The organism is Nonomuraea cypriaca (assembly GCF_015645445.1).
Classification (GTDB): domain Bacteria; phylum Actinomycetota; class Actinomycetes; order Streptosporangiales; family Streptosporangiaceae; genus Nonomuraea; species Nonomuraea cypriaca.
Map to the genome: position 1 here is coordinate 1 of NZ_JADOGI010000071.1, position 44,886 is coordinate 44,886.

At 69.5% G+C, this 44,886-nt stretch carries 40 protein-coding genes; 19 read left to right on the top strand and 21 right to left on the bottom strand.

The features are described 5' to 3' along the window. Nucleotides 1-192 precede the first annotated feature (192 nt). The 4 genes from ITP53_RS23345 to ITP53_RS23360 are packed head-to-tail and all read right to left on the bottom strand — an operon-like array spanning nucleotide 193 to nucleotide 5,470. A complete protein-coding gene (locus tag ITP53_RS23345) occupies nucleotides 193-1,065 on the bottom strand; it encodes an ABC transporter permease (RefSeq protein ID WP_195897561.1) in 873 nt (290 codons plus the stop codon). Next, entirely contained in the window at nucleotides 1,062-2,015 is a 954-nt protein-coding gene (locus ITP53_RS23350) for an ABC transporter permease (protein WP_195897562.1), read from the bottom strand. The genes ITP53_RS23345 and ITP53_RS23350 overlap by 4 nt, the downstream gene beginning before the upstream one ends. Continuing rightward, the gene (locus ITP53_RS23355) at nucleotides 2,012-3,694 is read right to left on the bottom strand and encodes a DUF885 domain-containing protein (RefSeq protein ID WP_195897563.1); all 1,683 of its coding nucleotides are present in this window, start codon (nucleotides 3,692-3,694) and stop codon (nucleotides 2,012-2,014) included. Before ITP53_RS23355 ends, ITP53_RS23350 begins: the two co-directional genes overlap by 4 nt. Continuing rightward, nucleotides 3,695-5,470: a peptide ABC transporter substrate-binding protein gene (locus ITP53_RS23360; RefSeq protein ID WP_195897564.1), complete on the bottom strand. Its 1,776-nt coding sequence runs from the start codon at nucleotides 5,468-5,470 to the stop codon at nucleotides 3,695-3,697. It abuts the gene before it with no gap. Between the two features lie 132 nt (nucleotides 5,471-5,602). On the opposite strand from ITP53_RS23360, the gene ITP53_RS23365 reads away from it, so the two are divergent. Beyond that, nucleotides 5,603-7,618, top strand: a complete 2,016-nt coding sequence (locus ITP53_RS23365) for a dipeptide ABC transporter ATP-binding protein (RefSeq protein ID WP_207756332.1) — start codon at nucleotides 5,603-5,605, stop codon at nucleotides 7,616-7,618. On the opposite strand, the gene ITP53_RS23370 is transcribed toward ITP53_RS23365, so the two are convergent. Continuing rightward, nucleotides 7,555-8,823 (bottom strand): PucR family transcriptional regulator, encoded by a 1,269-nt coding sequence (locus tag ITP53_RS23370; protein WP_195897565.1) that lies wholly within the window; start codon nucleotides 8,821-8,823, stop codon nucleotides 7,555-7,557. The genes ITP53_RS23365 and ITP53_RS23370 overlap by 64 nt on opposite strands. Before the next feature lie 355 nt (nucleotides 8,824-9,178). On the opposite strand from ITP53_RS23370, the gene ITP53_RS23375 reads away from it, so the two are divergent. Next, nucleotides 9,179-10,387: an MFS transporter gene (locus tag ITP53_RS23375; RefSeq protein WP_195897566.1), complete on the top strand. Its 1,209-nt coding sequence runs from the start codon at nucleotides 9,179-9,181 to the stop codon at nucleotides 10,385-10,387. Nucleotides 10,388-10,414: 27 nt separating this feature from the next. Further along, nucleotides 10,415-10,771, top strand: a complete 357-nt coding sequence (locus tag ITP53_RS23380; protein ID WP_195897567.1) for a MerR family transcriptional regulator — start codon at nucleotides 10,415-10,417, stop codon at nucleotides 10,769-10,771. Here the strand turns inward: ITP53_RS23380 and ITP53_RS23385 are convergent. The 3 genes from ITP53_RS23385 to ITP53_RS61725 all read right to left on the bottom strand — a co-directional run bounded on the left by ITP53_RS23385 (nucleotide 10,768) and on the right by ITP53_RS61725 (nucleotide 11,854). Then, entirely contained in the window at nucleotides 10,768-11,346 is a 579-nt protein-coding gene (locus tag ITP53_RS23385; protein WP_195897568.1) for a DUF6461 domain-containing protein, read from the bottom strand. The genes ITP53_RS23380 and ITP53_RS23385 overlap by 4 nt on opposite strands. Nucleotides 11,347-11,443: 97 nt before the next feature. Then, entirely contained in the window at nucleotides 11,444-11,659 is a 216-nt protein-coding gene (locus ITP53_RS23390) for a DUF397 domain-containing protein (protein WP_207756333.1), read from the bottom strand. 15 nt (nucleotides 11,660-11,674) lie between these two features. Then, a complete protein-coding gene (locus ITP53_RS61725) occupies nucleotides 11,675-11,854 on the bottom strand; it encodes a Scr1 family TA system antitoxin-like transcriptional regulator (protein ID WP_456238102.1) in 180 nt (59 codons plus the stop codon). Between ITP53_RS61725 and ITP53_RS61730 the strand changes: the two genes are divergently transcribed. Next, a complete protein-coding gene (locus ITP53_RS61730; protein WP_195897569.1) occupies nucleotides 11,777-12,373 on the top strand; it encodes an ATP-binding protein in 597 nt (198 codons plus the stop codon). The two genes, ITP53_RS61725 and ITP53_RS61730, sit on opposite strands and share 78 nt — an antisense overlap. A 15-nt stretch (nucleotides 12,374-12,388) precedes the next feature. Here the strand turns inward: ITP53_RS61730 and ITP53_RS23400 are convergent, their stop codons facing one another. The 7 genes from ITP53_RS23400 to ITP53_RS23430 all read right to left on the bottom strand — a co-directional run bounded on the left by ITP53_RS23400 (nucleotide 12,389) and on the right by ITP53_RS23430 (nucleotide 20,292). After that, a complete protein-coding gene (locus ITP53_RS23400; RefSeq protein ID WP_195897570.1) occupies nucleotides 12,389-13,726 on the bottom strand; it encodes a DUF4407 domain-containing protein in 1,338 nt (445 codons plus the stop codon). Then, nucleotides 13,726-15,399, bottom strand: a complete 1,674-nt coding sequence (locus ITP53_RS23405; RefSeq protein WP_195897571.1) for a hypothetical protein — start codon at nucleotides 15,397-15,399, stop codon at nucleotides 13,726-13,728. Before ITP53_RS23405 ends, ITP53_RS23400 begins: the two co-directional genes overlap by 1 nt. Next, the gene (locus ITP53_RS23410) at nucleotides 15,396-17,360 is read right to left on the bottom strand and encodes a hypothetical protein (protein WP_195897572.1); all 1,965 of its coding nucleotides are present in this window, start codon (nucleotides 17,358-17,360) and stop codon (nucleotides 15,396-15,398) included. The genes ITP53_RS23405 and ITP53_RS23410 overlap by 4 nt, the downstream gene beginning before the upstream one ends. Further along, nucleotides 17,357-18,070, bottom strand: a complete 714-nt coding sequence (locus ITP53_RS23415) for a hypothetical protein (RefSeq protein ID WP_195897573.1) — start codon at nucleotides 18,068-18,070, stop codon at nucleotides 17,357-17,359. The genes ITP53_RS23410 and ITP53_RS23415 overlap by 4 nt, the downstream gene beginning before the upstream one ends. Nucleotides 18,071-18,212: 142 nt before the next feature. Then, nucleotides 18,213-18,539 (bottom strand): hypothetical protein, encoded by a 327-nt coding sequence (locus ITP53_RS23420; RefSeq protein WP_195897574.1) that lies wholly within the window; start codon nucleotides 18,537-18,539, stop codon nucleotides 18,213-18,215. A gap of 175 nt (nucleotides 18,540-18,714) precedes the next feature. Then, complete coding sequence (locus ITP53_RS23425) at nucleotides 18,715-19,431, bottom strand: Crp/Fnr family transcriptional regulator (RefSeq protein WP_195897575.1); 717 nt, start codon at nucleotides 19,429-19,431, stop codon at nucleotides 18,715-18,717. A gap of 153 nt (nucleotides 19,432-19,584) precedes the next feature. After that, entirely contained in the window at nucleotides 19,585-20,292 is a 708-nt protein-coding gene (locus tag ITP53_RS23430) for a class I SAM-dependent methyltransferase (protein ID WP_195897576.1), read from the bottom strand. Nucleotides 20,293-20,824: 532 nt separating this feature from the next. Between ITP53_RS23430 and ITP53_RS23435 the strand changes: the two genes are divergently transcribed. The 10 genes from ITP53_RS23435 (at nucleotide 20,825) to ITP53_RS23480 (ending at nucleotide 33,430) form a co-directional block, all read left to right on the top strand. Further along, a complete protein-coding gene (locus ITP53_RS23435) occupies nucleotides 20,825-22,360 on the top strand; it encodes a sulfatase family protein (protein ID WP_236051118.1) in 1,536 nt (511 codons plus the stop codon). Between the two features lie 61 nt (nucleotides 22,361-22,421). Beyond that, entirely contained in the window at nucleotides 22,422-23,453 is a 1,032-nt protein-coding gene (locus ITP53_RS23440; RefSeq protein WP_328815498.1) for a phosphotransferase family protein, read from the top strand. 68 nt (nucleotides 23,454-23,521) lie between these two features. Further along, entirely contained in the window at nucleotides 23,522-24,055 is a 534-nt protein-coding gene (locus tag ITP53_RS23445) for a DUF305 domain-containing protein (RefSeq protein ID WP_207756334.1), read from the top strand. Between the two features lie 74 nt (nucleotides 24,056-24,129). Beyond that, nucleotides 24,130-24,828, top strand: coding sequence for a FadR/GntR family transcriptional regulator (locus ITP53_RS23450; RefSeq protein ID WP_195897579.1), 699 nt, complete (start codon nucleotides 24,130-24,132; stop codon nucleotides 24,826-24,828). An 18-nt stretch (nucleotides 24,829-24,846) separates the two neighbouring features. Next, nucleotides 24,847-26,097, top strand: a complete 1,251-nt coding sequence (locus ITP53_RS23455) for an ABC transporter substrate-binding protein (RefSeq protein ID WP_195897580.1) — start codon at nucleotides 24,847-24,849, stop codon at nucleotides 26,095-26,097. Between the two features lie 38 nt (nucleotides 26,098-26,135). Further along, nucleotides 26,136-26,942: a carbohydrate ABC transporter permease gene (locus ITP53_RS23460; protein WP_328815501.1), complete on the top strand. Its 807-nt coding sequence runs from the start codon at nucleotides 26,136-26,138 to the stop codon at nucleotides 26,940-26,942. Then, a complete protein-coding gene (locus tag ITP53_RS23465; RefSeq protein ID WP_195897581.1) occupies nucleotides 26,939-27,751 on the top strand; it encodes a carbohydrate ABC transporter permease in 813 nt (270 codons plus the stop codon). Before ITP53_RS23460 ends, ITP53_RS23465 begins: the two co-directional genes overlap by 4 nt. Then, nucleotides 27,748-30,765 carry a glycoside hydrolase family 38 N-terminal domain-containing protein gene (locus tag ITP53_RS23470; protein WP_195897582.1) on the top strand — a complete coding sequence of 1,006 codons (3,018 nt, stop codon included), beginning with the start codon at nucleotides 27,748-27,750 and terminating at the stop codon, nucleotides 30,763-30,765. Before ITP53_RS23465 ends, ITP53_RS23470 begins: the two co-directional genes overlap by 4 nt. Next, nucleotides 30,752-31,984, top strand: coding sequence for an enolase C-terminal domain-like protein (locus ITP53_RS23475; protein WP_195897583.1), 1,233 nt, complete (start codon nucleotides 30,752-30,754; stop codon nucleotides 31,982-31,984). Before ITP53_RS23470 ends, ITP53_RS23475 begins: the two co-directional genes overlap by 14 nt. Nucleotides 31,985-31,993: 9 nt before the next feature. After that, nucleotides 31,994-33,430, top strand: a complete 1,437-nt coding sequence (locus ITP53_RS23480; protein ID WP_195897584.1) for a S10 family peptidase — start codon at nucleotides 31,994-31,996, stop codon at nucleotides 33,428-33,430. Here ITP53_RS23480 and ITP53_RS23485 read toward each other — a convergent pair. From ITP53_RS23485 to ITP53_RS23505, 5 genes are all read right to left on the bottom strand, one after another. Continuing rightward, nucleotides 33,389-34,303 (bottom strand): hypothetical protein, encoded by a 915-nt coding sequence (locus ITP53_RS23485; RefSeq protein WP_195897585.1) that lies wholly within the window; start codon nucleotides 34,301-34,303, stop codon nucleotides 33,389-33,391. The two genes, ITP53_RS23480 and ITP53_RS23485, sit on opposite strands and share 42 nt — an antisense overlap. Next, nucleotides 34,294-34,713, bottom strand: a complete 420-nt coding sequence (locus tag ITP53_RS23490) for a peptidase inhibitor family I36 protein (protein WP_195897586.1) — start codon at nucleotides 34,711-34,713, stop codon at nucleotides 34,294-34,296. The genes ITP53_RS23485 and ITP53_RS23490 overlap by 10 nt, the downstream gene beginning before the upstream one ends. 304 nt (nucleotides 34,714-35,017) lie before the next feature. Further along, nucleotides 35,018-35,788, bottom strand: coding sequence for an SDR family NAD(P)-dependent oxidoreductase (locus ITP53_RS23495; RefSeq protein ID WP_195897587.1), 771 nt, complete (start codon nucleotides 35,786-35,788; stop codon nucleotides 35,018-35,020). A gap of 64 nt (nucleotides 35,789-35,852) precedes the next feature. Beyond that, nucleotides 35,853-36,863, bottom strand: coding sequence for a DUF4432 family protein (locus ITP53_RS23500; protein WP_195897588.1), 1,011 nt, complete (start codon nucleotides 36,861-36,863; stop codon nucleotides 35,853-35,855). Beyond that, nucleotides 36,860-37,999: a DUF4185 domain-containing protein gene (locus ITP53_RS23505; RefSeq protein ID WP_195897589.1), complete on the bottom strand. Its 1,140-nt coding sequence runs from the start codon at nucleotides 37,997-37,999 to the stop codon at nucleotides 36,860-36,862. The genes ITP53_RS23500 and ITP53_RS23505 overlap by 4 nt, the downstream gene beginning before the upstream one ends. A 155-nt stretch (nucleotides 38,000-38,154) precedes the next feature. Here ITP53_RS23505 and ITP53_RS23510 point away from each other — a divergent pair, with 155 nt between their 5' ends. Continuing rightward, nucleotides 38,155-39,111: a phage baseplate protein gene (locus tag ITP53_RS23510; RefSeq protein ID WP_195897590.1), complete on the top strand. Its 957-nt coding sequence runs from the start codon at nucleotides 38,155-38,157 to the stop codon at nucleotides 39,109-39,111. 76 nt (nucleotides 39,112-39,187) lie between these two features. On the opposite strand, the gene ITP53_RS60410 is transcribed toward ITP53_RS23510, so the two are convergent. Then, nucleotides 39,188-39,781 carry a TetR/AcrR family transcriptional regulator gene (locus ITP53_RS60410; protein ID WP_195897591.1) on the bottom strand — a complete coding sequence of 198 codons (594 nt, stop codon included), beginning with the start codon at nucleotides 39,779-39,781 and terminating at the stop codon, nucleotides 39,188-39,190. A gap of 41 nt (nucleotides 39,782-39,822) precedes the next feature. Between ITP53_RS60410 and ITP53_RS23520 the strand changes: the two genes are divergently transcribed. The 4 genes from ITP53_RS23520 to ITP53_RS59395 form a co-directional block, all read left to right on the top strand. Then, complete coding sequence (locus ITP53_RS23520; RefSeq protein WP_195897592.1) at nucleotides 39,823-40,713, top strand: alpha/beta fold hydrolase; 891 nt, start codon at nucleotides 39,823-39,825, stop codon at nucleotides 40,711-40,713. Between the two features lie 124 nt (nucleotides 40,714-40,837). Continuing rightward, entirely contained in the window at nucleotides 40,838-42,448 is a 1,611-nt protein-coding gene (locus ITP53_RS23525; protein ID WP_195897593.1) for an ABC-F family ATP-binding cassette domain-containing protein, read from the top strand. A gap of 63 nt (nucleotides 42,449-42,511) precedes the next feature. Next, on the top strand, nucleotides 42,512-43,321 hold the full coding sequence (locus ITP53_RS23530; protein WP_195897594.1) for a hypothetical protein: 810 nt from the start codon (nucleotides 42,512-42,514) through the stop codon (nucleotides 43,319-43,321). A gap of 148 nt (nucleotides 43,322-43,469) precedes the next feature. Continuing rightward, a partial coding sequence (locus tag ITP53_RS59395; protein WP_195897595.1) for an RNA polymerase sigma factor occupies nucleotides 43,470-44,886 on the top strand: 1,417 nt, incomplete at its 3' end.

A 44,886-nucleotide genomic window follows, 5' to 3' on the forward strand; every position in this document is an offset into this window, starting at 1 on the left:
ACATCCGCCTCTTCGCCCTGCCGGCGGACGAAGACTGACCCGTGGTGGCGGACTTCGTGCTCGAGGTTGCCGGAGAGCTCGGCCTGACAGTGCTGCGGGCAGGGGGCCGGCGGTTCGTTCGGGGCGTTTCATGTGCGTACGAAAGCCCTCCGGTCTCTGAGGTGGGCGGCCGGGGCTGGTCGACGGCGGCGGTCAGCGGCGGCGGAGGCGGGCGTCGAAGGAGTCGCGGAGGCCGTCGCCGATGAAGTTGAAGCCGATCACGATCAGGACGATGGCCAGGCCAGGCGGATAGATCAGCCACCAGTAGTCGCTGTAGACGTAGTCCACCCCGTCGGTGAGCATGCCGCCCCAGTCCGTCGTGGGGGGCGCGAGACCGAGCCCGAGGAAGCTCAGGTACGCCAGGTAGATGATGGCGTCGGCGACCTGGAAGCTGGCGCTGACCACGATCGTGCCCAGCGATCCAGGCAGGATGTGCCGGCTGACCGCCCACCAGCGGCCGCCGCCCATGAGCCGCACCGCCTGTACGTACTCGCGCACCCGCAGGCTCAGCGAGTCGCCGCGTACCAGCCGGGCGGGCACCAGCCAGGAGATCAGCGCGATGAGGATGACCAGCGACCACACGGTGGGCCGCCAGATGGCCGCGATGACCAGCAGCAGGAAGATCGCCGGGACCGCCAGCAGCGCGTCCACGACCCGCATCATGAGCGAGTCGATCGCGCCGCCGAAGAAGCCCGCGACGGCCCCCCACAGGGCGCCGATCACCGTGCCGAGCAGTCCCGCGCCCACGCCCACGATGAGCGAGGTCTGTCCGGCGGCCATGAGCCTGCCGAGCTGGTCGTATCCTGCCTGGTCGGTGCCGAGCGGGTGGCCGGGCGAGCCGGGCGGCAGCTCGACGGAGTTCAGGTCGGTGTGCACCTGGTCGGTCTGGTAGAACAGCGGGCCGACGAAGCTGAACACGATCAGCCCGATGACGATGACCAGTCCGAGCACGGCGAGCCTGTTGTCCAGGAAGGTACGCAGGCCGAGCCGGAAGTTGCCGGGGCTGCGAGCGATGTCGGTGGTCATGCGCCGGCGTACCTCACTCGTGGATCAAGAAGGGCGTAGGCGAGGTCGGCCAGCAGGGAGCCGATGGCCGTGGCCGCGGCGATCACCAGGACGATGCCGAGCAGGATCGGGTAGTCCCTGTTCTGCGCCGCCTCCCAGAACAGCAGGCCCATGCCCGGATAGTTGAACGTCGCCTCGGTGATCAGCGAGCCGCCGAACAGGAACGGCACGTACAGGCCGAGGAGTGTGACCACGGGACGCAGCGCGTTGGGCAGGACATGCCGGCCGATCACGCGCCGCGACAGCGCGCCCTTGGCACGGGCCGTGCGTACGTAGTCCTCGCCCAGGTTGTCCAGCGTGGCGGATCTGGCGTACCTGCTGAAGGCGGCCACGGTCAGCAGCGCCAGCGTCGCCACCGGCAGGATGAGCCCGTCGGACTGCGCGAAGATCTCCCCGAGCGTGGACCCCTGCGGCGCCTGCGGCGGCACCAGGTCCAGCGTCTGCGAGAAGACGATGATCAGCAGCATGCCGAGCAGGAACACCGGCATCGCGTAGACCACGAACACCACGCCGGTGAGGAGGTAGTCCACGGGCTTGTTGCGGCGTACGGCCTGCAGCGTCCCGAGCGGCACCGTGATCAGCAATCCGACCAGCGTGGACAGCACGGTCAGCGACAGAGTCTTGGGCAGCCGCTCGCCGATCAGCGCGAGCACGTCCTGGTTGAGCCGGTACGAGTAGCCGAAATCGCCCCGCAGGAGCCCGCCGGCCCAGCTGAGGTAATGGATGACGATCGGCTGGTCGAAGCCCTGCTCACGGTTGAACTCCAGCACCTGCTCGGCCGTCGCCGACGGCCCCAGGATCGCCCGCGCGGGCCCGCCGGGCAGCAGCCGCAACAGCACGAAGACGATGGCCGACACGATGAGCACGACGATGATCGCCTGGCCGGCACGCCGCAGCAGGTAACCCGTCACCCGTCCGCCCAGCGCTCGACGACCTCGGCCAGCACCGACAGCGGCAGCGCGCCGTGGCTGAGGATCTCGGCGTGGAAGTCGCGCAGGTCGAACGCCGAAGGGCCGAGTTTGGACTCGGCCATGGAACGCAGCCGCCTGATCTCCAGCCTGCCCAGCATGTAACCGAGCGCCTGGCCCGGCCAGCTGATGTAGCGGTCGATCTCGTTCTCGACGTTCTTGGGGGTCAGGGCGCTGTGGTCGTACATGTAGGTGACGGCGCGGTCGCGGCTCCAGCCCATCGCGTGCATGCCGGTGTCGACGACCAGCCGGCACGCGCGCCAGAAGTCGAAGGAGATCATGCCGAGCCGCGACACGTCGGACGTGTACAGGCCCATCTCGTCGGCCAGCCGCTCGGTGTAGAGCGCCCAGCCCTCGGTGAAGGCCGTGACCCGCGCGTGGCGGCGGAAGTCGGACTGCTCGGCCAGCTCCTGTGACAGCGCGAGCTGGGTGTGGTGTCCAGGCGCGGACTCGTGGAAGGCCAGCGCCTCCGCCTCGAACCTGAACCGGGTCTCGGGTTTGTAGGTGTTGACCCAGTAGGTGCCTGGGCGGGCGCCGTCGCCGCTGGGCCACTGGTAGTAGCCGAGCAGGCCGTTCGGGGCCTCGTACGGTGACATCGGCCGCACCTGGCAGGCCACCTCGGGCAGTCGCCCCACCCAGGCGGGCAGCGCCTCCTGTGCCCTGGTCAGCGCGGTGCGCGCGGCGGCGAGTACGTCCTCGGCGGAGGTGAAGCGCAGGCTCTCGTCCTCGCGCAGGCGGCGGGTGATCTCGGTGAAGTCGGCGGTGCCGAGCGTGCGCCCACCCAGCTCGCGCATCTCCTCGACGAGCTCGGCCACCAGGTCGAGGCCGGTGCGGTGGATGTCCTCGACGCTCCGGTCCGTCGTGGTGTGCATGGCGGCGAGCCGCTGGTAGAGCTCCACGCCGCCGGGCAGGTGCGCGATGCCGGGGTGGTCGTCGTCGCGCGACTCGGGCGCGACCTGGTCGAGCAGGTGGCGGCGGTAGCCGGCGATGGCGGGGCGCACCTCGTCCCGTACGACGCCGACCAGCCGGTCGCGCCACGAGCTCGACGTGCCAGGCGGCTCCTGCACGCCCACCAGCGGGTCGTCGGCGATGGGCGCCTCCAGCTGCGCGGCGAGCTGATCGGCCAGGTTGCGCACGAGCCTGCCCACCGGCCGCCGGCCCGCCGCCGCTCCGGCGGCGAGCCGCTCGGTGAGCAGGCCGAGCCAGTCCGGTACGCCGGCGCACCTGCGCAGGTACGCCTCCGCGTCGTCCGGGGTCTTCAATTGGGCCTTGGCGAAGCCGACCAGGACCACCGCGCCCACGCCTGTGCTCGCCATGGTGGCGACCGTGTAGTCCTCGGCCCTGGCCTCCAGCGCCAGGAGCTGGTCCGCGGTCTGGCGCAGCAGCAGCGCGTGGGTGATGCGCCGCTCGGGGTCCAGGGCGGCGGGCGGGACCTGGCCCGCCCGCTCCTGGACGCTCATGAGCTTGGCGCGGGTGCGCGCGACGCCCTCGTCGCTGGGGTCGGGCAACTCGCCGATGTACTCGGCGTGGCCGAGCTGGGAGGCGTACAGCGGCTGGGTGGAGAGCTGGAGGCGGAACAGCTCCTCGGCGAGGGTGTCCACCTGGATGTGGTCGTCGGTCATCTATTTCTTCCAGTTCCAGAGCTCGGGAGTGACGCCGCTGTACGGGTTCTGCCCGTCGGCGCCCTGAAGGCCGTTGCGGACCATGGAGAGCTGGTACGAGGGATTGGGTACCCACAGCACGGGCACCTGCTGGGCGAGGTACTCCTCAAATGCCTTGAGCTCCTCCGGGCCGCCGGTGATCGACGCCTCGATGAGCTCGTCCGCCTTCGGGTCGGAGTAGTGCCCGGCGTTGCTCGAACCGGTGGAGTGGAACAACTGCTCGCCCGTCGGGTAGGGCTGCACGTTGCTCCCGCCGCCCCACACGGCCGTCTGCCACGGGCAGCCGTCCGGCTTCTCCCTGGTGCAGGGCGCGAACGCCTCGGTGATGATCTGCGCGAACGGCGTGGGCTGGACCTGGAAGGCGATGCCCGCCTTCTGCTGGAACACCGACTGCTGCGACTGCATCTCCAGCAGCACCGGCCTGCGGTTGCTGGTGACGATGGCCTCGAAGGCCAGCGGCGTGCCCGCCTCGATGCCCTCGCCGCACTGGCCGGGCCCGGTGCCGGGGCTCTTGCACGTGGTCTGTCCGCCTGGCTTGACGTCCCAGCCGTTGTCCCGCAGCAGCGTGACCGCCTTGTTCTCGTCGTAAGGGAACGGCGCGTTCTTGACCGTGGCGTACGGGTTGGCCGGCTCAAGCGGGATCGGCCCGTACTGCTGGGCGCCCTGGCCGTTGAACACCTTGTCGATGATGAGCGGCTGGTCGATCAGCGACTGCATGGCCTGGCGGATGTAGGTCTGCCTGACCAGCGGGCCCGTCTCGGGGTTGTTGTAGTTGAGCGCCAGGTAGTTGACCGTCCAGTTCCTCCACGGCACGAAGGTGTAGCCGTCCTTCTCCAGCCGCTCGCGCTGGTTGAGGTTCTTGAACGGCAGCGGGCCGACGTCGATGTCGCCGGCCACCAGGGCGTTGAACGCGGCGTCCTCGGTGGTGAACGGCACCTGCTCGAACCGCTTGACCGTCGGCTTGGCCGGCCCCGTGTACGCGTTGTTGGGCACGAACGTGATGTGGCCGTCGGTGGTGTACTTGCTCAGCGTCCACGGCCCGCTCACCGTCTTCCACAGCGGGTTGGTGGCGTACTCGGCGGGCTTCTTGGACTCCTCCATGAGCCGGTCGAGCACGGCCTTCGCGCCCGCCTCCGTGCGGTCGTCGTCGCCGTTGCCCCACGCGTGGTGCGGCAGCGGGACGATGAGGCTGAGCTGGTTGCCGGTGAACCAGTCCGCCGAGACGGGCTCGGTCAGCGTCAGCTTGAACGTCTTGTCGTCGACGGCCTCGAACGTGTCGATGTTGTCGGGGATGTTGCCCTTGACGTATCCGGACCAGCGGGTCGGGTTGTGCTTGATCAGGTTGATCCAGAACTCGACGTCACGGCTGGTGATGGGCTTGCCGTCGGACCAGTTGTAGTCGTGCAGTTTGACCGTGACGCTGCGCTTGTCGTCGGCGTACGCGGGCTCCTCGGCCAGGGCCAGCCGCTCGTCGAGCGTCGGCTCGGCGCCGTTGCCCCGCCAGAACAGCGGGCGCCACATCAGGAACGAGAACTGCATCGTGTTGGGCGACCCGTTGTGGCCGGGGTCGGTGATGGGCAGGATCCAGTTCGGTACGACGCCGGGGAACTCGGCGAAGCGGATCACATCGCGATCGATGTCATCGCCCTGGGCGCCGCTTCCCGACCCGGAGCACGCGGTGAGCCCGGCCGCGAGTACGGCGGTCAGGACTATGCGGGCACTTCGTCGGAAACGCATGTCACGAGACGCTAGCGATGCGGTTTCACCGGCCGGGAGAAACAGTTGCTCAAGAAATTCGCCCGGTCTCTGAACATTTGTGGAGCGATGTCCGCTCTAGTGTGAGTTGTTCTGAGGTGGGAGGAGACCGGGTTGGCCGCGTTGCTCGAGATCGAGGACCTGCACACGCACATTCACCGGCGCGACGACTCCGTGCACGCCGTCGACGGCGTGTCGCTGTCGGTCGGGCGCGGCGAGACCCTCGGGATCGTCGGTGAGTCCGGCTGCGGCAAGACCATGACCGCGCTGTCGGTCATGGGGCTGCTCCCGCCTGGCGGCGAGATCACCGCGGGGCGGATCACGTTCGACGGGCAGGAGCTTACCGGGCTCGGCGAGCGCGAGTTGGCCGGGCTGCGCGCGGACCGGATCGCCATGGTGTTCCAGGACCCGCTGTCGTCGCTGAACCCGTCCATGACGGTCGGCCACCAGATCGCCGAGACGTTCTGGCTGCACCGCGACGTGTCGTGGGCGCGGGCGCGCGAGCGCGCGGCCGAGATGCTCGATCTGGTGGGCATCCCGGGGGCGCGTGGGCGGGCCGGCGACTACCCGCACCAGTTCTCCGGTGGCATGCGCCAGCGGGTGATGATCGCCATGGCGCTGGCCTGCGAGCCCGACCTGCTGATCGCCGACGAGCCCACCACCGCGCTCGACGTCACCACGCAGCGGGAGATCCTGGAGCTCTTCGACGAGCTGCGGGACCGCTTCCACATGGCGATGATCCTGGTCACGCACGATCTCGGCGTCATCGCGGGCCGCGCGGACCGGGTCGCCGTCATGTACGCGGGGCGCCTGGTGGAGTCCGCCACCACCGCGGAGTTGTTCGCGCGGCCCCGGCACCGTTACACCGAGGCGCTGTTCAAGGCGGTGCCCGACGGCGGGCGGCGCGCGGACGGGCCGCTGGAGAACATCCCCGGCCTGCCGCCCGACCTGGCGAGGTCGCTGACCGGGTGCAGGTTCGCGGCGCGTTGCAGGCATGTACAGGATGACTGTACGGCGGGAGAGGTCGGCCTGGTCGAGGCGGGGGCGGGACACCTGATGGCCTGCCTGCACCCGGCCCCGGCGGAGGGCGCGGCGCTCCAGGTCAGGGACCGGGCGGAGGCACCACCCGCCGTCCCCGAGCCCGCTGCACCCGCGCCCGCCACGCCTGCGCTGGCCGCTGAGGCGCTGGTCAAGGACTTCACCGTGGGTGGCGCGTGGCAGCGGCGCAAGGTCAGCGCGGTGGCGGGCGTCTCGCTGGAGATCGGCGAGCGCGAGACGTTCGGGCTGGTCGGCGAGTCGGGCTCGGGCAAGTCCACGCTGGGCAGGCTGCTGGTCGCGCTCGACAAGCCCACGAGCGGCTCGGTGGTGGCCGGCGGCACCGACCTGTTCTCCATGCCCGCACGCGACCTTCGGCTGCGCCGGCGCGACCTGCAACTGGTCTATCAGGACTCCGCCGCCGCACTCGACCCGAGGATGCGGGCCGGTTCGCTGCTGGCCGAGCCGCTGCGGATCCAGCGCATCGGTGATCGCGGGTCCCGCATGGACCGGGTGGCGCGGCTGCTCGACGACGTGGGCCTGCCGCGGAACGCCGCCGAGCGGTATCCGCACGAGTTCTCCGGCGGCCAGCGGCAGCGGCTGGCGCTGGCCCGCGCGCTCGCGCTCGAACCGAAGATCATCGTCGCCGACGAGCCGGTGTCCGCGCTCGACGTCAGCGTGCAGGCGCAGATCCTGAACCTGATGTCCGACCTGCAGGCCGAGCACCACCTGACGTACGTGTTCATCTCCCACGACCTGGCCGTGGTGCGCTATCTGGCCGACCGCATCGGCGTGATGTACCTCGGCAAGCTGGTCGAGGTCGGTGACCGGGACGAGGTGTACCAGCGGCCGCTGCACCCGTACACGAGGCAACTGGTCGAGGCCGCGCCCAAGCCGGACCCGGCCACGGAGCGCGGCAAGCGCGTGGTGATCGAGGCGGGCGATCCGCCCTCGGCCACAGAGCCGCCCTCCGGGTGCCGCTTCCGGCTGCGTTGCCCGCTCGCGCAGGACGTCTGCGCCGAGGTCGAGCCTCAGCTCCAGCCGGCCGCGCCCCGCGGCGGCTCGGTGGCCTGCCACTTCCCGCTGGTGGACTGACGCCGCTTCTCGCCGGTGGACTGACGGCGCGCGAACCTGGCCAGCTTGAGCCCGACGTGCAGGCTCAGCCGGTCGGCGCCGTCGTGCACGTCGATGCTCGCCAGGTGCTCCACCTTCTGCAGCCGGTAGTAGAGCGTGCCGCGTGACAGGTGCAACTCGCGCGCCGTCGCCTGCGCGTCGCCGCCGAGGTCGAGGTAGCGCTCGACGGTCTGCACCACCTGGGGGTCGGCCTCGCGGATGAGCCGGCCGACGCGCGGGTCGAGCACGCTCTCCGCGTCCGGCAACTGGGTCAGCGCCCGGTAGACGCCCAGCCTCGACCACACCCCCACGTCGTCCTGAGCCGGGATCACCTCCGCCACGTCGGCCGCCATGCGTGCCTGGCGGTAGGACGTACGCGCCTGCCCCGGCCGCTCCTGCGGGTCGCCGACGCCGAGCACCACCCTGGCGTCGCGGCCGTCCTCGGTGGCGCGCTGGATCAGCACGTCCCGGGCGGCCTGGCCGACGTCGAGCGCGCGGGCCGAGGCCGTGCGGGCGCTGCGCGCGGGCACCAGGACCGCGCTGTGGTCGCCGTACGCGATGCCGTGGAACTCGCTGTGCGCGAACTGCCTGGTCAGCGTCCTGAGCCCCTCGGCCAGTTGCGTCTTGGGGCGGGGGTGGTCCGCGTCGACGTAACGCAGCACCGCGACGACGATGTACGACTCCGGGGAAATCAGCCCGGCCTCCGCCGCCTGCCTGACCGCCTCCTCGCGCAGGTCGTCGAAGGGGGACAGCAGGTGCCCGACCACGTTGTCGGCCAGCCGTGCCGCGAGGAGTTCCTCGTACATCAGCACCCCTGCGTGCCTGGCCGCCTCGACGGCCACCTCCACCTGCTCAGGCCCGAGCAGGTCGCCCTCGTCGATGAGCCACAGGAACCCGGTCAGCAGGCCGTGGTGGCGCACCGGGAGGCACAGCCTGGCCAGCGCGCCCACCGAGGCGTCGCCCGGAATGCGCAGCGGCTCGGTGGAGGTGAGGATGCCGAACTTCCTGAACCAGTCGCGGATCTCCGGCCGGGTACGGCGGCGCAGGATGGACTCCTGCCTGACGTGGTCGACGGGGCTGGTGTGTGAGGAGTAGGCGACCGTGCGCTGTTCCTCGTCCTCCAGCAGAGCCGGTGTGCCCAGCCGTTCGGCCACGTCGTCGATGAGTGCTTGCAGGTCTTCCAACATGGCCGTCCTCCGAGTGTCGAGGAAACGTGTCAGATTCTTTGTAGTGGACCCCATGTTGAGAAGGAAGGACCATCCTGTGACGCCTGTGTTTCCTCATGGCCGCCCGGAGGCGTTCCCCGCCGGGTCCTGTTCCCTCTGGGCGAGGGGTGTCGATCGCTTGCCGGCTGCGACCACGAATGCACAGTAGCCTCGGTTCGAAAGTTTTCAATGGGCCGAAGGTTTCGATATTCAGAAGGCCTGAAACCTTCAAATAAAAGGCTTTGTCGCAAGTTATATTTGGCGAATCGACTACCGGGTTGAAGGCGTCCTGGCGGGGTTGACCTTGACGCCAGGGTCAAGGTTCTAGCGTCCACGCATGACCACCAAGACCACAACGGCGGACAGCAGGAGAGCCACCGGAGGCGGTTATCCCGCGTGGCTCGTGTGCCTGCTGCTCCTGACCTTCGTCATCGGCACCGACGACTTCGTCATCGCCGGAGTGCTCGGCCCGATCGCCGGCGACCTCGACGTGTCCGAGGCCGCGGCCGGGCAACTGGTGACGGTGTTCTCCCTGACCTACGCCGTCGCGGCCCCGCTGATGGCCGTGATCACCGCACGGCTGCCGCGGCGTACGCTCATGATCACCGGGATGCTCGTCTTCGCCGCACTGAACGCGCTGGCGGCGCTCGCTCCCACCTATGCCGTGCTGCTGGCCTGCCGGGTGCTGGCCGCCCTCACCGCCTCGATGATGACTCCCGCCGCCTTCGTCACCACCGCCGCGCTGGCCCCACCCGAGAAGGCGGGGCGCTTCATGGGGGTGGTGACGGCAGGGCTGACCTTCTCGCTGGTCATCGGGGTGCCTGGCGGGACCTGGCTGGGTGGCTGGCTGGGGTGGCGCTCGACCATGCTCCTCATCGTCGCCCTGGCGCTGGTCGTGGCCGCCGGCCTGGCGCGGTTCATGCCCGTACTGGCCGAGGCGCCGGCCCTCACACTCAGACAGCGACTCGCCCCGCTGACCTCCAGGGCCGTGGTCGTCTCCCTGGTCGCCATGGTGCCCGCCGCGGTCGGTGGCTACATGGCGTTCGTCTACATCGCTCCCGTCGCCGCCGCCCTGTCCGGCGTGAGCACGAGCGGGCTCGCGCTGCTCATCGCCGTGATCGGCGTCGCCGGCATCGCGGGGGCCTGGCTGGGTGGCCGCGGCACGGACAGATGGGGGCCCGATCGTACGATCCTCCTGGCTCTCGGCGTGCAGGTGACGGCCACGCTGGTGCTGCCCGTGCTCGCCTGGCTGTGGCCGGGACGTGTGCCGATGGCGCTGACCGGCCTGGTGCTGGTCTGCTGGCAGATCGGCGGCTGGGCGTTCAACGCCCCGATCCAGACGCGCCTGACGCGCATCGCCGGACCGTCGGGCGGTGAGGCCGTCGCGCTGAACATCAGCGCCATGTACCTCGGCATCGCCATCGCGGGGGCGGCCGGCGGAATGGCGCTGTCCGGTGGCGGCGCGGCGGCGGTGCTGATCGTGGGCGGCGCCTTCGCGCTGCTGGGCCTGCTGGCGTTCGCCGCCGCCATCCGCGGCCCGCACTAACCTGTCAGTGGAACATGGGAGGGAGCGGTGCACATAGGCGAGCTGGCCCGCCGTACGGGGGCCACCACACGCGCCCTGCGCTACTACGAGCAGCAGGGCTTGCTGACCGCCGAGCGCGGCGACAACGGCTATCGCGAGTACGACTCCTCCGCCGTGACGCTCGTGCGCAACATCAGGACGCTCCTGGCCGCCGGGCTCACCTCCGACGACATCCGGCGGATAGACGGCTGCCTGGCCAGGGATCTGACGGCCGAGACCCCGTGCGAGGCGGTCGTCGAGCTGTACGAGCAGCGACTGCGGACGGTCGAGGAGCGCATGCGGGCTCTCTCCGAGGTGCACTCCCGGCTGCGAACCGGGCTCCGAGCCGTGCGGTCGAAAACCTAGTCGCGCGGTTCGGGGCAGGCTCCGGACAGGTATATGGACTCCTCCAGCAGTTGCGGCGTCAGCCTGATGCCGGTGAGACGCTCGGTCAGCAGGAACGCCGGCCCGTCGTGGAGGTCGGTGCGCTCGCCGATCCGCTCCATGATCGCCACGAGCTCGTCCGGCACCTCCTCCGAGAAGCCGTCCTGCGGCACGAAGGAGAACCGGAGCTGCCCGTCCTCGATCCAGTAGAAGTACTCGTTGCCCTTGATGTTGCGGAAATGGGAGACGAGGCGGGTGCCCGCCGACAACGGCATGATGATGTCCTCGTTGATGCCGAGCAGACCGTTGGGCTGGACTATGAACACCCAGTCGCCGACGGCCGTGGCGCCGAAGAACATGCCCTCCCGGTCAGGCTCGGCGTACGCGGCGTCGACCAGCTCCCCGAGCCCCATGAGCGCGAAGTCCTCTGTCCGGGCGCCGAGCCGGCCCACCAGCTCCTCGGGCGACAGACCGCGGACGTAGGTGAAGCAGTAGGCGTCCGCGAGGTCGGGGAAGCGCTCGACGGAGAACCAGCTGTAGTCATCGTCAGGGATCATTCCGTCATGCTCGCATCATCGGCCGACATCTGCCCCAAGGTGGGTGGGTCAGCCTTTTGAGCCGGTGACCGCGATGCCGGCGATGAGCTGGGGCGGATCAGAGGTCGAACTCTCCGCCCTTGGCTCCGCTCAGGAAGGCGTTCCACTCTCCTAGGGTGAAGACGAGGGCCGGGCCGGTCGGGTTCTTGCTGTCTCGGACGGCGACGATGCCGGGGAGATTGTCAGCAACCTCAACGCACTGGCCGCCGTTGTCGCCGCTCACAGTGGCCCTGCGCCATTCCGCGCCGTCGAGGCTCACTGCCTGCTTGTCCATCGTTCGATCGCTTCCTCAATGACGGTTAGGGACTGTCTCCGGGGTAGAGCGTCCACATCCTGCCTGAGTGGGCACTACCTGAACCATCACCTTGGGGAGCTGGGCAACGGTCTTGAGGTGGGTGAGCTGGTCGCGCAGAATGTCGTTGCCTCCGATCGGCCTGTGGAGTACCGCCTCTTCGAGAATCGCAACGATTTTTGGCGGATCGTTTCTTTTCAGAATGTCTGCCCGTTGTATGCGGGCTTGTACCTACTCATCGACAAGTTCGGCGGGGAGGGCCGGGCTGGCCTGGAACAGTGCTCGGGCGTAGGCGGGCGTCTGGAACAGGCCGGGGACGAGCAGCGGGTCCCAGGACTGGACGACGAGTTCGTGGACGACGCCCAGTTGATCGTCTCCGAGCTGGTGACGAACGCGGTCAACGCGCTCGGTTTCCAGGACAACCGGACGAGGATGGGAGTCATCCTCGCCTCCCAGTCGCTGATTCGGATCACCATCACCGAGTTGGCGTACGAGCTGAGCATCGAGGTGTGGGATGGCGGCCAGGGCGCACCGAAGCAGCGGCCTGCCGGCATCGACTCCATCAACGGGCGCGGCCTGGAGATCGTGGCCGCCCTGGCGAAGAAGTGGGGCTGCCGCTTTCCCAGGGAAGGCGAGCAGGTCGGCGGAAAGGTCGTGTGGGCCCTTCTACCTCATGGCCTGTCGGGGATGCGATAGGGGCGGGGGCCGGGCTCACGGTCCCTGGTCGCGGCGGGCGCGAGCGCGCTTGACCTGCGCGATCACCTCGTCCATCCGGGCCCGCAGCTCCGCCTCCCGCTCGGCGCCGCGCAGCCGGGCGTCGGCGTCGCTCTGCTCCCTCTCCTGCCCGATCCGCGCCTCCTCCTGGTGCAGCCGCATCTCGTAGTCGCCCATGCGCAGCCGCTCGTTCAGCCGTACGTCGTTGTCGTGCAGCCGCTCCTTGCTCTCCACCAGGGCGGCGAGCCGCCGGTCGTACGCGCCGGGCCTGCTGATCAGCTTGGTGAGCACGGGGAAGCAGTCGATGAGGATGAGCAGGCCGGCGACCAGCAGGTGAGCCCACCAGACGGTCCAGCTCCTGGCCGACAGCTGGTTGAGCGCCTCGAACCGTTCGAGCAGGCCGGGCACCGTGGCGTGCTTGTCGCGCTCCGCCGCGATCCTCTCCTCGATCAGCCGCGGCACCTGCTCGGCGTAGGCGGCGCGCGCCTCGTTGTGGCGCGTGGTCTCGGTGACGACCTTGTCCCGCAGGTCGTCGAGCCTGCGCCGGTTGTCGTCCATGTTGTTGTCGCGGCTGAACCTGTCGAGCGTCTCGGCGCGGATGCGGCAGCGCGGACCTTCGCCGTCGATCCCGCTGGTGCCCTGCACCTTGCCGCCGGTGCACTCCTCGGCCCGCAGGCCACGCAGCCGGGTCTCCTCGTCGATCAGCGGCCTGACCGACGCCTCCAGCGCGTCCCGCTCCTCGGTGGCGCGCCTGAGCGGGCCGCCGTCAGGAGGGGAGACGGTCAGCTTGTACGCCGTGCAGTCCGCGCCCGCGACCGGCGTGGGATAGCAGTTGCCGTACGCGGCACGCAGCCGATCCTCGGTCGCCTGGTAGGTCGTCTTGATCTGCTCGCCGATGGCCGTTTCGAAGATCTTCATGGTCATCGGCTCCGAGATGAGCGCGCCGATCACCAGCGCGACCAGCAGCCGGGGGAGCAGCATCGCAACGCGGCCGCGCCCGATGACCCCGTGCGTGCTGGCGATCAGCCAGCTGTCCAGGACGCAGATCAGCCCACCCCACAGCACCGCCGTCACGATCGCCGGTGCCATGGAGACCTGGAGGAACTGGTTCAACGCGATCCACAGCGACGCCGCCGCCATCACCGGGGCGCACAACACGATCGCCCCGGTACGGGTGAGCTTCGGCCGCTCCTCCGGAACCCAGGCCAGGACGTCCTCCTGGACCCCGATCAGCGCACGCAACAAGCGGCCGGGACCGTGGCCTCGGCCCAGCAGGGGCGCCGGCCAGTCGCCGCTCTTCAGCCCGCTCACCTCGGGCGTCTTGTAGCTGGTCATCAGTCGGCGTCCGCAGGAGTGGAGGAGCCCTGCTCCTTTTGGCCGGCGCCTTCCGCGGGCGCGGTCGCGGCGTCGTCCACGGTTTCCAGAGCCTGGACGTCCTCGACGACGATCGCGGTGTGCGGCGTGCCCGTGACGTCCTGCAGCACGCTGAAGATCACTTCGGTGAGGTCGGTGTGGTCGCCCTGGCCACGGTTGATCAGGCTCTGCGCGATCTGCATCTTGAGCTCGCGATCACGCGCGTTCTGCTCGCGCTCCCACGCCTGCTGCTCCTTCTCGTCCTTCCACTTGCGCTCCTCGCGGAGGTTCTCCAGGTCCTGCTGGCGCAGGGTCTTCTGGTGTTCGAGCCGCACCCGCTCACGCGTCCACTCGAGTTCGGTGTCCTCCCGGCCGGCCGCCAGCTGCTGCTGGGCCGTCTGCGTCGTGTGCTCCAGGCGGAGCTTCTCCATGTCGTGCTCCCGCTGGCGCTCCTCCCGCGTCACGTCCCACTGCTGCAGGCGGGACTCCCGCTCCATCTCGAGGCGGATCCGCTCGTGACCGTGGTCGGAGTCGCGCTCGGCGAGCTTGGCCTCGAGCTCCTGGCGGGAGGTCTCGAGCTGCCGCTTGTGGTGGCGGCCCGCCGTGTCCTCCTCCCATTCGCGATCGAGCTGGAGATGCAGGCGCTCCCGCTGGGCGAGGCGCTCGGCCTGGTCCTCCTCCCGGCGCCTGCGGGTCTCCTCGTCGGCGCGGCGCATCAGTTCGGAGGGGCTCAGCTCGCCGCGGGCCATGGCCAGTGAGATCGCGGCGTACGGATCCCTGGCGACCTCCTCGCCGAGCATCCGCCCCCGGCGCAGCTCGGCGGCGAGATCGCCCTGACGCTGCTCGTGGGTGAAGTCGGCCTCCTCGCGCTCGTGGTCGCGGGTCAGGCGCCGCTCGCGGGTCAGCCGGTCAAGCCGCTCGCGTTCGGTCTCTCCCTCCTCGCGCGCCAGCTCGCGGGTGAAACGGTGGGCGTCGATCTGGTCGTCCTGCTCGTACGAGCGCTGCTTGGTCCTGAGCGCGCGTTCCAGCTCCAGCTCGCGTTCCTGTTGCTCGTGCGCCTTGAGGCGTTCCTCCAGCTTGCGCTGCTCCTCCAGGACGGCGGCGGGTGTGAGCACCTCGACGCTGGACAGCCGCACGTCCATCCCGCGGAACTTCGGCTCGCACGTCTGCGCGTAGACGCCCAGCTCGATCTGCGCGTCGTCCTGCACCTTGAGCACCGCGTCGATCGGGTGCTCGAGGCCGAGCTGATAGAGACGGTGATAGCCCTTCAGGTAAGCGAGCACGGCTTCGTCGAGGTCCCGGTGGCCGACCTGCGCCACGGTGATCTCATCCGTGACCGTGCAGGCGAACGTGACCCGCAGGGTGAACTGGTCCACGCCGCTCGACTGCAGTGCGAGCTGCACGGTGATCGGCTTGTCCCTGGTCATGTCCACGACGCAGTAGCTGGTGGCGTTGACCAGGTGCTCGTCGTCGCCGCTGAGCCGCCGCTGCTTGCCGCTGGTGTACGTCACGCCGTCGGTCACGACGACGGCCTCGTGAGTACGCGCCTTGGGGATGTCGGCGGCGGGCCGGGCACGGCCCCTCAGCCCGAAGAGTCCGCGCTTGTCGACCGGTGGGAGGAGGTCTTGGCTGATGATCGGATATGACGTGCTCACTGGCACTCCTGCTGGAAGATCGAGGTGACGAGAGACGCGAAGGGCGGGGCGTGTCCTGCTCCACGCCGGGTGGCGTACAGCACGAACTGGGACGCGAACGGGGTGCGTTCGCGGAGGGGGAGCGCCGCCTTGAGCGCGGCGATGAGGGGACCGGGCGCCGCCTCGGGCTCCTTGTCCAGCACCTCGAGGAGGTCGAAGATCAGCGAGAAGGCGTCGGTGCGCCTGGGCCTGTAGACGGCGAGCAGCGCCAGGAGCTCCCCGAACAGCGGGGCCGCCTCGCGGGCGGCGAGGTGCTCGGCCGCGACGTGCCGCTCGCCGTATCGGATCCGGAGCACGTCCATGGCGATGTCCACGGTGCGCTGGAAGGTGTCCATGTTCCCCCGGGCGAACCGGCGCAACCGGGCGATGAGCTCCTCCAGGACGACCTGGTCGTCGCCGGTGCCGGCGTCGTTCAGAGTGAGGTACAGGAGGGCGATGGCGGTGGCCGCGCTGTCGGCGGTCTCCGGCTGCTGCCACAGAAGCCACAGATGACGCAGGGCGTCGTGCGGGTAGAGCACGCCGACGCCTCCGGAGAAGGCGAAGGCCGCGGCGCATCTACGCAGTTCGTCCTTGCTCCTCGACCACCTGATCGCGGTACGCCTGGCCAGCGGCGCGGCCGTGTCGATCATGCACATGAACGACAACACGTCCCTGGCGGCCGTCCACGCGCGCCAGCCGTGCTCTCCGCACGACCATGGCTGCAGGACATGAGTGCGTACGCCGTCGAAGTCGTATTCGGCAAGCAGCGCCAGCCCCTGCGAGACGCGGATGCGGACCTCAGGGTCGGGATCGTCGACGATCTCGTTGAGCCACTCGAACAGGTGCTCCCAGAACGTCTGGGGATAGAGGTTGCAGAACTCGGCGATGACGTGGGTGCGGTAGCCCTCGGACTTGAACTCCACGCAGCGTTGCGTCTGGCCGGGGATCGCGTCGCCGTTCTCCACGGCTCGCCTGGGGGTGGTGACGAGCGACCGCTCGCCGCGCTTCCTGATCGGTTCGAGCGCCTCCGGCCGAGCCGGCTCCTCGGTGTCGGGTGGTGGCGGGATGACGGCGGCGGCCAGTTGGTCACGCAGCGGCTCGAAGACGCCTTCTGGCAGTCCGTCCAGGAACACCAGGGCGGCGGCTTCGAGCAGATCGCGTGGCTCCGGGCGGCCCTCGAACCACTCCTCGACCTTCCGCCGTAAAGCCAGATCAAGGCCATCGAGTGATTTGTCGGGATCCATCCCGCTGGCCAGGTTGCGGGCGAACAGCACGATGTCGGCCAGGCTGTGCTCGTGCAGCAGCGCCGGCTCGACCCCCGCCTCCCCCACCTCGTGGGCGGCCAGGATGCTCTCGGGGGAGGGGCGTTCCCAGCGGAAGTGCGGTACGAGCTTGGACACCTCCCGCTCGCTGGTGATGACCAGGTGGGTGCCCTCGGTCGCCTCGATCTTCCCGGCCAGGGCGCCCAGGCTGACGTCGCTGTCGCCCCGCTCCGCGTCCTCGCCCGGACAGTCGAACACCAGGTAGGCCGTGTCCTTCTGGTAGTCGTCGCGACCGGCCAGCTCTGTCAGGTCGGGGAGCAGCATGACCATGCGGCGCTCACCGCCGAGGTCGCGCAGCAGGTTGAGCGCGCCGGTCCGCTTGCCATGGCCGTCGGGGCCGTACAGGACGATGACCGGCGATTCGTCGCGCAGCGTGTCCAGCGCCTCGGTGTAGCGGTCAGGTCGCGCGTACCGGCGGCAGGAATCGTCGACCACGCGCGGTGGGACACGTCCCTCCCTGCGGCGCGTGACGTGCCCGGTCATCGCGTCGGCTATGCCGATCGCCGAGCTCGGGCCCATGCTGACCGGGCCGTTGATGGTGACGCTCGCGTGCTGGCTGGACCGCATCTCCTTGGGGGCGTCCGCCGGGGTGGGGCCGGGAGCCCCTGGTGCCTCGCTCATCGGTTGGCGATCCCGATCACGCCGTGGTCGCCCATCCGGACGGAGCCGTTGATCACCGTCGTCGTGCGCTGCTGCGCGGTCGTACGGTCGTCGGCGGCCGATTCGCCGAGGTCGAGCGCGTGGACGTCGGCCCCGGAGACGAGCAGCCACGCGGTGCCCCGGTAGGTCTTGACCGTGACGTCGACCTCGCGGAACTCCTGCGGCTCCCACGTCGTGTGGCCGGTCGCCACCGCGTGCTGGTAGACGTCGTCGGAGACGATCAGGCCGAGCAGGGCGTCGGGGGCCGCGGTCATCGCCGCCTTGACCGGCGCCGCGTCGACCAGGCGTCCCACCACGATGGGGGACTTGCCGACGTAGCCGTTCGCCCCTTCGCTCAGCGAGCCGAAGTGGATGCCGAGGCGTACGCGCGTCCGGTCGGCGGCGTCCCTGCCGACGTTGTGCGCGCGCAGCAGCCGGCTCAGGTGGCGGACGAAGTCGTCGACGAGGCGCGGCTCCTCCTCGGCGGCGGGAGCGGCGGGGAGGACGGCCAGCACCCCGTCGCCCGACGACTGGACCTGCCACGCTTCGTGGTCCAGCCGGGCGGACGCGGCCGCCCGGGTCAGTACGTCCCTGAGCATCGCCTGGTCGTCGGCCTGGCGTGCGGGAAGCCCTGTGCTGTAGCCGACGATGTCGGCATTGAGCAGGAGATGGCGTTGGTGTGATTCGTGCATGGGGGACTCCGCTTACTTGGCACGGCTGACTTGGCACGGCTTGCTGGCACGGCTTGCTTGGCACTTGGCACGGAATGGGGGCGTGGTCACCTGGCGTGGTCTGTGACCTTGGTGACCGAAGTTCGCGGTTTCCGGGGGATCGTCACCCGTTGTGGATGCCGATGGTCCCTCCGTCGACCGTGACGGACCCGTGGAAGACGTTGACCACGGACTGATCGGCCCTGATCAGGGCGGCCAGCGACCGAGCCTCGGCGTCGGCCGTGAGCAGTTCGAGCAGGCTCGCGTGGAGCTCCTCGCGGTTGTCCGGCCTTTCTGCCTGGCCCTTGCGCTTGCGGTGGTCGCGCAGCCTGGCCCAGAGCCGGCCGGTGGCATTGGCCGCGGCCTCGGTGCCGAACGCGCCGGCGCGTTCGAGGCTGCCGTCGGAAACGGCCGTCCACATCGCGTCGGCGATTTCCGGCAGGCTGCTCATAGAAACTCCAGGTTTTAGAGATCACGAAATACAGACTTAGATGCGGATTTGTCGGTTTTGTCATATCCTGAGGGTGCTCCGGCCGCGCTTGTGGGGGTTTCCCCATTGATCAATGCGGGTGGAGTTGGGGTAGCCTCTCACATGCCCGCCCCAGGAAAGGCGGATCAGTACGGATTTATCGGCTTTGATTGCAGAAGTTGCGCAATTTCGGCAAATCCAGAAGAATGACCCTTCGATACACCGTCACCGCGAGTCCCTCGTCGCGCAGCCTCCGCATGGCCTTGTTGACGGCGTCCTCTTTGGCCCCGATGAGTCGTCCCAGCTCGACCTGGGTGAGGGGAACGCCGAGATCGACGCCCTCCGGGCAGGGAGCGCCGTGGTGCTCGGCCAACTCGACGAGCACATGGGCCAGCCGGATCTCCACGCTGTATCCCGTCATGTCCGCCCTGCGCCGGTTCGCCCAGTCCAGCCGGTCGGCCATCAGACGGGCGACAGCCTGCCAGGCCGAGGGATACCGGCTCAGGAAGGCGGTGAACTCGGCGCCGGGAATGGCGTGCACCCGGCAGTCGGAGCACAGCGAGACGGTCGCAGTCCTGGGCAGCTCCCGTAGCGGGGCCATCTCCCCGACCAGGTCGCCGCTGACGCGGATGCCGAGCAGGGCCTGCTCGCCGTTTTCCAGGTCGGCCGTCACCTTCACCAGCGCGTTGTGCCGGGGCTCCACGGAGCGCAGCAGGAAGACGTGCTTGTCCTTCTTGTCGCCCTGGCGAATCAGAATGTGCCCCGCCCGGCGGAGCGTCGCCGGACTGAGCGCCATGAACCGATCGCCGAGAACGGGGTCGAGGCCGGCCATGAACGTTCCCGCGGGCCACGTATATGCGTCGGAGAATGTCATGGCACCCCTCGCTGGTCGCTTTACGGAGTGTACGACGCTCCCGCGGACCGGGAAGTTCCCATCGATTTCTCGCCAAGTGAAATGATCTTCTCGGGAAACTCCAGATATTGATCTTTAAAGCCTGACAAAGGACATAAATGGCGCAAAAGGCGATTATGTAGCTTCTGGTGGCACTCGTACAGGAGTCGCGGTGCGGTGGGGGTGATCGGCGGCGGGGGTGGCGATCAGGACGTAACGCTCGTCCTGGATCGGACGGCCCCACAGCGCCGGGTCGGTGAGTTGCTCGTGGTGGATCACGTGGGCCAGCGGTTCGAGCGCCTCGGTCAGGCGTGCGGCGGTCACCCCGCCGTACCAGGGCAGCGGCGGCGACCCGGGGGCGTAGGGGTCGCCGCCTGCCGAGGTCTGCCAGCGGCCCTCCACCAGCACCAGGCGGCCATCCGGCCGGAGCAGGCCCAGCCAGCGGCGAAGCGCTTCCCCGGGGTCGGGGAGGGTCCACACGAGATGCCGGACGAGAACGACGTCGAACGGCCCGGTGGGCGGTGGGTCGCCGGCGTCACCCACCATCAGCGGCACCGTGAAGCCCGCCGCGGTGAGCTTTTCCGTGGCCTGCTCGATCATGCGGGGGGACAGGTCGACGCCGGTGGGCCGGTGGCCTGACCGGGCCAGGAGCAAGGTCAGGGAGCCGGTGCCGCAGCCCAGGTCGAGGACGTCGGACGGGTGGTCGGGGAGCCACGTCGTCAGCCGTCGCGTCCAGGCGGCGCGGACCCCGGGATCGAGGAGACCGTGGTCGGCCTCGCTGTCGAAGGTGGCGGCCGAGGCGTCCCAGTAGGCGGAGATGGGGCGGAGATCTGGTGCGGGCATGGCTGGATCGTCGCAGGCGCCCCCGACAATTCCGGTCGCTCCAGGACGCCGACCGGCGTCCGATGGTTCAGGGAGCCGGCGTACCGGGGTCCGATGGTTGCGGGAGTCCGGTCCGTTCAGGGTGCCGATCGGTGGTTGGTCCGCGGGCTCGGCGGCGCCAGGCGGTCCGGGCTCATGCCAAGGGTGTGAGCACCGCGATCCGGTAGCCGTCGGCGTCCGCGACGAGCTGGTAGCAGTAGCGTTCCCTGGGCCTGGCCGTCGTAGGACCAGGTGACGTCGGCCCACAGGCTGCCCGGGGCCTCCGCCATGATGACGACCTCCGGGTCGACCGCGTCGACGCCGTCGTACTGCGCCCAGGAGGCTCTTCGGCTGCCAGGAAACCACAGGTTCGGCTGCCAGGAAGCCCACAGGGCGAATCGGTTGATAGGCCGCCAGGCGCGAGATTAGCGTGCATCCCAACACTGAATCTCTTATCTCAGTAAAAGGGGCTGTCACCTCCATGGTCGGAAATATCAGGAGAAGCGTGGCGGTGATGCTGGCCGTCGTCCTCGCGCTGACCATGACGTCCCAGGCCGGCGCAGGCACGGTCGCCGAGCCCCGGCGGCCGAACATCATCTTCTTCCTGGTCGACGACATGTCCGCCGAGCTGCTCTCGTACATGGACACCGTCAGCGGCCTGGCCAGGGACGGCACGACGTTCACCGACTACTACGTGTCCAACTCGCTCTGCTGCCCGTCCCGGGCCTCCATGTTCACCGGCCAGTTCCCGCACAACACCGGCGTCCTCACGAACAAGGGCTCCGACCGGGGCGGTTACGCGGCGTTCGAGCAGCACGAGGCCCGTACGTACGCCGCCTCCCTCGACCAGGCCGGCTACCGCACCGGCTACCTCGGCAAGTACATCAACGAGTACCCGGTCGGCGCCGGCTACAAGGTCCCGGCCGGGTGGGACGAGTGGCACGTGGCGGCGGGCGGGGGCTACAACGAGTTCAGATACGAGCTCACCCGCTACATCAAGGAGGAGACGGCGGGGGACAAGCCGCTCGATCCGTCCGACGGTACGTACCTGGTGGACGAGTTGGGGCAGCGCGCGGTCGACTTCATCGAGCGCTCCCGCGAGCACGCGCCCGGCGAGCCGTTCTTCCTCCAGGTCTCGCCGTTCGCGCCGCATTCCAGGGTCGGGTTCAAGCCGGGCGACAAGGAGCCGCGCTTCCCGCCCGCGCGGCGTGACCGGCCGAAGAACCAGTTCCCCGCCGGGGAGTTCCCGCACGGCGACTGCGGGGGGCCCGACTGCACCGGCATCGACGTGAGCGCGCTGCCCGCGTTCGACGAGGACACCGCGGACAAGCCCTCCTGGGTACGCCGCCAGCCGATCGGGCCGAACCTGGTCAAGGACCTCCGCAAGGACTTCCGCGACCGGATCCGCATGGTGCAGTCGGTCGACGACATGGTGGAGCGCGTCCTGGCCACCCTGACGGCCGAGGAGCGGCGGACCACGTACGTGGTGTTCACCAGCGACAACGGCTTCCACCTCGGCCAGCACCGCCTGCTGCGCGGCAAGTCCACCGCCTACGACCACGACGTACGGGTGCCGCTGCTGGTCAGGCGCCCGGCGGCGGGACGCCCCGGCGACCTCGTGACCGGCGCCATCGCCCAGAACGTGGACCTGTTCGCGACCTTCCTCGACATCGCCGGGGTGGACGGGGCGACGCGCGACGGGCGCAGCCTGCTGCCTCTCATCCAGGGCCACAAGGTCAAGGACTGGCGCGACGTGGCGCTGATCGAGCATGTCAAGCCCGACCCGGCCGCGCCAGGGGAGCCCGATCCCGACGCCGAGGCCGCCCCCGGGCCGCCCAGCTATGCCGCCGTACGCACCGCCGGCGACCTGTACGTCGAGTACGAAGGCGACCCCGAGCCCGAGTACTACAACACCGTCACCGACCCCCACCAGGAGACCAACGACCCGGACAACGCCAGGACGGCCGACCTGGGCCGCGTACTCGACGGCCTGACGAACTGCGGCAAACCGGGCGCCGCCGACTGCTGGACCGCCTCCCACCTGTCCTGAGAAGGGGCATACCAGTTCATAACCTCTCGCGCCGGGACTCGCCATGCGTCACCATCACGTGGTGAACGCACCCCATGTCCCGGCCGAGCCGAACCCCGTCGCCGATCCCCGCCACGCCGGCACACGCGCGGCTTCGGGGCGGCGGTTCGTGACCCGCGAGGAACTCGGCGGCCTCGTACGCGAGGCGTTCGGCGCCGGGCGCCGGCTCGTCCAGGTCGAGCGGCTCAGGGGAGGCAGCAAGAAGGGCGTCTACCGGCTCCTCTTCGACAGCGGCCCGAGTGCGGTGCTCTACGTCTGGACCGAGGACGAGGATTACTGGGGCGGCGGGCGGGCGGACGAGGAGCCCTTTTCGCACGCGTCCGGGCTGCGGCTCTTCGAGGCCGCCCACGCCCGCCTGACCTCACTCGGCGTACGCGTTCCGCACCTCTATCTCGCCGACGGCGACCGCAGGCACCATCCGGCCGACATCGCGCTGATCGAGGACGTGCGCGGGGGGACGTTGGAGGCGCGGCCGGCGAAGGAGGCGCTGGACCGGCTGGCGGACGGCCTGTCGGCGATGGCGCGGTGCCGGTCGCCGGAGCTGGGGAAGGTCGCGCTGGTCGAGAGCGGTCAGGGCATCGCGAAGGCCGGCTCCGGGATCGTACTGGAGCGGGCGGTGCGGGACCTGGCAGAGGCGGCGGCGCGGGTCGAGCCGATCAGGGCGGAGCGTGCGCGGCTGGAGGACGGCCTTCGCGAACTGGCCGCCGGCGTGGCGCCGCGTTCCGGCCACGGCCTGGTCCACGGGGAGCTGGGACCCGATCACGTGCTGCTGGACGAGCACGATCAGCCGGTGCTCATCGACATCGAAGGCGCGATGTTCTTCGATGTCGAATGGGAGCACGTCTTCCTGCGGATCCGGTTCGGCGACCACTACGAGCGGCTGCGCGTCGACGGGCTGGACGAGCGGCGGATGAGGTTCTACGAGCTGGCCCAGCACCTGTCGCTCGTCGCGGGGCCGCTGCGGCTGCTGGAGGGGGACTTTCCCGACCGGGAGTTCATGATGGGCATCGTCAGGCATCACACCCGGGAGGCACTCGGCTTTCCGCTGAGATGAGGCCCTTGCATCCTCGGCGGAAATCGACAACTCTTAAGAAGGTTTCCTATTAGTTAGGAGCGTGGCCGGTGCGTGGACTTTTAGCGGCCATGAGTCTGCTGCTGGCCGCCGCCTGTGGGCCGGCCGCGACCGAGGAGGTCCCGGTGAACGCCGAGGACGTGATGTTCGTGCAGATGATGGTGCAGCATCACCGGCAGGGCATCGAGATCGCCAGGGTGGGCACCGCCCGCGCCACGACGTCCGAGCTCAAGACCCTGACCGCGGCCATCGAGAGTACGCAGCAGAGCGAGGTCGAGATGATGCTGCGCTGGCTGCACTCCTGGGACCAGCCCCTCACCGCCGCCACGGGCTCGCACGACCACCACGGCGGCCTGCCGGAGACCGACGTCAAGCGGATCCAGGCGCTCAAGAAGTCGGGATCCGTCGAGCGGGACCTGCTCAACGTGCTGATCGCGCACCAGGACGGCGCCGTGCGGATGGCCGGTACGGAGGTCTCGACCGGCGCCAATCCGGAGGTCCAGGAATGGGCCGCTCAGGTGCAGGCGTCCCGCAAGGCGCAGATCGGCATCATGATGGACCTCCTCAGCCGCCGGTCTTCGTAACCTCACACCTCTCATGACGCGAAAAACACTCTCTTCATAGACGCGCATGGCATTAAGTGATTAGATCACTTGATATGTCCGAGGTAACACGGCCCACGCTTTCCGACGCTCTGACCGAGCGCATGCTGGAGCTCATCCGTAAGGGCGGGCACCGGCCAGGCGACAGGCTGCCCTCGACCAGGGAGCTCTCCCAGCGCTTCGCCGTCACCACCCCGACGCTGCGCGAGGCGCTGCGCAGGCTCGAGGCCACCGGGGCCATCGAGATGCGGCACGGGTCCGGCATCTACGTCGGAGCCGACATCGAACGACTGGTCCTGCCCAACCCCAACCTGCGTGAGATGCACGCCGCCCAGCTCCTGGAGCTGCTCGGCGCGCGGATCCTGATCGAGCCGCCGCTGGCCGCGCTGGCCGCCAGGCAGGCGGGCCGCGAGGAGCTCGCGACGCTCCAGCGGGTGCTCGACGAGGCGGGCAGGCACCTGCGCGGCGAGGACGCCGAGCTGCACGACGCGAACATGACCTTCCACCGGGCGACCGCGCGGCTGGCGGGCAACAGCGTGCTGCACGAGGTCGTCGACTCGCTGCTCACCGTCCACGGACCCGAGCAGCGGGAGATCCTGCAGATCTTCGACGACCGGCGCCGCGACTACGACGAGCACCTGGCGATCCTGGAGGCCATCGAGGCAGGCGACGCGGCGCAGGCCGAGGTGCGCATGCGGGCCCACCTGGTCGACGTGAAGACGGTTATAGAGCACAGGTTGCAATCCCCCCGATAGAACCAAGGAGGCCGGCCCATGTTCCGGTCACGTGTGGCCACGCTCGGCGTGGCGGCGCTCGTCCTGACCGCCTGCGGTGGCAACGACGCCGCGACACCGCAGAAGAAGACCGAGCTGACCCTGTACAACGACAAGGGCGCGTGGACGAAGTACTTCGACGAGATGGGCGCCCTGTCCAAGCAGAGCATCGGCCTGGGCATGAAGCCGACCGGTTATACGGACTCGGCTCAGTACCAGGCGTTCATCAAGGCGTCGTTCCGTACGGACGTCAAGCCCGACCTGTTCACCTGGCAGACCGGGGGGATGCTGGAGGAGATCGTCAAGCAGAAGCAGGTGGCCGAGACCACGGCCGTCTGGCAGGAGGCGATCAAGGCCGGCGATCTGTCGCAGGACCTGCTGCCCTACTACACGATCGGCGGCAAGCAGTACTGCGTGCCGATGAACGTCGCGTACTGGGGCATGTTCTACAACAAGAAGACCTTCGACAAGTACGACCTGAAGCCGCCGCAGACGTGGGACGACCTGATCAAGGTCGCGGACACGCTCAAGCAGAACGGCGTGAAGGCCTTCTACCACACCAGCGTGCTGTTCTCCTTCGTCTGGTTCGAGCAGCTGATGGCCGGCACCGACCCCGACCTGTACGACCGCCTGGCCACCGGCAAGGCGAAGTACACCGACCCGGGCGTGGTGCAGGTGATGGAGAAGTGGAAGTCGCTCATCGACGCCGGATATTTCATCAATCCGGGTGACAAAACGGATCCGGGCGACGTGCTGAAGAACGAGAAGGCGGCGATGGTCTCCTTCGGCACCTGGTTCAACACCAGCATGAGCTCCCGGAGCATGAAGCCGGGCACCGACTACGACTTCTTCGTCATCCCCAACGTCAACCCCGCGCTCCCCAAGACCTCGATGATCTTCGAGAGCGGGCCGCTCTGCTCGCTGGCCGAGTCGGCCGATCCCGACGCCGGGATGAAGTACCTCAAGTGGTGGACCACCGCTCAGGCCCAGGAGAAGTGGGCGACGACCAGGGGCGACGTGAGCGCCAACCCCAAGGTGACCATCAAGGACGAGGCACTCGGCGCCGTCACCAAGGACGCGGGCAGCGGTGAGTACCGCCTGGTCAACCGCTACTTCGAGGCCACACCGCCGCCGATCCTGACGGCCGCGCTCGACGGGTTCGGCAAGTTCGTCACCGAGCCAGGCACGTACATGGAGGTCCTCGAGACCATCCAGAAGGAGGCCGACGACTACTGGAGCATGCATCAGTGACCCCCTCTCCAATACTGGGCAGGTTCAGGCACGGGTATGTGGCGCCTGCGGCTCTGCTGGTGGCGGGGTTGCTGTACGCGCCGTTCGTGTGGACGGCGTACCTGAGCCTCACGCGTTACGACGGGCTGGAGCCGCCGGCGTGGATCGGCCTGCAGAACTTCGCCGAGCTGTTCGACGACCCGGCGCTCCTCACCTCGACCCGCAACACGCTGATCTGGGTGGCCGGCACGATGGTGCTGCCGGTCGGGCTCGGGCTGCTGGTCGCGGTCCTGTCGTACGACATCAGGGGCGGCGCCTGGTACCGGGTGCCGTTCATGCTGCCGTACGCGCTGAGCGGCGCGGGCCTGGCCATGGTGTGGAGCCCGGTCCTGTCCCACGACGGCATCGCGAACCTGCTGCTCGGCGTGGACACCGCGTTCCTGCAGGACGCCCCGGCCAACACGTTCGCGATGCTGCTGGTCTGGACGTGGCAGCAACTCGGCGTGAACACGCTGCTGTTCGTGGTCGGGCTGCAGTCGATCCCGAAGGAGCCGATCGAGGCCGCGCGGCTCGACGGGGCGTCGGGGTGGCGGCTGTTCAGGCACGTCATCTGGCCGCTCATGAGGCCGCTGACGGCGGTCGTGGTGGGGCTCGCGCTGGTGGCCGGGCTCAAGACGTTCGACATCGTGTGGGTGCTGACGCAGGGCGGCCCCGGACGCAACTCGGAGACGCTGGCGGTGACGATGTACAAGGAGACGTTCGTGGCCAGCGACTACGGCTACGGCTCCGCGGTCGCGGTGATGCTCACGGTGGTCACGGGGCTGGCGTCCTACCTGTATCTGCGCAGGCAGGTGACCGCCACATGATCCGGCGCGCCGTGCTGATCGTGCTCGGGCTGGTCTGGCTCGGGCCCACGTACCTGCTGCTCGTCAACGCCTCACGGCCGTCGGACGCCTACGATCCGGCCAGCGCGTGGGTGCCATCAGGCGACTTCGCGCTCTTCGAGAACTTCGCGCGCGCCCTCGACGGCGCCGACCTGGGCGGAAGCCTGGCCAGCACCGCGCTCTACAGCGTCGTCTCGCCCCTGCTCGGCGTGCTCATCGGGGCGCTGGCCGGATACACCATCGTGGTGCTCAGGCTGCGTCACGGGTTCTGGTGGTTCCTGCTGATCTTCGGCGGCACGATCTTCCCTTCGCAGATGCTGCTCGTGCCGCTGTTCGTCGGCTACAGCGACGCCGGCCTGTACGACAGCCGCCTCGGCATGCTGCTCATCTACACCGCGATCAACGTGCCGCTGGGCGCGTTCGTGCTGCGGAACTACTACTCAGGAGTGGCGTTCTCGATCTTCGAGGCCGCCCGCATGGACGGCGCCTCCACGTGGCGCATCTTCTGGGGCGTCTACCTGCCGATGTCGCTCAGCGCGCTGGCGGCCGTGTTCATCCTGGAGTTCACCTTCATCTGGAACGACCTCGTCTTCGGCCTGACCCTGACCCAGACCGCGGACGTGCGTCCGGTGATGACCGCCATCGCCGGCCTCATGACCGACGTCTACGCCGGCACACCGGTGCCCGTCGGCCTGGCGGCGGGGCTCGTCGTCTCGCTGCCGACCGTCGTCCTGTTCCTCGCCACCCAGCGCCTCTTCGCCCGAGGCCTGTCCCTAGGGAGTGTTCATTGACCAGCCGGTTGCTGCAGCGCAGCCTCGGTAGCCCCGACTACGACGGGATCAGGCAGGCGCTGCGCGACGACACCTCGACGCCCGTGCTCAGTGTCCGCGGGCTGGAGGTGCGGGTCTCGGTGCTGCCGCTGTTCACCCACGACGGCCGCCAGGCGATCAGAGTGTCCAGCACCGAGCCGCTCACGCACTCCCTGGTGGGTGTGGACAGCGCGGCCGGCCGTGACGTGACCCTGCTCGTACCCGAGGTGACCGCGCCGCGCGTGCTCACGCTGGAGTGCCGGGACGAGGCGGGGCCGGGTGACGGCGTGGTCGGCAGCGCGCAGATCACCGTCACTCCGCAGCGCAAGTGGAGTGTGTTCGTTGTGCACCACTCGCACCTCGACATCGGGTACACCGACCCGCAGGGCACGGTGCTGCGCCACCACCTCGACTACCTGGACGCGGCGGTGCGGCTGGCCGAGGAGACCGCGTCCTGGCCGGACGACGCGAAGTTCCGGTGGACGGTCGAGTCGTCGATGCCCGCGCTGAGGTGGCTCGACGCGCGGCCGGCCGAGATGGTGGAGGCGTTCGCGCGCAGGGCCCGCGAGGGCGTGATCGAGGTGACCGCGCTGCCGTTCCAGCTGCACACCGAGGCGTGCTCGACGGAGGAGCTGCACCGGCAGCTCCGCTTCACCTCCCAGCTCCACGACAGGTACGGCTTCACCACCAGGTCCGCCATGCACACCGACGTGCCCGGCGCGGTCGTCGGCCTGATCGACGCGCTCAGCGCGGCCGGCGTGCGTTACCTGGCCGCCGCACACAACTGGGCCGGGCGGTCCGTGCCCTACCTGCACGGCGGCGACAAGCTGACCAGGCCGTTCCGCTGGCGGGCGCCGAGCGGCAACGAGATCGTCGTGTGGTTCACCGACACGCCGCACGGCATGGCGTACATGGAGGGCAACACGGTCGGGCTGACCGACTCGTACGAGCTGGCCGACGACCTGCTGCCGCGTTACCTGTCGGCGCTGGCCACCCGGGGTTACCCGTACGGGCCTGGGACGTTCGGATGGCAGGGGCCTGACGCGCCGCGGGAGCCGTACGAGCTGGACGCGCTGCATCTGCGGGTGCAGGGGGCGCACGCCGACAACGCGGGGCCGTCGATCGTGCCGGCGTCGATCGCGCGGAAGTGGAACGAGCAGTGGGCCTACCCGCGCCTGCGCTCGGCGGTGAACAGCGACTTCTTCGACCACGTCGTGGAGCGCTACCACGACCGGCTGGCCGTGCACGAGGGCGACTGGACCGACTGGTGGGCCGACGGGCTCGGGTCGGGCGCGCGCCCGCTCGGCTACGTACGCCGGGCGCAGTCGGCGCTGCGGGTCGCCGAGACGCTGCACACGCTGGCCGGCGTGGACGCCACCGAGGAGATCGACGCGGCCTACGACAAGGTGGCGCTGTTCAACGAGCACACCTGGGGCGCGGCCAACCCGTGGGAGGACGCCGAGGAGGCCGGCGACTCCGGCGGCCTGCAGTGGACGCGCAAGTCGTCCGGCGCCTACGACGCGCAGGACGACGCGGCCGACCTGCTCCACGCCGCCACACGCAGGTACGCCGCCGCCCTGTCGGACTCGGACCCCGCGGAGGCGGAGGGCCGTGGTCTGGCGGCGTTCGCCGTGTTCAATCCGGGTACGCGGGCGCGGACGGACGTGGTGCGCGCGTTCCTGCCGCGCGACGTGGTGGCCGTGGACGTGCCGGTCGCGCTCGTCGACGCGCGGACCGGGGAGACGCTCCCGCACCACGAGGAGCTCGTGGACCCGGTGGACTGGCCGACCAGGCCGATCGGACGCCACCTGCACGCGGTGGTGCCCGACGTCCCCGGACACGGGTACGCGCGCCTCGACGTCGTACCCTGCGAGGTCCAGGCCCCCGAGCCGGTCGAGCTCGGCCTGCGCTCGTCTCCTGGAGCCGGGGTGATCGAGAACGAGTTCTACCGGGTGTCCTACGACGTGCGCGAGGGCTACATCGGCTCGGTCTTCGACAAGCGGGCCGGCCGCGAGCTGGTCGACGCCGACGCCGCCGCGGGCTTCGGCCAGTACGTCTACGACCAGTACGCCACCGCCCCGCACTTCAACCATTTGTCGGGACACGTCGGGGCGCACGATCGGACGCTCCTCGGCGACCGGGACATCGGCAGGAACGCCACCATCGTCGCGGCCCAGCGCACCGCCGTCGGCGAGAAGCTGGTCGTGGAGCTGCGCGGCAAGGGCGTCGACTGGCTGCGCACCACGATCGAGCTGCACAACGGCGTGCCCAGGCTGGACCTGACCTACCAGCTCGCCAAGCAGGGCACCCCGGCCAAGGAGGCGGTCTTCCTGGCCTTCCCGTTCGCCGCGGGACCGGCCACGGCCTGGGAGCTGACCGGCGGCGTCGGCGGCCCCGACGTGCCGAGGGTGCCGGGCTCCGCCGAGTACATGCTGCCGATCAGGCACTGGATCGCGTTCGAGGATCCCGAGCTGACCATCGCCTGGGCCACCCTGGAAGCGCCGCTGGTGCAGCTCGGCACCATCCACATGCCATACGCGCCGTTCCCGCCCACCCTGGACCAGGAGGACGGCACGGTCTACTCGTGGGCGCTCAACAACATCTGGGACACCAACTTCCCTTCACAGCAACAGGGCGAGACCACGTTCCGCTACTCGGTCATGTCCGCTCGGGCAGGGGGCAGACGGCTGGGGGCGGCGGTGGCCTCCGGGCTGACGGAGCCGTTCGTCGGCGCGCTGATCACCGGCAGCCCCGGCGCCACGGAGACGTACGTGTCCGTCGACCACCCCGACGTGCTGCTGACCTCGATCGGCCGGTCGGGGGACGAGCGGGTGGTGCGGCTGCAGTCGCTGGCCGCCGAGCCGGTCGAGGTGACGGTCACCATGCCGGGGCTGCGCGCCGCCCGAGAGCTGGACGTGGTGGACGAATCGGTCAAGGTACGGGTGCCCGCCTGCGGGGTGGCCACCGTTTGGGGGACGTGTTTTGAAGATCGTTGACATCCGGGCCACGACGGTCGCGGTCCCGCTCGAAGCGCCGCTGCGGCACAGCAACGGCGCGCACTGGGGCAGGTTCGTCCGCACGATCGTCGAGGTCGAGGCCGACAACGGGCTGGTCGGCCTGGGGGAGATGGGGGGCGGGGGCGAGAGCGCGGAGTCGGCTTTCCGCGCGCTGGTGCCGTACCTGAAGGGGCATGATCCGTTCCAGCTCGAAGCGCTGCGGTTCAAGATCGCGAACCCGACGGCCTCGCTCTACAACAACAGGACGCAGCTGCTCGCGGCCATCGAGTTCGCCTGCGTGGACCTCGTCGGGCAGCACCTCGGGGTGTCCGCCTCCGACCTGCTGGGCGGGCGGATCCGCGACGAAGTGCCGTTCGCCTCCTACCTGTTCTTCCGCTACGCGGCCGACGGCTACGCCGAGATCCGCACGCCCGAGCAGCTCGTCGAGCACACCGCGGCGCTCAAGGCGGCCCACGGGTTCACCGTCCACAAGCTCAAGGGCGGGGTGTTCCCGCCCGACTACGAGCTGGAGTGCTACCGGGCACTGGCCGCCGCGTTCCCCGGCGACCGGCTCAGGTACGACCCGAACGCCGTACTCTCGCTGGCCGAGGGCCTGCGCTTCGGCCGGGCCATCGAGGGGCTGAACAACGACTACCTGGAGGACCCCGTCTGGGGGCTCGAAGGGCTCAGGGCGGTGCGCGAGCAGGTCAGGGTGCCGCTGGCGACGAACACCGTGGTCGTCAACTTCGAGCAGCTCGCCTCGAACGTCCTGCGCAGGGCAGCCGACGTGGTGCTGCTGGACACGACGTTCTGGGGCGGCATCAGGTCGTGCGTGAAGGCGGCGGGGGTGTGCGAGACGTTCCAGCTCGGGGTGGCCGTGCACTCGTCGGGGGAGCTGGGGATCCAGCTCGCGACGATGCTGCACCTCGGCGCGGTGCTGCCGAACCTCACCTACGCCGCCGACGCCCACTACCACCAGCTCAGGGACGACGTGATCGAGGGCGGCAAGCTGGCGTACTTGGAGGGCGCCATCGCGGTGCCCTCGGGTCCGGGCCTGGGCGTTCGCCTGGACCCGGAGCGGGTCGCGCACTACGCCGAGCTTTATCGCGAAATAGGCGGATATCCGTACGATCGCGACCCCGGCCGGCCCGGCTGGTACGCGCAGGTTCCGAACGAACGCTTCGCCGACCCCACCAATTCCGTTGACATCACGCCATAATTGGGCGATATGTCTGAAGAGTCGAAGCCTGCTGCCCCTGCCGACAACCTCATCACGACCGCCCACTCCCTGCCGTCAGGGAAGAGCTACTCCGCCACCACGGGCACCATGGTGCTGCGCGAGGAGGTGTTCACCGACGGGAAGTTCGAGGGCCTGCGCCCGAAGGCCGAGATGTTCGTCACCTCCTACACGCTCAACGGCACCGATCCGCTGAGCAGGCCGGTGACGTTCGCCTTCAACGGCGGTCCAGGATCGTCGAGCGTGTGGCTGCATCTGGGCGTGCTCGGGCCGCGCAGGGTCGTGATGGGGGACGCGGGCGCGCTGCTGCCTCCCCCGTACGGGCTGACCGACAACGAGGAGAGCCTGCTGGCGGTGAGCGACCTGGTCTTCATCGACCCGGTCTCCACCGGCTTCTCGCGGGCTGCCGAGGGGGAGAAGTCGGAGCCGTACCACGGGTTCACCGGCGACCTGGAGTCGGTCGGCGAGATGATCAGGCTGTGGACCACCAGGAACGGGCGGTGGATGTCGCCGAAGTTCCTCGCCGGCGAGTCGTACGGGACCGTGCGGGCCGCCGGACTGGCCGACCACCTGCAGTCGCGCTACGGCATGTTCCTCAACGGCGTGATGCTGATCTCCTCGGTGCTGGACTTCGCGACGATCCGGTTCACCAAGGGGAACGACCTCGCCTACAGCCTCTATTTGCCGACTTACGCGGCTATCGCGCACTATCACGGGCTGCACGGCGACCGGCCGCTGCCCGACCTGCTGCGCGAGGCCGAGGAGTACGCCGAGCGCGAATACCCGTGGGTGCTGGCCCGCGGCAACCGGCTCACCGCCGAGGAGCGCTCGGCGGCGGTCACCAGGATCGCCAGGCTGACGGGACTGAGCGAGGACTACGTCGACCGGGTCGAGCTGCGGATCGAGCACCACCGGTTCTTCACCGAGGTGCTGCGCTCCCAGCGGCGGACCGTGGGGCGCCTCGACGGCCGCTTCACCGGCTGGGACCCCGACGCGGGCGCCGAGCGTTTCTCCGCCGACCCCAGCATGAACGCGATCACCGGCCCCTACAGCGCCGCGCTCAACCACTACCTGCGCACGGAACTCGGCTACGCCAACGACCTGCCGTACGAGGTGCTCACCTCGCGCGTGCAGCCGTGGTCGTACAAGGAGTTCGAGGGCGCGCACGTCACCGTGGCCGACAGGCTGGGCGCCGCCATGCGGACCAACCCCCACCTGCGCGTCCACGTGGCCTGCGGCTACCACGACGGCGCGACGCCGTACTACGCCGCCGAGCACGCCTTCGCCCACCTGCCGGTGCCCGAGGAGTTGGCCGCCAACATCGAGTTCAAGTACTACGAGGCCGGCCACATGATGTACGTCCACGAGCTCAGCAGGCTGCGTCAGTCAGCCGACCTGACCGCCTTTGTGCTCGGCGAGCAGGGCTGACGCACGGGCGAGGCGTTGCGTGAGGTTGTCGCGCAGCGCGGCGAAGCGGTCGGGGTTGTCCCTGATGATCGCCCGCTGCAGCTGCGCGTCGGCCTCGAACCAGGCGGCCACCAGGCCCGACGACCACTTGCACAGGGTGTCGGCGGTCGCGGTCTGCTTCTCGTCCTCGCTCACGGCCGGCTTGTCGAGGTTCCACCGGCTGTCCGCGATGGCCGACTCGGGAGCCGGGTAGGAGTGGCCCGCCTGGCTCATGCACGCCTGCCAGCGCTTGGTCGCCCCCGCCACCGAGGAGTATTTCGCGGCCTGTTCCAGGGTGAGCGAGTCCTGCAGGGTCAGCCAGGCCCAGTCCGCCCGGCGCGCGCCCTTGTCCAGGGTGAGCGTCGCGCGGTCCAGGCAGCCGCGGTCGGCGGCGGTGCCGTACAGGCGGTGGCGGGCCGGCTTGGGTAGCTTGCTCGCCCAGGCGTCGCTGGTGTCGGGAGCGGGCGGCTGGGCCAGGTGGTAGCCGTGGAGCCGGGCGGCCCCGGTGTCCACGACGCCGTAGCGGCGCGTGTTGCCCGGATCGATCGCGGCGACGGCGGCAGGGTCCTCGGCGGGTGGGGAGACGGTGAGGCCCTGCTTGCGCATGCATCGTACGACGAGGAGGTTGTGGGCGTTGCCCAGGACGGCCCGCTGCTCGGGAGTGGTCTTGTAGGCGTCGAACGGCAACACCAGCTGCGACACCGAGGTGATGCCCGGCGCCGGCCGCCTGGGCTCCTCGGCGGCGCAGGCCGTGGCGCTCAGCGTCAGCAGCAGCGTGCCGGCGAGAAGGCCGCGACAGCCGGTTTCCGGCGGCCAAGCCCGGAAACCGGCACTCCCGTTCTCGCTCAGCGGCACCAGATGTCGATCGAGCTGGCGCGGTTGTTGCCGACGGCGTTGTTGGAGAGGAAGCCGTCGTTGGAGTTGTGCGTGAACGTGCTGTGCGCCCCCGTGTATCCGGGGTGCTGCCAGAGGGTGGCGCTGCAGCCGATCCGGTTCCTGACGGAGCTCGTCTCGTTGTTCATGGTGCGCCAGGAGTTGCTGAAGTCCCAGTTCAGCCAGTTGTTGTCGGCGAAGTTGGAGTCGTCGTCGACGAAGTCCCGCCAGTGGTCGATCTGACCGCGGTTGTAGTCGAAGCCGGCGTACAGGCAGACACGTCCGCCGTAGCAGGTCGAGCGGGGGCTGGCCACCGCGGCGGCGGCGGGGAGCGCCACGGTGAACAGGGTGGCCGCGGCGACGAAGCCGGCGGCCTTGTTGAATAGCCTCACAGGTCTCTCCTCAGTCGGTGAGTCGGTTGCGACCTCATAACGTGGCGCGCCGTATCGAACACGAGCCGCTGGTGCTCGTGATCCCCGGCTGCGCGCCCCGATGAGGGTCGCGTGCCCGGCACGCCGACCCAGAGCTAATCAGTCACGTGACCTGTGAGATCGTCGCGTTGACGCAACTCTTGCCAGGTTTGGTGGGCCGCAGGAGGAACTTGTGGGCTGCGCTCGACCTTCGTTCCGGGCGCGCCTGTTCGGACAGCGCCTGCTCGGACAGCGCCTATTCGGGCGGCGCTCATCCGGGTAGCGCTTATTCGGGCAGCGCCGCCGGGTTCTGCGCCAGCAGTCCGCCGTCCACGCGATGCTCGGCCCCGGTGATGAACGACGATCGCGGCCCCGCCAGGAACGCCACCATCTCGGCCACCTCCTCCGGCCGTCCCACGCGGCCCAGCGGATGGGCGCGGCCCCACTGCACGACCTGCTCCTCCTGGGACAGGTCGCCCCGCCAAAGGTCCGCCGCCCAGCGCAGCATGGGGGTGTCCACCGAGCCCGGGCACACCACGTTCACCCTGATGCCGTCGGCCGCGTGGTCGAGCGCCATGGCCCTGGTCAGGCCGTTGAGCGCGGCCTTGCTCGCGGTGTACGCGGCCACCTGTGCCTGCGAGGAGAACGCCTGCACCGACGACATGACGACGATCGAGCCGCCGCCGCGGGCCCTGAGCCGGGGGATGGCAGCCTTGCACGTGAGATAGACACCCTTGAGGTTGATGTCGAGCACCTCGTCCCAGACGTCCTCGGGCGTGTCCTCCACCGTGCCGTAGCGCTGCACGCCCGCGCAGGTCACGACGATGTCGAGGCCGCCGTAGCGGGCCACCGCCAGGTCGACCAGGTCGCGCATGTCGCCAGGCCGGCGCACGTCGGCGATCCGCCCGGTGACGTGCTCGGTGTCCAGCACCGCGTCCTTGTCGACGCCGCAGAACACCACGGACGCCCCGCCGTCGGCGAGGCGGTCGACCACCGCCCGCCCGATGCCCATCGAACCGCCCGTGACCAACGCCACCTTGCCGTCCAGCTCGTTCACGCGCCCTCCTTCGTCGGTCGCGTGAACACGTTGCTGTGTCTGATTGTTCTCTCGCTACGCTCGTTCACGCCATGACCTCCGCGCGCAACCTCAGCACCTTCGTCTCGTGTGGTTCCAGGATGAGGGCCGTGCCGTTGGCCACGGCCGCGGCCAGGCCGTCGGTCGGCATGCTGGAGAACGGTTCGAGCCCGACCGTGTACGCCCGTCCCCACCAGGGGTAGCCGGTGGACGCCCCGAGCTCCTGCCACATCCACAGGTACGGCAGGAGAGTCGCATCCCATTCCACCCGAATACCTATATCCCCCTCTATTTCGTACCAACCCTCATTGAATCCGGTCAGATAGACGATGTCGCTCGGCGCGCCCCGATCCTGCACCACGCTCAGGTCCGTCTCGCCGCCGTCGTCCGCGGGCACCCTCGGCCACTCCCACGGCCCGCCCGCCCTGACCCGGCGCCCTGCGGGGTTGATCGCGCTCTCGTGCGGGATCACCCGGACGCCCTCCGGCAGTCTGATCCTGGCCCCCGGGCGCAGGAACGGGTGCCCGTACACGATGTGCTGCCCCCACATGGCGTGCAGCGGCACGTCGGAGTCGTTGACGGCACGGCCCTCGATCTCCAGCGCCGCCGTCCCCGACCTCAGCCTGAAGATCTTCTCCATCCGGTACGGCAGCCGCCGCGTCCGCACCCGCAACCGGATCGCGACCTCGTCCTCGTCGTCGGCCAGCACCTCGTGGTCCCAGGGAAGCCCCGCGACCTCGCCGTGCTGCGCCAGCCGCGCGCCGCGATACTCGCTGGGGGCGCCGCCGTTGGGGAAGACCTCCTGCCAGCCGCCCTCGTAGTGGTCGGTGAACTGGGCGACGTCGTCGGCGGCGCCCTGGAGATGGTCGCGCGGGGCGCGCAGGCCCTGCGGGGAGAGCCAGACGAAGTCCGTGTCCGTGGGCTTGTGCAGGAACTCCACCACGTCGCCGCCCTTGCCGGGCACGACGGTCACGCGTAGCCGCTCGTTCTCCAGCACGACCGCCCGCAGCCCGTCGATCGTGACGTGGCGCAGGCGCGCCGCCCAGTTGCGTCTCACCCGAAGCTCACGTCCAGGAACCGGGGCCGGTAGATGGACACGTCGTGGTAGTGGTCGGTGTTGACGAAGCTGTTGACGTTGTACGACACCACGAGCCCGTCGCCGTCGACCTCGGGATGGGCGTGGGCGTTGTAGGTGAAGATGTTCCCGCTCGTCTCCGGGGTCGTGTAGACGTGCTGCTTGCCGGTGAACGGACCGGCCGGCGAGCACGAGAAGTAGGCCACGATGTTCGGGTTCAGCGCCACGGTCGTGTCATGCGTGATCAGGACATATCCGGATCCGACCTTGCTCACGCTGTACTCGTTCGCCACGCCGGTCATCATCCGCGCCGAGTCGGCCTCGTTCGGTGACCAGGTGCCGCCGGCCGTGCGGAACTCCCAGTCGCCCAGCAGGCTCTGCCCCCTGACCCTGGCCAGGTGCATGTACTTCGCCGAGCCGAGGTCCTCGACGCCGTACACGTAGGTGTATCCGCCGTCCTTGAGCATCCCGGACGCCCACGCCACGGCGTGCCCCGACGGCAGGTCGTGCACGCTGATCGGCTGCTCGAGCCGGCCGGGCAGGAACCTGGCCACGACGTTCCTGTGCCAGCGCCAGTCCCAGGCGCCGGTGCCGTACCGTTCGTACTCCTGGTAGGTGACCTCCACGATGCCGCTGGCGAGCGTCGCGTCCCCGGCCCAGAACCAGTGGTTCGCGTCGCGCGGCGGCATCACGGCGGTGGGCTTCCGCGCGGTGCCGTCGTGGATCGTGGACAGCCGGCCGCCGCGTTCGACGGCGAAGGAGTTGTTCAGGAAGACGGTCGTCCCGCCCTCCTCGACCACCGGCGGTCGCGAGCCGTCGGGGTTCACCTGGCCGAGGAAGGTGTCGGAGAACACCCATAATTCCTGGCCGCTCGGCAGCCGGAGCGAATAGGTGCCGTCGGCGCCCGTCCAGTCGTCCAGGCGGCTGTTGTCGTTGCCGTAGTTGGTGAACAGGCTGGTCAGCCGGGCGTCGGTGGTCACGCCTCGTACGGGCTGCGCGCAGGAGGCGGCGGCCGTGGCCGGCTGCTCCTGCCACGCGGCCAGGGCGGGGTGCGGTGCGGCCGTCAAGCCGATCAACGCGATGGCGAGGGGAGCGAGGGCGGAGCGGAATCGCGTCATCACTGTGTCCTAGGGGGAGGGGACTCCCTACAGTTCTAGTCATTAGATCACTTACTGTCCAGGCCCATTCACACCTGATTGCCCTGACTCGTGAGGAACACGAGCCACTAGGGTGTTTGACTTCTCCTAACTCCCCAAGTGGAACGGACGTGAAGATGTCTGCTCATCTGCCCGTCAGTCGCAGAGGACTTCTGAAGATCGGCGCCGGGGTCGCGGCGACCGCCGCGCTGGCCGCCGAGCCTGCCGCCGCCGCGGAGGGCCGGTTCGAGCTGACGGCCCCCTCGACCTCGCTGCTCTGGAGGAAACCGCTGTACGACGAGACCGTGCTGCAGTCGTTCGCCTTCGACAACGTCAACAAGCACATCTACGCGGTGCAGGTCAAGAACGGCAGTGGTTCCAGCGCGGCGGGCCACCTCTGCGTGACCAAGCTCAGCCTGACCGGCGCGATCCTCGGCCACATGTACCTCATGAGCTTCGGCCACGGCGTCCAGATCGGGGTCGAGCCGTCGGGCACCTCCGCGTACCTGTGGACGGAGACCGAGGCGAAGGTCATCGACGGTGAGATCCGGGGCACGAAGCTGGCCAGGTTCAAGTTCGTCAACGGCCAGACGCTGACGCCGACGTCGTCGGCGCTCACCAAGTACACCCTGGTCGACGGCGCGGTCAACACCACCTGCACGGTCGATCCCTCGACGAACCGGCTCGTCACGCGTTACTGGGACGGGAGCAGGTTCCGGCTGGCGGCGTACTCGCTGTCGGCGGTCAAGTCGGGCTCGAAGGAGGAGCTGTTCGACGTGCCCCAGCCGACGGGCCTCGGCACCTTCCAGGGGTACGCGGCGTACGGGAACTTCGTCTACATCCTGACCGGCAACGCGTATCACACGACGAACAACCCGCCGCCAGGCAACACCTACACGCACAGCGTCGACCTGCGCACCGGAAAGCTCGTCCAGCGCGCCAGGAGCGTGGCGGGCAAGTCCCTGGACTACCGCGAGCCCGAGGGCATGGGTATCCAGATCGTCTCCGGCGCCCCCCGGCTGTGCCTCGGCCTCGCCTCGGGCGTCGAGAAGGCGCGCCTGGCCAGCATCTTCTACAAGACCGAGGTCATCTGAAGCGTCATCCGGTTGTGCAAGACCGAGGTCATCAGAGGCGTCATCCGGTTGTGCAAGACCGAGGTCATCTGAGACGTCATCCGGCGAAGAGGCGGTCGAGGTGCGCGGTGAGCAGCGCCACGGCCGCCTCGCCGTCGTGCTGCCCCGCGAGCACGCTCGACTGCAGCCCGCTGACCAGGGCCATGACGATGCCCGCCGCCGTGTGCGGGTCCTCGCTCCGCGCCACCTGCCCGGCCTCCTGGGCCTGCCTGATCTGGTCGGCGACGACGTCGAGCAGCGCGTTGGCGTAGGTCAGGCCCTCGGGAGCCAGGTGGGGCTCGGTGAGGGTGAGCAGGTAGTGCTCCTGGTAGGCCAGCACGATGCGGCGGCTCTCGTCGTCGGTGGGGATCAGGGCGGCCAGCGCGCGGTACATGAACGCGCGGGGCGTGGCAGGCTCCCCCTCCAGCGCCCGGCCCACACGCTGGGCGAGCAGCGTGCCGAGGTGCTTGAGCACGTCTCGTAGCAGCTCCTCCTTGGTGTGGAAGTAGTACTGCACCAGCCGCAGGGACACGCCGGCCTCGGCGGCGACCTCGCGCATGCTGGCCGCCCGCAGGCCGCGTGACGCCGCGATCCGCACGACCGCCTCGGCGATCTGGTGGCGGCGCTCCTCGTGATCCACTCGCTTGGGCACGTGGTTATGATACACATGTATCACGATGAACGGAGCGTACGGTGACACGTGAGATCGGCAGGTTCCGCAATGAGAAGGCCGAGAGGCGATTCCTCGACGGCTACGACAAGACGGTCCGCGACTGGCCGGTGCCCCTGGAGCCGATGGACGTCACGACCGCGTTCGGCACGACACGCCTCTACCGGACCGGAGCGGCGGACGGCATGCCGGTGGTGCTGCTGCCGGGCATGGGAGGCAACTCGCTGGGCTGGATTTACACCAGCGGGCCGCTCGGCCGGGCCCACCCCGTCTATCTCGTGGACCCGATCGGCGCACCCGGCCGCAGCACGCAGACCCGGCCGCTGACCGGGGCCGACGACCTGACGGCCTGGCTCGCCGAGGTCCTCGACGGCATCGGGGTCCCCGTGGCGTACCTCGTGGGTTATTCGTACGGCGGCTGGCAGTCGATGCTGGCCGCGATCCGGATTCCGGAGCGGGTGGCTGGGATGACGCTGCTCGACCCGGCCGCCTTCCGCACCGCCACGCTGCGCCACTTCGCCTGGGCCATCGCCTGCGGGCTCGGTCTGCACGCCGGCCCGGCGATCAGGCGCCGTCTGGCCCGCCTGCTGCACACCGACTCGATCAACCGCCCCGGCGACATCATGGCCGCCGTCTCCGGCGCGTACCTCTTCGAGACGGCACTCCCCCCGATGGTCCCGCTGACGGACGAGGAACTGGCCGCGATCACCACTCCGGCCCTGGTCCTGCTCGGCGCCCACAGCACCATGCACGACTCGCCCGCCGTCGCCCGCCGCCTGGCCCGGCTGGTGCCCTCGGCCGAGGTCGACGTGGTGCCCGGCACCGGCCACTCGATCGCGCTCGACCTGCCCGACCTGGTCAACACCCGCATCCTGACCCACACGACCCGCGTCGCCGACGGCCTCGGCCGATGAGGATACGTGTATCCCGTGGTTGACGCCTACGTCGTCGACACCGGTGTGTTCCCGCGCTGCGCGGTCGTGGGGTGACGGCGGATATTCGGGTGCCGGGGGTAGGAGGGGCCGTTACGCTGCTGGGATGGGTCACGTCGAAGTAGGACATCTCACGTACGTGTTGCCCGATGGGCGGCCCCTGCTCAACGACGTGTCCTTCCGGATCGGCGAAGGCGTCAAGGCGGCGCTCGTCGGGCCCAACGGCGCGGGTAAGACCACGCTCATGCGGCTGATCGCCGGCGACCTCCAGCCGGTGGACGGCTCGGTGGCGAGTTCGGGCGGGCTGGGCGTGATGCGGCAGTTCATCGGCAGCGTACGCGACGGCAGTAACGTGCGCGACCTGCTGCTCGGCGTGGCGCCCCCGACCGTGCGGCGGGCGGCGGGGCGGCTCGACGACGCCGAGTTGGTGATGATGGAGCGCGACGACGAGAAGACGCAGATGCGTTACGCGCAGGCCATCGGCGACTACACCGACGCGGGCGGCTACGAGATCGAGGTGCTCTGGGACACCTGTACGGTGGCCGCGCTCGGCGTCCCGTACGAAAGGGTGAAATATCGGGACGTGGCGACGCTGTCGGGCGGCGAGCAGAAACGCCTGGTCCTGGAAGCGTTGCTCAGAGGCCCCGACCAGACCCTGCTGCTCGACGAGCCGGACAACTACCTCGACGTGCCCGGCAAGGAGTGGCTGGAGCAGCAGCTCAGGGAGACGCCCAAGACCGTGCTGCTGGTCAGCCACGACCGCCAGCTCCTCGCGAACGCCGCCGACCGCATCGTCACCGTCGAATCCGGCGGCATCTGGATCCACGGCGGGGGGTTCGCCACCTACGCCGAGGCCCGCAAGGCCCGCAACGAGCGGCTCGACGAGCTGCGCAGGCGCTGGGACGAAGAGCATGCCAAGCTCAAGGCCCTGGTCAACATGCTCAAGAACAAGGCGAGGTACAACGACGGCATGGCCGCCGCCTACCACGCCGCACAGACGCGGCTGCGCAAGTTCGTGGAGGCGGGCCCGCCCGAGGTGGCGCCGAGCGACCAGAACATCAAGATGCGCCTCAGGGGCGGCCGCACAGCCAAGCGCGCGGTCATCTGCGAGGACCTGGAGCTCACGGGGCTCATGAGCCCGTTCGACCTGGAGATCTGGTACGGCGAACGCATCGCGGTCCTCGGCTCCAACGGCTCGGGCAAGTCCCACTTCCTGCGCCTGATCGCCGGCGAGCAGATCGCCCACCAGGGCGTCGCCAGGCTGGGCGCCCGCGTGGTGCCCGGCCACTTCGCCCAGACCCACGCCAGGCCCGACCTGCTCGGCCGCACGCCGGTCGAGATCGTCATGACCGAGCACGCCAAGCTGAAGAACGAGGCCATGAAGACGCTGGCCCGCTACGAGCTGGCGGGCCTGATCGCCGAGCAGCGGTTCGACACGCTGTCCGGCGGTCAGCAGGCGCGGCTGCAGATCCTCCTGCTGGAGCTGTCCGGGGCCACGTTGCTGCTGCTCGACGAGCCGACCGACAACCTCGACCTGGCCAGCGCGGAGGCGCTGCAGACGGGGCTGGAGGCGTTCGACGGCACGGTCATGGCGGTCACCCACGACCGGTGGTTCGCCTCCGACTTCGACCGCTACCTGGTCTTCGGCTCCGACGGCACGGTCTACGAATCGCCCGAGCCGGTCTGGGACGAGGCCAGGGTCGTACGTCAGCGTTAAAGACACCGTTAAAGAGGGCGTGTCAGCCGTCTGCCGTACGCATGCGCGGGTTATCACGGCAAAGTGATCCTGCACAGCCGAACCGTCAGCCTCCTCGCACTCGGGGCACTCGGAGCGATCTGCCTCCCCGGATGCTCGAGCGAGGACAAGCCCGAACAAGCGCTCAAGCCTCTCGCGCTCAAGGAACAGGTCTCGAACATCGTCAAGTCCGCGGACGGGTACGCCGTCAACTGGGCGGGCGTGCTCAGCAACGCCAACCCGTGGCACTTCGGCGAGCACGTGGTCGCCACGGTCGTCGGCCACGACGCCAGGGGGACCGAGGTCGTACGGATGGACCAGCCGCTCGACGCGGTGCCGCCCGGCGGGTCGCTGGCCTTCACCGGCCAGGCCACCAGCGCGGAGAAACCGGCCAAGGTGACGATCCAGTACCGTCCCGCGAAATGGCGGCCTGCGGCGCGGATCGCGTCGGCCTTCCAGCGGTTCCCCATATCGCGCACCCAGACGTTGCGCCAGAAAGACGGCACATACCTTATTACGGGATATGTCGGAAACCCGTATCAGCTGCCGGCGAGCAGTCTCGTCGTGAACGCGTTGCTGCGCGACAAGGCCGGCAAACTGCTGGCCGGCGGCAGCACATTCGTGGACGACGTGAAGGCGGGCAGCCCGCCCAGGTTCATTCTCACCATCGGCGGACTGCCGGCGAGCACCAAGGTGGCGAAGACCGAGATCTCGGCCAGGACGTGGGGATCGACCGGCCGTCCCTACGAGGATCTGGCGCTCGGGGGAGCCATGCCGGTGCACACCGTCAAGCCGACGACCGAGCCGTTCGCGGTGGATCGCAGCACTGAGGTGGTAACGCAGCATAAAGAATGATCGGACGCAATCAAGCGCGATAAAAGCCGAAAAATCGGGCCATCGAGCGGATTTATCCGTACGCAATCCGGGCCGGCCTCACGACAAGCCATGTCATTGGCGCGGAACAGGTAGAACTACTAGTTACCGATCCATTACCTTCGGTCACATGAATGACCGCGTCCTGGTCGAAGCACTCCGCGCCCGCGCCCCGGGCGCCCTCGCCGCGCTGTACGACGCGTACGCGGAGAGCGTCTACGGCTACTGCTGGTCCCTCCTGCTGAGCGCAGACAGCGCCCAGGTGGCCCTCCGCGACACGCTGATCGCCGCGGAGGCGCACGCCGGCGCGCTGTCCGAGCCCGACAGACTCCGCACCTGGCTGTACGCGCTGGCCCGCGTCGAATGCCTGCGCCGCCGGGCCGCCGCGCCACCGGGTGCCGAGGCGGCGCTGGCCGAGGCGCCGCCGCTGGACGACCCGGCCGACGCCGACCTGCGGATCATGGCCTGGAACGCCGTCCAGAGCCTGCCTGTCGCCGACCGCGAGGTCCTGGAGCTCACGTACCGGCACGAACTGTCCGCCGCCGAGCTGGCACAGGTGCTCGCGGTCGCGGCACGCCAGATCGAGCCACTCCAGGAGCAGGCCCGCGAGCGCCTGGGCGACGCGATCACCTCCGAGATCCTGGCCAGGAAGGGCCCGTACGACTGCCCGCGCCGGGCCGCGATCCTCACCGGCTTCTCCGGTGAGATGACGGGCACGATGCGCGAGCACCTCGTCAGGCACCTGCCACGCTGCGAGATCTGCGCGCCGCACCGCACCCGCGAGGTGTCGGCAGCCAAGGTGTTCGAACTCGTGCCGGAGGCCGCGCTCCCCGACGCGCTGCGGGTCAGGGTGATGAGCTGCTTCGCCGACCCCGAACTCCTGCCCTACCGCCGTTACGTCGCCAGGCGTACGGGTGCGCTGGGCGCCGCGGGGTTTCCCGTTCCCGCCGGCAAGGACGTTCGGCGATGGCCTCAGGCGCTGGCGGGCGCGCTGGCGGCGGTCGCGACCGTGGTGGCGATAGCGGTGATCTTCAATGAGATCGGCAAGGACAACGGCGGCCTGGCGGGAGTGGCGACGGCGGCCTTCCCCGCGACGGGCGAGCCGCCGGGCATCCGGCTCCCGTGGCAGGCCGACCCCCAGGACGGCCCGTTGACCGTCGAGCCCATCCTCGACAGCACCACCACACACCCGATCAAGCCGACCCAGTCGCCGCCCGCCGTCTCACCCCCGGCGCCCGCCTGGTCCACCTCGGCCGGCACGGCATCGCCAGGCACCTCGCAACCGGCCGGTCCGTCGCCAGGCAGGACCGGCACCCCACCCGCCGTCGACCCGCCGGTCGGCCGGCCACCCGGCGGCCGTCCCCCCGGTGGCCACCCCGGCCGGCCACCCGGCGGCCCCGGTCACCCCGGGCCTCCTGGGCGCCCGCCCGGCGGTCACCCCGGGCATCCACCGGGCGGCCCTTCACCCGGGGGCACCCCGTCCAAGGGGCCCTGCGGCCGGATGCCCTGCCCCACGCCGACGGTCGCGCCCAGCCCCACGCCCACGC

What these genes read in the sequence shown, in the direction of transcription:
- ITP53_RS23370 (WP_195897565.1), bottom strand. Translation starts at nt 8,823, where the DNA reads ATGTTGGAAGACCTGCAAGCACTCATCGACGACGTGGCCGAACGGCTG.
- ITP53_RS23400 (WP_195897570.1), bottom strand. Translation starts at nt 13,726, where the DNA reads ATGACCAGCTACAAGACGCCCGAGGTGAGCGGGCTGAAGAGCGGCGAC.
- ITP53_RS23455 (WP_195897580.1), top strand. Translation starts at nt 24,847, where the DNA reads ATGTTCCGGTCACGTGTGGCCACGCTCGGCGTGGCGGCGCTCGTCCTG.
- ITP53_RS23385 (WP_195897568.1), bottom strand. Translation starts at nt 11,346, where the DNA reads ATGATCCCTGACGATGACTACAGCTGGTTCTCCGTCGAGCGCTTCCCC.
- ITP53_RS23510 (WP_195897590.1), top strand. Translation starts at nt 38,155, where the DNA reads ATGTCTGCTCATCTGCCCGTCAGTCGCAGAGGACTTCTGAAGATCGGC.
- ITP53_RS23465 (WP_195897581.1), top strand. Translation starts at nt 26,939, where the DNA reads ATGATCCGGCGCGCCGTGCTGATCGTGCTCGGGCTGGTCTGGCTCGGG.
- ITP53_RS23390 (WP_207756333.1), bottom strand. Translation starts at nt 11,659, where the DNA reads ATGGACAAGCAGGCAGTGAGCCTCGACGGCGCGGAATGGCGCAGGGCC.
- ITP53_RS23410 (WP_195897572.1), bottom strand. Translation starts at nt 17,360, where the DNA reads ATGAGCGAGGCACCAGGGGCTCCCGGCCCCACCCCGGCGGACGCCCCC.
- ITP53_RS23430 (WP_195897576.1), bottom strand. Translation starts at nt 20,292, where the DNA reads ATGCCCGCACCAGATCTCCGCCCCATCTCCGCCTACTGGGACGCCTCG.
- ITP53_RS23525 (WP_195897593.1), top strand. Translation starts at nt 40,838, where the DNA reads ATGGGTCACGTCGAAGTAGGACATCTCACGTACGTGTTGCCCGATGGG.
- ITP53_RS23505 (WP_195897589.1), bottom strand. Translation starts at nt 37,999, where the DNA reads ATGACGCGATTCCGCTCCGCCCTCGCTCCCCTCGCCATCGCGTTGATC.
- ITP53_RS23375 (WP_195897566.1), top strand. Translation starts at nt 9,179, where the DNA reads ATGACCACCAAGACCACAACGGCGGACAGCAGGAGAGCCACCGGAGGC.
- ITP53_RS23355 (WP_195897563.1), bottom strand. Translation starts at nt 3,694, where the DNA reads ATGACCGACGACCACATCCAGGTGGACACCCTCGCCGAGGAGCTGTTC.
- ITP53_RS23345 (WP_195897561.1), bottom strand. Translation starts at nt 1,065, where the DNA reads ATGACCACCGACATCGCTCGCAGCCCCGGCAACTTCCGGCTCGGCCTG.
- ITP53_RS23480 (WP_195897584.1), top strand. Translation starts at nt 31,994, where the DNA reads ATGTCTGAAGAGTCGAAGCCTGCTGCCCCTGCCGACAACCTCATCACG.
- ITP53_RS23450 (WP_195897579.1), top strand. Translation starts at nt 24,130, where the DNA reads ATGTCCGAGGTAACACGGCCCACGCTTTCCGACGCTCTGACCGAGCGC.
- ITP53_RS23420 (WP_195897574.1), bottom strand. Translation starts at nt 18,539, where the DNA reads ATGAGCAGCCTGCCGGAAATCGCCGACGCGATGTGGACGGCCGTTTCC.
- ITP53_RS23415 (WP_195897573.1), bottom strand. Translation starts at nt 18,070, where the DNA reads ATGCACGAATCACACCAACGCCATCTCCTGCTCAATGCCGACATCGTC.
- ITP53_RS23425 (WP_195897575.1), bottom strand. Translation starts at nt 19,431, where the DNA reads ATGACATTCTCCGACGCATATACGTGGCCCGCGGGAACGTTCATGGCC.
- ITP53_RS23360 (WP_195897564.1), bottom strand. Translation starts at nt 5,470, where the DNA reads ATGCGTTTCCGACGAAGTGCCCGCATAGTCCTGACCGCCGTACTCGCG.
- ITP53_RS23435 (WP_236051118.1), top strand. Translation starts at nt 20,825, where the DNA reads ATGCTGGCCGTCGTCCTCGCGCTGACCATGACGTCCCAGGCCGGCGCA.